65 protein-coding genes, 17 tRNA genes, 2 rRNA genes and 2 pseudogenes (1 of these 86 running past the window's edge) are annotated in these 55439 nt (G+C 40.5%); 72 read left to right on the forward strand and 14 right to left on the reverse strand.

Features of this window, described 5'->3' with window-relative positions; translation table 11 throughout:
- The 29 genes from ABC357_RS23940 to ABC357_RS24080 all read left to right on the forward strand — a co-directional run.
- A 23S ribosomal RNA gene (locus ABC357_RS23940) occupies positions 1 to 1541 on the forward strand (it extends 1395 nt beyond the left edge of the window).
- Between the two features lie 148 nt (positions 1542 to 1689).
- Positions 1690 to 1805 (forward strand): 5S ribosomal RNA (gene rrf / locus ABC357_RS23945).
- 9 nt (positions 1806 to 1814) lie between these two features.
- Positions 1815 to 1889: transfer RNA gene (locus ABC357_RS23950), tRNA-Asn, on the forward strand.
- 6 nt (positions 1890 to 1895) lie between these two features.
- A tRNA-Ser gene (locus ABC357_RS23955) sits at positions 1896 to 1988 on the forward strand.
- A 14-nt stretch (positions 1989 to 2002) separates the two neighbouring features.
- Positions 2003 to 2077 (forward strand) — tRNA-Glu (locus ABC357_RS23960).
- A gap of 15 nt (positions 2078 to 2092) precedes the next feature.
- A tRNA-Val gene (locus ABC357_RS23965) sits at positions 2093 to 2168 on the forward strand.
- Positions 2169 to 2177: 9 nt separating this feature from the next.
- A tRNA-Met gene (locus tag ABC357_RS23970) sits at positions 2178 to 2251 on the forward strand.
- Positions 2252 to 2259: 8 nt separating this feature from the next.
- A tRNA-Asp gene (locus ABC357_RS23975) sits at positions 2260 to 2335 on the forward strand.
- A 167-nt stretch (positions 2336 to 2502) separates the two neighbouring features.
- Positions 2503 to 2578 (forward strand) — tRNA-Phe (locus ABC357_RS23980).
- 6 nt (positions 2579 to 2584) lie between these two features.
- Positions 2585 to 2660, forward strand: a tRNA-Thr gene (locus tag ABC357_RS23985).
- A 15-nt stretch (positions 2661 to 2675) separates the two neighbouring features.
- Positions 2676 to 2759, forward strand: a tRNA-Tyr gene (locus ABC357_RS23990).
- Between the two features lie 25 nt (positions 2760 to 2784).
- Positions 2785 to 2858: transfer RNA gene (locus tag ABC357_RS23995), tRNA-Trp, on the forward strand.
- A gap of 11 nt (positions 2859 to 2869) precedes the next feature.
- A tRNA-His gene (locus ABC357_RS24000) sits at positions 2870 to 2945 on the forward strand.
- 42 nt (positions 2946 to 2987) lie between these two features.
- A tRNA-Gln gene (locus tag ABC357_RS24005) sits at positions 2988 to 3062 on the forward strand.
- A 6-nt stretch (positions 3063 to 3068) separates the two neighbouring features.
- A tRNA-Gly gene (locus tag ABC357_RS24010) sits at positions 3069 to 3143 on the forward strand.
- Positions 3144 to 3159: 16 nt separating this feature from the next.
- A tRNA-Cys gene (locus ABC357_RS24015) sits at positions 3160 to 3233 on the forward strand.
- Between the two features lie 7 nt (positions 3234 to 3240).
- Positions 3241 to 3322 (forward strand) — tRNA-Leu (locus ABC357_RS24020).
- A 337-nt stretch (positions 3323 to 3659) separates the two neighbouring features.
- Entirely contained in the window at positions 3660 to 4733 is a 1074-nt protein-coding gene (locus tag ABC357_RS24025; RefSeq protein ID WP_412890006.1) for a hydrogenase small subunit, read from the forward strand.
- Positions 4730 to 6448, forward strand: coding sequence for a nickel-dependent hydrogenase large subunit (locus ABC357_RS24030; RefSeq protein ID WP_412890007.1), 1719 nt, complete (start codon positions 4730 to 4732; stop codon positions 6446 to 6448). The genes ABC357_RS24025 and ABC357_RS24030 overlap by 4 nt, the downstream gene beginning before the upstream one ends.
- A 10-nt stretch (positions 6449 to 6458) precedes the next feature.
- On the forward strand, positions 6459 to 7223 hold the full coding sequence (gene cybH, locus ABC357_RS24035) for a Ni/Fe-hydrogenase, b-type cytochrome subunit (RefSeq protein WP_412890008.1): 765 nt from the start codon (positions 6459 to 6461) through the stop codon (positions 7221 to 7223).
- Positions 7210 to 7704 (forward strand): HyaD/HybD family hydrogenase maturation endopeptidase, encoded by a 495-nt coding sequence (locus ABC357_RS24040; protein WP_412890118.1) that lies wholly within the window; start codon positions 7210 to 7212, stop codon positions 7702 to 7704. The genes cybH and ABC357_RS24040 overlap by 14 nt, the downstream gene beginning before the upstream one ends.
- On the forward strand, positions 7701 to 8129 hold the full coding sequence (locus ABC357_RS24045) for a hypothetical protein (RefSeq protein WP_412890009.1): 429 nt from the start codon (positions 7701 to 7703) through the stop codon (positions 8127 to 8129). Before ABC357_RS24040 ends, ABC357_RS24045 begins: the two co-directional genes overlap by 4 nt.
- Before the next feature lie 29 nt (positions 8130 to 8158).
- On the forward strand, positions 8159 to 8509 hold the full coding sequence (locus tag ABC357_RS24050) for a hydrogenase maturation nickel metallochaperone HypA/HybF (RefSeq protein WP_412890010.1): 351 nt from the start codon (positions 8159 to 8161) through the stop codon (positions 8507 to 8509).
- 2 nt (positions 8510 to 8511) lie between these two features.
- Complete coding sequence (gene hypB, locus ABC357_RS24055) at positions 8512 to 9171, forward strand: hydrogenase nickel incorporation protein HypB (protein ID WP_412890011.1); 660 nt, start codon at positions 8512 to 8514, stop codon at positions 9169 to 9171.
- The gene (hypF, locus tag ABC357_RS24060; RefSeq protein ID WP_412890012.1) at positions 9123 to 11450 is read left to right on the forward strand and encodes a carbamoyltransferase HypF; all 2328 of its coding nucleotides are present in this window, start codon (positions 9123 to 9125) and stop codon (positions 11448 to 11450) included. The genes hypB and hypF overlap by 49 nt, the downstream gene beginning before the upstream one ends.
- On the forward strand, positions 11441 to 11677 hold the full coding sequence (locus tag ABC357_RS24065) for a HypC/HybG/HupF family hydrogenase formation chaperone (protein ID WP_412890013.1): 237 nt from the start codon (positions 11441 to 11443) through the stop codon (positions 11675 to 11677). Before hypF ends, ABC357_RS24065 begins: the two co-directional genes overlap by 10 nt.
- On the forward strand, positions 11649 to 12761 hold the full coding sequence (hypD, locus tag ABC357_RS24070; protein ID WP_412890014.1) for a hydrogenase formation protein HypD: 1113 nt from the start codon (positions 11649 to 11651) through the stop codon (positions 12759 to 12761). Before ABC357_RS24065 ends, hypD begins: the two co-directional genes overlap by 29 nt.
- Complete coding sequence (hypE, locus tag ABC357_RS24075; protein ID WP_412890015.1) at positions 12761 to 13756, forward strand: hydrogenase expression/formation protein HypE; 996 nt, start codon at positions 12761 to 12763, stop codon at positions 13754 to 13756. The genes hypD and hypE overlap by 1 nt, the downstream gene beginning before the upstream one ends.
- Positions 13757 to 13866: 110 nt before the next feature.
- Positions 13867 to 13948, forward strand: a tRNA-Leu gene (locus ABC357_RS24080).
- Between the two features lie 139 nt (positions 13949 to 14087).
- Here the strand turns inward: ABC357_RS24080 and ABC357_RS24085 are convergent.
- Together ABC357_RS24085 and ABC357_RS24090 are read right to left on the reverse strand one after the other, a co-directional pair.
- A complete protein-coding gene (locus ABC357_RS24085; protein ID WP_412890016.1) occupies positions 14088 to 14465 on the reverse strand; it encodes a PH domain-containing protein in 378 nt (125 codons plus the stop codon).
- 97 nt (positions 14466 to 14562) lie between these two features.
- On the reverse strand, positions 14563 to 15249 hold the full coding sequence (locus tag ABC357_RS24090; protein WP_412890017.1) for a YoaK family protein: 687 nt from the start codon (positions 15247 to 15249) through the stop codon (positions 14563 to 14565).
- Between the two features lie 282 nt (positions 15250 to 15531).
- Here ABC357_RS24090 and ABC357_RS24095 point away from each other — a divergent pair, with 282 nt between their 5' ends.
- From ABC357_RS24095 to trmL, 7 genes are all read left to right on the forward strand, one after another.
- Positions 15532 to 17778, forward strand: a complete 2247-nt coding sequence (locus ABC357_RS24095) for a sensor domain-containing diguanylate cyclase (RefSeq protein ID WP_412890018.1) — start codon at positions 15532 to 15534, stop codon at positions 17776 to 17778.
- A 127-nt stretch (positions 17779 to 17905) separates the two neighbouring features.
- Positions 17906 to 18505: a class I SAM-dependent methyltransferase gene (locus ABC357_RS24100; RefSeq protein WP_412890019.1), complete on the forward strand. Its 600-nt coding sequence runs from the start codon at positions 17906 to 17908 to the stop codon at positions 18503 to 18505.
- 182 nt (positions 18506 to 18687) lie between these two features.
- Entirely contained in the window at positions 18688 to 19134 is a 447-nt protein-coding gene (locus ABC357_RS24105) for a hypothetical protein (RefSeq protein ID WP_412890020.1), read from the forward strand.
- A gap of 250 nt (positions 19135 to 19384) precedes the next feature.
- Positions 19385 to 19458, forward strand: a tRNA-Gly gene (locus ABC357_RS24110).
- Positions 19459 to 19617: 159 nt separating this feature from the next.
- Positions 19618 to 20748: a tRNA epoxyqueuosine(34) reductase QueG gene (queG, locus tag ABC357_RS24115; protein ID WP_412890021.1), complete on the forward strand. Its 1131-nt coding sequence runs from the start codon at positions 19618 to 19620 to the stop codon at positions 20746 to 20748.
- Positions 20749 to 20808: 60 nt separating this feature from the next.
- Positions 20809 to 21666 carry an amidase domain-containing protein gene (locus tag ABC357_RS24120; protein WP_412890022.1) on the forward strand — a complete coding sequence of 286 codons (858 nt, stop codon included), beginning with the start codon at positions 20809 to 20811 and terminating at the stop codon, positions 21664 to 21666.
- A 70-nt stretch (positions 21667 to 21736) separates the two neighbouring features.
- A complete protein-coding gene (gene trmL, locus ABC357_RS24125) occupies positions 21737 to 22210 on the forward strand; it encodes a tRNA (uridine(34)/cytosine(34)/5-carboxymethylaminomethyluridine(34)-2'-O)-methyltransferase TrmL (protein WP_412890023.1) in 474 nt (157 codons plus the stop codon).
- 84 nt (positions 22211 to 22294) lie between these two features.
- On the opposite strand, the gene ABC357_RS24130 is transcribed toward trmL, so the two are convergent.
- Positions 22295 to 22564, reverse strand: coding sequence for a hypothetical protein (locus tag ABC357_RS24130; RefSeq protein WP_412890024.1), 270 nt, complete (start codon positions 22562 to 22564; stop codon positions 22295 to 22297).
- Between the two features lie 247 nt (positions 22565 to 22811).
- Between ABC357_RS24130 and ABC357_RS24135 the strand changes: the two genes are divergently transcribed.
- The 3 genes from ABC357_RS24135 to ABC357_RS24145 all read left to right on the forward strand — a co-directional run bounded on the left by ABC357_RS24135 (position 22812) and on the right by ABC357_RS24145 (position 25719).
- A complete protein-coding gene (locus tag ABC357_RS24135) occupies positions 22812 to 23225 on the forward strand; it encodes a CBS domain-containing protein (RefSeq protein WP_412890025.1) in 414 nt (137 codons plus the stop codon).
- Between the two features lie 344 nt (positions 23226 to 23569).
- Entirely contained in the window at positions 23570 to 25465 is a 1896-nt protein-coding gene (locus tag ABC357_RS24140; protein ID WP_412890026.1) for a PrkA family serine protein kinase, read from the forward strand.
- Between the two features lie 74 nt (positions 25466 to 25539).
- Positions 25540 to 25719 (forward strand): hypothetical protein, encoded by a 180-nt coding sequence (locus ABC357_RS24145; protein ID WP_412890119.1) that lies wholly within the window; start codon positions 25540 to 25542, stop codon positions 25717 to 25719.
- A 347-nt stretch (positions 25720 to 26066) separates the two neighbouring features.
- Here the strand turns inward: ABC357_RS24145 and anmK are convergent, their stop codons facing one another.
- Complete coding sequence (gene anmK / locus ABC357_RS24150; RefSeq protein WP_412890027.1) at positions 26067 to 27209, reverse strand: anhydro-N-acetylmuramic acid kinase AnmK; 1143 nt, start codon at positions 27207 to 27209, stop codon at positions 26067 to 26069.
- Positions 27210 to 27411: 202 nt separating this feature from the next.
- On the opposite strand from anmK, the gene murQ reads away from it, so the two are divergent.
- From murQ to ABC357_RS24195, 9 genes are all read left to right on the forward strand, one after another.
- A complete protein-coding gene (gene murQ / locus ABC357_RS24155; protein ID WP_412890028.1) occupies positions 27412 to 28296 on the forward strand; it encodes an N-acetylmuramic acid 6-phosphate etherase in 885 nt (294 codons plus the stop codon).
- A 38-nt stretch (positions 28297 to 28334) separates the two neighbouring features.
- Entirely contained in the window at positions 28335 to 28643 is a 309-nt protein-coding gene (locus ABC357_RS24160; protein WP_412890029.1) for a PTS sugar transporter subunit IIB, read from the forward strand.
- Between the two features lie 35 nt (positions 28644 to 28678).
- Complete coding sequence (locus ABC357_RS24165) at positions 28679 to 29986, forward strand: PTS sugar transporter subunit IIC (RefSeq protein WP_412890030.1); 1308 nt, start codon at positions 28679 to 28681, stop codon at positions 29984 to 29986.
- A 71-nt stretch (positions 29987 to 30057) separates the two neighbouring features.
- The gene (locus tag ABC357_RS24170; RefSeq protein ID WP_412890031.1) at positions 30058 to 30345 is read left to right on the forward strand and encodes a hypothetical protein; all 288 of its coding nucleotides are present in this window, start codon (positions 30058 to 30060) and stop codon (positions 30343 to 30345) included.
- A gap of 31 nt (positions 30346 to 30376) precedes the next feature.
- Complete coding sequence (locus ABC357_RS24175) at positions 30377 to 31729, forward strand: 6-phospho-beta-glucosidase (protein ID WP_412890032.1); 1353 nt, start codon at positions 30377 to 30379, stop codon at positions 31727 to 31729.
- A complete protein-coding gene (locus tag ABC357_RS24180; protein ID WP_412890033.1) occupies positions 31726 to 32052 on the forward strand; it encodes a PTS lactose/cellobiose transporter subunit IIA in 327 nt (108 codons plus the stop codon). Before ABC357_RS24175 ends, ABC357_RS24180 begins: the two co-directional genes overlap by 4 nt.
- A 118-nt stretch (positions 32053 to 32170) precedes the next feature.
- Positions 32171 to 33067, forward strand: coding sequence for a BadF/BadG/BcrA/BcrD ATPase family protein (locus tag ABC357_RS24185; protein ID WP_412890034.1), 897 nt, complete (start codon positions 32171 to 32173; stop codon positions 33065 to 33067).
- A 25-nt stretch (positions 33068 to 33092) separates the two neighbouring features.
- The gene (locus ABC357_RS24190) at positions 33093 to 33965 is read left to right on the forward strand and encodes a MurR/RpiR family transcriptional regulator (protein WP_412890035.1); all 873 of its coding nucleotides are present in this window, start codon (positions 33093 to 33095) and stop codon (positions 33963 to 33965) included.
- A gap of 130 nt (positions 33966 to 34095) precedes the next feature.
- Positions 34096 to 34854, forward strand: a complete 759-nt coding sequence (locus ABC357_RS24195; RefSeq protein ID WP_412890036.1) for a polysaccharide deacetylase family protein — start codon at positions 34096 to 34098, stop codon at positions 34852 to 34854.
- Positions 34855 to 34933: 79 nt separating this feature from the next.
- Here ABC357_RS24195 and ABC357_RS24200 read toward each other — a convergent pair whose 3' ends face one another.
- Both ABC357_RS24200 and ABC357_RS24205 read right to left on the reverse strand, forming a co-directional pair.
- A complete protein-coding gene (locus ABC357_RS24200) occupies positions 34934 to 35917 on the reverse strand; it encodes a 3-oxoacyl-[acyl-carrier-protein] synthase III C-terminal domain-containing protein (RefSeq protein ID WP_412890037.1) in 984 nt (327 codons plus the stop codon).
- 30 nt (positions 35918 to 35947) lie between these two features.
- Complete coding sequence (locus tag ABC357_RS24205; protein ID WP_412890038.1) at positions 35948 to 36307, reverse strand: hypothetical protein; 360 nt, start codon at positions 36305 to 36307, stop codon at positions 35948 to 35950.
- Positions 36308 to 36712: 405 nt separating this feature from the next.
- Here ABC357_RS24205 and ABC357_RS24210 point away from each other — a divergent pair, with 405 nt between their 5' ends.
- Both ABC357_RS24210 and yhbH read left to right on the forward strand, forming a co-directional pair.
- Entirely contained in the window at positions 36713 to 37498 is a 786-nt protein-coding gene (locus ABC357_RS24210; RefSeq protein ID WP_412890039.1) for a C39 family peptidase, read from the forward strand.
- 179 nt (positions 37499 to 37677) lie between these two features.
- Positions 37678 to 38847, forward strand: a complete 1170-nt coding sequence (yhbH, locus tag ABC357_RS24215; RefSeq protein ID WP_412890040.1) for a sporulation protein YhbH — start codon at positions 37678 to 37680, stop codon at positions 38845 to 38847.
- A 14-nt stretch (positions 38848 to 38861) separates the two neighbouring features.
- Here yhbH and ABC357_RS24220 read toward each other — a convergent pair whose 3' ends face one another.
- The 7 genes and pseudogenes from ABC357_RS24220 to ABC357_RS24250 form a co-directional block, all read right to left on the reverse strand.
- A complete protein-coding gene (locus tag ABC357_RS24220) occupies positions 38862 to 39536 on the reverse strand; it encodes a hypothetical protein (RefSeq protein WP_412890041.1) in 675 nt (224 codons plus the stop codon).
- 9 nt (positions 39537 to 39545) lie between these two features.
- A pseudogene (locus ABC357_RS24225) lies at positions 39546 to 39662 on the reverse strand (recombinase family protein); the annotation flags it as partial.
- A 34-nt stretch (positions 39663 to 39696) separates the two neighbouring features.
- Positions 39697 to 40455: an IS21-like element helper ATPase IstB gene (gene istB, locus ABC357_RS24230; protein WP_412885551.1), complete on the reverse strand. Its 759-nt coding sequence runs from the start codon at positions 40453 to 40455 to the stop codon at positions 39697 to 39699.
- Positions 40455 to 41738 (reverse strand): IS21 family transposase, encoded by a 1284-nt coding sequence (istA, locus tag ABC357_RS24235; RefSeq protein WP_412885845.1) that lies wholly within the window; start codon positions 41736 to 41738, stop codon positions 40455 to 40457. The genes istB and istA overlap by 1 nt, the downstream gene beginning before the upstream one ends.
- Before the next feature lie 91 nt (positions 41739 to 41829).
- A pseudogene (locus ABC357_RS24240) lies at positions 41830 to 42603 on the reverse strand (recombinase family protein); the annotation flags it as partial.
- 59 nt (positions 42604 to 42662) lie between these two features.
- Positions 42663 to 43112 carry an ImmA/IrrE family metallo-endopeptidase gene (locus tag ABC357_RS24245; protein WP_412890042.1) on the reverse strand — a complete coding sequence of 150 codons (450 nt, stop codon included), beginning with the start codon at positions 43110 to 43112 and terminating at the stop codon, positions 42663 to 42665.
- A gap of 47 nt (positions 43113 to 43159) precedes the next feature.
- Complete coding sequence (locus tag ABC357_RS24250; protein ID WP_412890043.1) at positions 43160 to 43588, reverse strand: helix-turn-helix domain-containing protein; 429 nt, start codon at positions 43586 to 43588, stop codon at positions 43160 to 43162.
- 264 nt (positions 43589 to 43852) lie between these two features.
- On the opposite strand from ABC357_RS24250, the gene ABC357_RS24255 reads away from it, so the two are divergent.
- The 16 genes from ABC357_RS24255 to ABC357_RS24330 all read left to right on the forward strand — a co-directional run bounded on the left by ABC357_RS24255 (position 43853) and on the right by ABC357_RS24330 (position 51549).
- Positions 43853 to 44050: a helix-turn-helix domain-containing protein gene (locus ABC357_RS24255; RefSeq protein ID WP_412890044.1), complete on the forward strand. Its 198-nt coding sequence runs from the start codon at positions 43853 to 43855 to the stop codon at positions 44048 to 44050.
- Positions 44051 to 44106: 56 nt separating this feature from the next.
- On the forward strand, positions 44107 to 44280 hold the full coding sequence (locus tag ABC357_RS24260) for a hypothetical protein (protein WP_412890045.1): 174 nt from the start codon (positions 44107 to 44109) through the stop codon (positions 44278 to 44280).
- A gap of 96 nt (positions 44281 to 44376) precedes the next feature.
- A complete protein-coding gene (locus ABC357_RS24265; RefSeq protein ID WP_412890046.1) occupies positions 44377 to 44547 on the forward strand; it encodes a hypothetical protein in 171 nt (56 codons plus the stop codon).
- 110 nt (positions 44548 to 44657) lie between these two features.
- The gene (locus ABC357_RS24270; RefSeq protein WP_412890047.1) at positions 44658 to 45323 is read left to right on the forward strand and encodes an ORF6N domain-containing protein; all 666 of its coding nucleotides are present in this window, start codon (positions 44658 to 44660) and stop codon (positions 45321 to 45323) included.
- 97 nt (positions 45324 to 45420) lie between these two features.
- Complete coding sequence (locus ABC357_RS24275; RefSeq protein ID WP_412890048.1) at positions 45421 to 46185, forward strand: conserved phage C-terminal domain-containing protein; 765 nt, start codon at positions 45421 to 45423, stop codon at positions 46183 to 46185.
- Positions 46127 to 46948: an ATP-binding protein gene (locus ABC357_RS24280; protein WP_412890049.1), complete on the forward strand. Its 822-nt coding sequence runs from the start codon at positions 46127 to 46129 to the stop codon at positions 46946 to 46948. Before ABC357_RS24275 ends, ABC357_RS24280 begins: the two co-directional genes overlap by 59 nt.
- Before the next feature lie 115 nt (positions 46949 to 47063).
- Positions 47064 to 47303 carry a hypothetical protein gene (locus tag ABC357_RS24285; RefSeq protein ID WP_412890050.1) on the forward strand — a complete coding sequence of 80 codons (240 nt, stop codon included), beginning with the start codon at positions 47064 to 47066 and terminating at the stop codon, positions 47301 to 47303.
- 16 nt (positions 47304 to 47319) lie between these two features.
- Positions 47320 to 47862 (forward strand): site-specific integrase, encoded by a 543-nt coding sequence (locus ABC357_RS24290; protein ID WP_412890051.1) that lies wholly within the window; start codon positions 47320 to 47322, stop codon positions 47860 to 47862.
- Between the two features lie 15 nt (positions 47863 to 47877).
- The gene (locus ABC357_RS24295) at positions 47878 to 48042 is read left to right on the forward strand and encodes a hypothetical protein (protein ID WP_412890052.1); all 165 of its coding nucleotides are present in this window, start codon (positions 47878 to 47880) and stop codon (positions 48040 to 48042) included.
- Between the two features lie 45 nt (positions 48043 to 48087).
- Complete coding sequence (locus tag ABC357_RS24300) at positions 48088 to 48495, forward strand: hypothetical protein (protein ID WP_412890053.1); 408 nt, start codon at positions 48088 to 48090, stop codon at positions 48493 to 48495.
- Between the two features lie 13 nt (positions 48496 to 48508).
- Entirely contained in the window at positions 48509 to 48730 is a 222-nt protein-coding gene (locus tag ABC357_RS24305; protein ID WP_412890054.1) for a hypothetical protein, read from the forward strand.
- 13 nt (positions 48731 to 48743) lie between these two features.
- Positions 48744 to 48980 carry an ASCH/PUA domain-containing protein gene (locus ABC357_RS24310; RefSeq protein WP_412890055.1) on the forward strand — a complete coding sequence of 79 codons (237 nt, stop codon included), beginning with the start codon at positions 48744 to 48746 and terminating at the stop codon, positions 48978 to 48980.
- 38 nt (positions 48981 to 49018) lie between these two features.
- On the forward strand, positions 49019 to 49477 hold the full coding sequence (locus tag ABC357_RS24315) for a hypothetical protein (protein WP_412890056.1): 459 nt from the start codon (positions 49019 to 49021) through the stop codon (positions 49475 to 49477).
- 27 nt (positions 49478 to 49504) lie between these two features.
- The gene (locus ABC357_RS24320) at positions 49505 to 50476 is read left to right on the forward strand and encodes a hypothetical protein (protein WP_412890057.1); all 972 of its coding nucleotides are present in this window, start codon (positions 49505 to 49507) and stop codon (positions 50474 to 50476) included.
- Between the two features lie 28 nt (positions 50477 to 50504).
- Complete coding sequence (locus ABC357_RS24325; RefSeq protein WP_412890058.1) at positions 50505 to 51311, forward strand: DNA adenine methylase; 807 nt, start codon at positions 50505 to 50507, stop codon at positions 51309 to 51311.
- Positions 51312 to 51360: 49 nt separating this feature from the next.
- A complete protein-coding gene (locus ABC357_RS24330) occupies positions 51361 to 51549 on the forward strand; it encodes a hypothetical protein (protein ID WP_412890059.1) in 189 nt (62 codons plus the stop codon).
- A gap of 61 nt (positions 51550 to 51610) precedes the next feature.
- Here the strand turns inward: ABC357_RS24330 and ABC357_RS24335 are convergent, their stop codons facing one another.
- On the reverse strand, positions 51611 to 52315 hold the full coding sequence (locus tag ABC357_RS24335) for a hypothetical protein (protein WP_412890060.1): 705 nt from the start codon (positions 52313 to 52315) through the stop codon (positions 51611 to 51613).
- 734 nt (positions 52316 to 53049) lie between these two features.
- Between ABC357_RS24335 and ABC357_RS24340 the strand changes: the two genes are divergently transcribed.
- The 6 genes from ABC357_RS24340 to ABC357_RS24365 all read left to right on the forward strand — a co-directional run bounded on the left by ABC357_RS24340 (position 53050) and on the right by ABC357_RS24365 (position 55438).
- Positions 53050 to 53247, forward strand: a complete 198-nt coding sequence (locus ABC357_RS24340; RefSeq protein WP_412890061.1) for a hypothetical protein — start codon at positions 53050 to 53052, stop codon at positions 53245 to 53247.
- Between the two features lie 15 nt (positions 53248 to 53262).
- Positions 53263 to 53559 (forward strand): hypothetical protein, encoded by a 297-nt coding sequence (locus tag ABC357_RS24345; RefSeq protein WP_412890062.1) that lies wholly within the window; start codon positions 53263 to 53265, stop codon positions 53557 to 53559.
- A complete protein-coding gene (locus ABC357_RS24350; protein ID WP_412890063.1) occupies positions 53549 to 53842 on the forward strand; it encodes a hypothetical protein in 294 nt (97 codons plus the stop codon). Before ABC357_RS24345 ends, ABC357_RS24350 begins: the two co-directional genes overlap by 11 nt.
- A 6-nt stretch (positions 53843 to 53848) precedes the next feature.
- Positions 53849 to 54109, forward strand: a complete 261-nt coding sequence (locus ABC357_RS24355; RefSeq protein WP_412890064.1) for a hypothetical protein — start codon at positions 53849 to 53851, stop codon at positions 54107 to 54109.
- Positions 54090 to 54734, forward strand: coding sequence for a hypothetical protein (locus ABC357_RS24360; RefSeq protein WP_412890065.1), 645 nt, complete (start codon positions 54090 to 54092; stop codon positions 54732 to 54734). Before ABC357_RS24355 ends, ABC357_RS24360 begins: the two co-directional genes overlap by 20 nt.
- Positions 54735 to 54892: 158 nt before the next feature.
- A complete protein-coding gene (locus ABC357_RS24365; RefSeq protein WP_412888937.1) occupies positions 54893 to 55438 on the forward strand; it encodes a site-specific integrase in 546 nt (181 codons plus the stop codon).
- Position 55439 lies beyond the last annotated feature (1 nt).

The raw sequence follows: 55439 nt of genomic DNA on the forward strand, positions 1-55439 counted from the left end.
CTAAGCCGAGGCCGAAAGGCGTAGGCGATGGACAACAGGTTGATATTCCTGTACCACCTCTTTATCGTTTGAGCAATGGAGGGACGCAGTAAGATAGAGTAAGCGCACTGTTGGATATGTGCGTCTAAGCAGTTAGGCTGGCAATGAGGCAAATCCCATTGCCGTGAAGGCGGAGCTGTGATAGCGAGGGAAATTTAGTACCGAAGTTCTTGATTCTACACTGCCAAGAAAAGCTTCTAGCGAGATAAAAGGTGCCCGTACCGCAAACCGACACAGGTAGGCGAGGAGAGAATCCTAAGGTGTGCGAGAGAACTCTCGTTAAGGAACTCGGCAAAATGACCCCGTAACTTCGGGAGAAGGGGTGCTCTGGTAGGGTGCAAGCCCGAGAGAGCCGCAGTGAATAGGCCCAGGCGACTGTTTAGCAAAAACACAGGTCTCTGCGAAGCCGCAAGGCGAAGTATAGGGGCTGACGCCTGCCCGGTGCTGGAAGGTTAAGAGGAGAGGTTAGCGCAAGCGAAGCTTTGAATCGAAGCCCCAGTAAACGGCGGCCGTAACTATAACGGTCCTAAGGTAGCGAAATTCCTTGTCGGGTAAGTTCCGACCCGCACGAAAGGCGTAACGATCTGGGCACTGTCTCAACGAGAGACTCGGTGAAATTATAGTACCTGTGAAGATGCAGGTTACCCGCGACAGGACGGAAAGACCCCGTGGAGCTTTACTGCAGCCTGATATTGAATTTTGGTACAGCTTGTACAGGATAGGTAGGAGCCTTTGAAGCCGGAGCGCTAGCTTCGGTGGAGGCGTCGGTGGGATACTACCCTGGTTGTATTGAAATTCTAACCCGCACCCCTTATCGGGGTGGGAGACAGTGTCAGGCGGGCAGTTTGACTGGGGCGGTCGCCTCCTAAAATGTAACGGAGGCGCCCAAAGGTTCCCTCAGAATGGTTGGAAATCATTCGTAGAGTGCAAAGGCATAAGGGAGCTTGACTGCGAGACCTACAAGTCGAGCAGGGACGAAAGTCGGGCTTAGTGATCCGGTGGTTCCGCATGGAAGGGCCATCGCTCAACGGATAAAAGCTACCCCGGGGATAACAGGCTTATCTCCCCCAAGAGTCCACATCGACGGGGAGGTTTGGCACCTCGATGTCGGCTCATCGCATCCTGGGGCTGTAGTCGGTCCCAAGGGTTGGGCTGTTCGCCCATTAAAGCGGTACGCGAGCTGGGTTCAGAACGTCGTGAGACAGTTCGGTCCCTATCCGTCGCGGGCGTAGGAAATTTGAGAGGAGCTGTCCTTAGTACGAGAGGACCGGGATGGACGCACCTCTGGTGTACCAGTTGTCTTGCCAAAGGCATCGCTGGGTAGCTATGTGCGGACGGGATAAGTGCTGAAAGCATCTAAGCATGAAGCCCCCCTCAAGATGAGATTTCCCATAGCGTCAAGCTAGTAAGACCCCTGAGAGATGATCAGGTTGATAGGTTCGAGATGGAAGTGTGGCGACACATGGAGTTGACGGATACTAATCGGTCGAGGACTTAACCAAATTGTTGTTTGATTTACTTTTGACTCTGTTATCTAGTTTTGAAGGAATAAATTTCTTCTTGAAAAAAACTCAAAATATATTATAATAGAATATGTCTTTGAGATTAACGTGTCTCTGTTTTTCAAATCGAAAGATAGACGGCAAAATGTCTGGTAATGATGGCGAAGAGGCCACACCCGTTCCCATTCCGAACACGGAAGTTAAGCTCTTCAGCGCCGATGGTAGTTGGGGGTTTCCCCCTGTGAGAGTAGGACGTTGCCAGGCTCATATTATTCCGCAGTAGCTCAGTGGTAGAGCACTCGGCTGTTAACCGAGCGGTCGTAGGTTCGAATCCTACCTGCGGAGCCAAAATATGGAGAGCTGTCCGAGAGGCCGAAGGAGCACGATTGGAAATCGTGTAGGCGGTGACAAACTGTCTCAAGGGTTCAAATCCCTTGCTCTCCGCCATTTACATTTTAACTGGCCCGTTGGTCAAGCGGTTAAGACACCGCCCTTTCACGGCGGTAACACGGGTTCGAATCCCGTACGGGTCACCATTTATATATCTTTTTGGAGGATTAGCTCAGCTGGGAGAGCATCTGCCTTACAAGCAGAGGGTCGGCGGTTCGATCCCGTCATCCTCCACCATATTATCGTCGCGGGGTGGAGCAGTCTGGTAGCTCGTCGGGCTCATAACCCGAAGGTCGCAGGTTCAAATCCTGTCCCCGCAATTAAGAAAGGTCCCGTGGTGTAGCGGTTAACATGCCTGCCTGTCACGCAGGAGATCGCGGGTTCGATTCCCGTCGGGACCGCCATTTTAATTTTAATAGTGGCTCAGTAGCTCAGTCGGTAGAGCACGTTGAATAAACTTCTTGGGTATTCATCAGCGTACAGATTGAGATACATCTTGAATAAGCCTTCTGAAATCTGGACGAAGGACTTTAATTACTGCATTCGCATTAGCGGTTGCTCATAGAATAGTGGCTCAGTAGCTCAGTCGGTAGAGCAAAGGACTGAAAATCCTTGTGTCGGCGGTTCGATTCCGTCCTGAGCCACCATATAATGCCGGTGTAGCTCAGTTGGTAGAGCAACTGACTTGTAATCAGTAGGTCGGGGGTTCGACTCCTCTTGCCGGCACCATTCTTTCATAAGCGCGGAGGGGTAGCGAAGTGGCTAAACGCGGCGGACTGTAAATCCGCTCCTTTGGGTTCGGCAGTTCGAATCTGCCCCCCTCCACCATTTACTTTCATTCTTTGAAAATGAAAGGGGTATAGTTTAAAGGTAGAACTACGGTCTCCAAAACCGTCAGTGTGGGTTCGATTCCTACTACCCCTGCCAATTATATAATGGCGATTGTGGCGAAGTGGTTAACGCATCGGATTGTGGTTCCGACATTCGTGGGTTCGATTCCCATCAGTCGCCCCATTATAATCATAATTGAATAGTTGAGTGCATAAATATTATAAATGGGCTATAGCCAAGCGGTAAGGCAACGGATTTTGATTCCGTCATGCGAAGGTTCGAATCCTTCTAGCCCAGCCATTTTAAGCGGAAGTAGTTCAGTGGTAGAATACAACCTTGCCAAGGTTGGGGTCGCGGGTTCGAATCCCGTCTTCCGCTCCAATAATATTTTTTGTCTGGCGGCATAGCCAAGTGGTAAGGCCAAGGTCTGCAAAACCTTTATCACCGGTTCAAATCCGGTTGCCGCCTCCAATTATTTGCCGGTGTGGCGGAATTGGCAGACGCGCACGACTCAAAATCGTGTTCCTCACGGAGTGCCGGTTCGACCCCGGCCACCGGTATTAGAAAGACAGTCATAAAAAAGTCATTGCATATTGCAATGGCTTTTTTATTTGTATATTAACCCTTTCCCCTTTCCCTTCCTTTTCACTACGTATTTTTATCATTTAGATTCTCATTAAAACAACAAACATTCCTCACACAATGGCGCTATAATATGAGCTTATCCACAAGAGCGAAGCTTTACCAAAGGAAATGGCAGACTTTCAATGTATTCATGTTCTGAATACAGTTAAGAACGTTTTTTGACCGTTCGGAAATATGAATAGAGACGGCATTTTGCAATGTTACAATTATGTCGAATTAATATTACTTTTCTTTTACAGGAGGCTAAAGGAGATGAAAAGGAAATCTATCTATGAATCCGCGCTGGAACAAGGCGTTACGAGAAGAGACTTCTTAAAAATGTGTTCCATCCTTGCAGCAACAATGGGATTGGATTATTCGCAATCCGATAAGGTTGTTGCGGCTATGGAAACAAAAACGCGGGTTCCGGTCATTTGGCTTCAATTCCAGGATTGCACCGGTTGTTCCGAATCCTTTATAAGATCGACTCATCCAAAAACGGAAAGTGTTTTATTCGACATGATTTCTTTGGAGTATTCGGAGGTATTATCCGCAGCTTCCGGTTATCAGGTTGAAGATGCGATGAAGCAAGTGTTGAAAAAATATGATGGTGAATACATTTTAGCTGTTGAAGGCAGCATTCCTAAAGACTCTGCTTATTTAAGCGTGGCAGGAGTTGATGCGAAGGAAACGCTTTTAGAGGCCGTAAAAGGGGCCAAGGCGGTTATTGCTTATGGCAGCTGTTCTTCATGGGGCGGAATACCTGCAGCTTATCCAAACCCGACTGGAGCAAAGTCTGTCACTCATTTTATTAAGGACAAGCCTGTAATCCTTGTGCCGGGCTGCCCGCCGATCGCTGAAGTAATGACAGGGGTCATTGCCCATATCATTACGTTCGGAGAATTGCCTGAATTAGACCATGCTGGCCGTCCAAAAGCGTTTTATAGACATCGTATCCATGATAAGTGCAATCGGCGGGCATACTTCGATGCAGGGCTATTTGTGGAGAATTTTGACGATGAAGGAGCCAAACAGGGTTATTGCTTATATAAAGTTGGCTGTAAAGGGCCGACTACTTACAATTCCTGTGCTGAAATGAGATGGAATGGCGGCGTAAGCTATCCTATCCAATCGGGCAATCCATGTATAGGCTGCTCAGAAAGCGGCTTCTGGGACAATGGCCCGTTCTTCACTAGACGTGCGGAAATACCGACGACCCAAACAACCATTAATCCGGATGTAGTCGGAGGTACTGTGGTTGCTGCTACTGCAGCTGGTATAGCTGTGCATGCCACTGCGACAGCTATTAAGAAAAAGAGAGATGATAAACGAGGTGGAGACGAATGACGGAGAGGATAGTAGTTGACCCAATTACAAGAATTGAGGGGCATCTTCGTATTGAAGCAGATGTGGATGATAAAGGCGTAATCAAAGATTCATTCAGTTCCGGAACAGCTGTCCGCGGTATTGAATTAATTGTGCGGGACAGAGATCCTCGTGATGTATGGGCATTTGTCCAACGTATTTGTGGAGTCTGTACATCCACACATGCACTTGCATCCATACGTTCAGTTGAAGATGCATTGGATATTAAAATTCCCCAAAATGCATATTTAATCAGAAATTTAATGAATGAAGCAGTTTTTATACATGACCATGTTGTGCATTTTTATCATTTGCACGCGCTTGACTGGGTAGATGTTGTCAGTGCATTAAAGGCGAATCCTGCTGAGACATCGAAAATAGCACAATCGATTTCATCTTGGCCGAAATCATCTCCGGGTTATTTCAAAGATATACAGAATAAAATCAAAAAGGTCGTCGATAGCGGGCAACTTGGCATTTTTGCGAATGGCTATTGGGGGCATAAAGCATATAAGCTGCCTCCTGAAGTGAATCTTCTGGCTGTGGCACATTATCTGGAAGCTCTTGATTGGCAAAAGGAAATTGTGAAAGTACAGACGATATTAGGCGGAAAGAATCCACATCCACATTATGTAGTGGGTGGAATGGCAACGCCGCTTGATATTAACAGTGATAACGGCATACATGCAGAACGGCTTATGCACATATCTCAATTGATTGATCAAGCCAATGAATTCATCAACCAAGTATATATTCCGGATCTATTGGCGATTGGCTCGTACTATAAAGATTGGACGTACGGCGGCGGCATCAATAATTATTTATGCTATGGCGATTTCTCTACGACTGATCATTACGATATCAAGAATTACCGTATGCCAAGAGGAATTATTCTCAATGGCAATATGAATGAAATCCATGATATCGACCTTAAAAACCCGGAACATGTACAGGAGTTCATCGGACATTCATGGTATACCTATGACGGTAAGAATAAAGATAAAGGGCTCCACCCATGGGATGGGGAAACCAACCTTAATTATACAGGTCCGAAAGCCCCATATAAGCATCTTGATACGGATGATAAGTACAGTTGGATCAAATCTCCGAGATGGAAGGGCAAACCTATGGAAACAGGCCCGCTTGCCCGTATGATGGTTGCTTATGCAAGCGGCAAGGAAGATGTTAAGGAAATAATGGACAGTACACTGAAAAAACTAGATATACCTATGAGTGCCATGCAATCCGCATTAGGACGAACTGTTGCTCGCGGTTTGGAATCTTCGCTGGTTGTGGATTGGATGCGCAATGATATGGACCAACTGCTGAAAAATATCAAAAATGGCAATCAAATTACGTTTGACCGGACAAAATGGGAGCCAAGCTCATGGCCGGATAAAGCCAAAGGTGTAGGTTGGATTGAAGCTCCAAGGGGTGCACTAGGCCATTGGATTGAAATTGAAAATGGAAAAACGAAAAATTATCAGGCGGTTGTTCCATCCACTTGGAATGCCACCCCAAGGGATGAAAAGCAATTAGGGGCATATGAAGCTTCCTTGATCGGCACTCCGATGCTGGATAAAAATCAACCGTTGGAAATATTGCGTGTGATCCATTCCTTTGATCCATGTTTGGCATGCGCCGTACATTTGACAGATTTAGAAACGAAATCCCAAACAGAAATTAGAATATGTTAGGGGGATATCAATGGAGAATCCTAATTTGTCTAAGCAACAGAACAGTGAACTAGGGTTTAAGAAAAATCGGTCCGCAAAATTTACCCCGGTCAAACGAGGTACAGTGAAGGTATATGTATGGGAGCTGCCTGTTCGGGTCTTTCACTGGATTAATGCAGCGGCCATTATCTTACTAATGATTACAGGCATTTACATCGGAAATCCGTTTGTCGGGGCTAATACACAGGAAGAGGCCTATTTCTCATATTTAATGGGATGGGCACGATACGTCCATTTCTTTTCTGCATTTGTTTTCACAGCCAATCTGTTGATCCGTTGGTATTGGATGTATAAAGGAAATAAATATGCGACTTCCAATCTGTTTCGCAAAGTCTTTTGGAAAGAAGTGTGGGAGACAACCAAGTTTTATTTGTTCATGAAGAATAAAAAACCGCATTATGTAGGGCATAATCCATTGGCGCAATTAAGCTATTGGATCATTATGGTAGGCGGTTCCATTGTGATGATTTTAACGGGCTATTATTTATATTTTGAGCCACAGCCGGAATCCTTTTTGGGGAAATTATTTTCCTGGGTACCTTATATCTTCGGCGATAGCTTCGCCATCCGTTCTTGGCATCATTTAATGGCTTGGGGATTCATGGTTTTCATGGTTGCCCATATTTATTTATCTTTCCGTGAGGATTATCTTCAACGGAACGGAACGATGTCTTCCATTTTTACAGGATTTAAAACTGAACCGAAGAAAGCGGTAGAAGATGATGACGATAAGTAATACAATCACCAAGAAGAAAATAGTCATTCTCGGTATAGGAAATACACTATACAGCGATGAGGGAGTCGGCATGATGTCGCTTCCCTTGCTTGAAGAAATATTTAAAGATGATGAGGATGTTGAAATCTTCGATGGTTCTACAGATGGCATGCGCCTTCTGGGGCCAGTCGAGGACGCGGAAATGCTGATAGTGCTGGATGCCATTAATGCCGGCAAGAAGGGCGGGGAGATTATTGTTTTGAAAGGCGAAGAGATCCCTGCATATTATGGCGTGAAAATGTCAATCCACCAATTAGGATTCCAGGAAGTATTGCTTGCCGCCAAAATCCGTGACCAATATCCAAAGCATATTACCATGATAGGCATGCAACCTACATCTCTGGAGTTGGGTATCGGTCTTTCTGATGTGAACAGTCAAGCCCTGCCGGATTTGGTTGAAATCGTCCGTAGACAAGTGGAAGATTGGAAGAGTCTCTTATGAATCGCCTGCAGTTTCTAAAGGAAATGAAGGATAGCCTTTTTACTACTGTTAAGTCGGTATATGAACCACTTGTTGAAGATGATCTGCAAAAATTGAGCAGGTCTGCCGACAAGATGCTTGGAATCAAATGGGTATTGCTTGCCGGCAGGGCAGATGAAATGGCTGATTTAGAGCAAAGACAGATAGAAGGCCAGCCAATTATCTGTGTAAAAGAAGGAAACTCCATTCGTGCTTATAGCGGGATTTGTCCCGCTTGCACGAATTTGCTTGTATTATCAAGCTTTGAAAAAAACTGTAAATGCTTAATGTGCGAAGAAAATTATCCGTTGTTTCCTGAAGATCATACATCTGTGACTGGATTGAAAGAATTTGATGTTCAGAGGAAAGAAACTGGATATTTTATAGGAATCCATAGACAGAAGTAAGTTGAAAACATCTAATAGGAATGATATGCATGCATGAAATGGCTTTAATGGGGGACATCCTCAATCTTATCCAAGAAAATGCTGAAACCAAAAAGATCACCACAATCGAAAAAGTGGAATTATTGGTCGGGGAATTAAGCAATGCGCTGCCCGATGCTCTTCAAATGGCTTTCAGCATCTACAGAGAGCAAAACCCACAGTTTATTTCCAGGAAAGCCGTCCTTGCCATTACGGTTGAAGAAGCGGAAGCGGAATGTGTTGTATGCGGGGAACATTATTATCCTGATCAAAGAATATCGATCTGCCCTATATGCTCTATGCCGTCGGGCAAGCTGATATCCGGTGAATCATTTCAAGTTTTATCATATGAGGGGAATTAAACATGAAAGTAACCTTAAACACGAATGTATTGACGAATAATAATATTGCAGCCGAATATAACAGAAATCTGTTCAATGACACCAAGACGCTCGTCATTAATGTCATGAGTTCTCCAGGGGCAGGAAAAACCACCTTGCTCGAAGAAACCATCAGGCTTTTATCAAAGCGCTACCGAATAGGCGTTATTGAAGGTGATCTTGCAACTGAGAGGGATGCAGACCGCATTCGGGCCATGGGGGCGCAAGCTGTGCAGATCAACACGCACGGCGGATGCCACCTGGATGCCAGAATGGTTGCGGCAACCTTAGCGGAGTTTGATCTGGCAGATATCGATATCCTCTTTATTGAAAACGTCGGGAATCTTGTCTGCCCGTCCGGATACGACTTGGGACAACAGCATAAAATTGCTGTTTTAAGTGTCCCAGAAGGAAATGATAAAATTCCGAAGTATCCGCAAATGTTTATGAGAACAGAGCTTGTTCTGCTAAATAAGGTAGACTTGTTGCCTTACCTCGATTTTGATGTAGATACTGCAAAAGTAGACTTGCAGGCAGTAAATCCAGAGTCTCGCCTCATCACTCTTTCCGCACGCACGAAAGAAGGATTGGAAGAATGGATCCATTGGATCGAAGAGGCGTATCAGTCATGCCAGAATGCATAAAACTCATTGTGAATGGAAAAGTGCAAGGGGTCGGCTTCAGGCCCTTTGTTTTTCAATTAGCTAAAAAACTTGGCTTAAAAGGCACTGTGCAAAATACGATGGCTGGCGTCGAAATCATTTTAGAAGGCCCAGTTGCAATAATCAATGATTTCCGCAGTCGTCTGTACAGCGAAAAACCGCGGCTTGCCGTTATAGAGAAAGTCCAAGCAACCATTTTAGCACCTAAAGGGTTGGATGCTTTTCTTATTTTGGAAAGCGAAAGGAAAGGATCATCACATTTGCAGATTCCTGCCGATGCGGCGGTGTGTGAAGAGTGTTTAGCTGAAGTGTTGGATCCTGAAGACCGCCGCTATCTATATCCTTTCAACAATTGTACTCAATGCGGACCGCGCTACACAATTATCGGTGAACTGCCTTATGACCGTGTTTTTACATCAATGGGTTCGTTTCCAATGTGCCCAAACTGTAAGGCCGAGTTTGAAGATCCTTATAATCGCCGACACCATGCCCAGCCAATAGCATGCCCGGTCTGTGGGCCACAGATCACCTTAATGGATTCTGCAGGTATGGTTATGGAGCCTGAAAATCCATTGGAAGAGGTTGCCCTAAAGCTTCGGCAAGGAAAAATTATTGCTATTAAGGGGCTAGGCGGGTTTCATCTTTGCTGTGATGCCAGAAATGAAGAATCAGTCCAATTATTAAGAAAACGGAAAAAAAGGCCGGAACGCCCACTTGCCGTCATGAGCTCATCGATTGGAGAAATAAAACGTTTTGCAATGGTCAGCGAGAAGGAAGAACAAATACTTGCCAGCCCAGAGGCACCCATTGTCATTCTTAGTAAGAGAGACGAGTATAATCTTTCCGGATCGGTTGCTCCAGGGATAGGAACGATTGGCGCTATGCTGCCATATACTCCTCTTCATGCACTGCTTCTGCAAAATGAGGGACTTTCCACTTTAATTATGACGAGTGCCAATCTTTCAGGGTTGCCAATGAACTATAGAAATGATGAGGCATTGTCCCAGTTATCGGAAATAGCTGATTTTTTCCTTATGCATAACCGTGATATTCTTCACCCGATTGACGATTCGGTCGTTCAGATTATGCAGGGGAATATTCATTTCTTCCGCAAAGCGAGAGGGTACGCTCCGCATCCAATCCATACAGACCGTAATGTGAATGGCACGGTTGGCTTCGGCGGCCAGCAAAAGACGACTTTTGCCATCGGAAGATCGGGGCAAGTTTGTGTCAGTCCGCATATTGGCGATTTGGAGACCATTGAAACACTTGAGCATTATCGGGAAGAATTCGATCATTTAGCGAAATGGATGGGGGTTCCTTTTGGCACAGCGGTGATCGATTATCATCCCGGCTACCAATCGAGGGAATTAGCCAAAAACCTAGCGTTTACTACTACTTTGGAAGTTCAGCACCATCATGCCCATATGGCAGCCTGCTTGGCTGAAAACAAGGTAGAAGGAAAAGCCTTCGGGATTATACTTGACGGTACCGGCTATGGCTTGGATGGACATATATGGGGATTCGAACTGTTTTATGGTGATTGTTCATCATTCGACAGACTCGCCCATTTGCGCTATACACCCCTGCCTGGAGTAGAAAAGTGCATCCAGGAACCATGGAGAAATGCAGCAGCTATGCTGATTGCCCTTTTGGGAGATGAAGGAATCGCTTATTGTGAACAATTATTTCCTGAGAAAAAAGTGGTGTTCCCCATTTTACAAAAAATGGCCGAAAATAACGTTAATACAGTTTATGCCGGTACATGCGGGCGTCTTTTCGATGCAGTAAGTGCCATAACAGGCATCTGTCTGCATTCTACTTATGACGGGGAAGCTGCTATCAAATTATCGGAATTGGCTGCCTCATCCCAAAAGGCGTCACCTTATCCGTACCTTTTGGAAAAAAAGGAAGGTAGAATTCTATACAATTTTACTGATACACTTCGCTCGATCGTGCATGATGTACAAAATAAGCAACATAATGTGGAAATCAGTACTCGTTTCCATGAGACGATCGTCCATGCCATATGCGATAGCCTGCATAAATTATCAGAAGAAAATCCCGGCTTTAATCGGCAAGTGGTTCTGTCCGGCGGCAGCTTCCATAACCGTTATTTATCAGAACGAATTCATGATGTATGCACGTCGCTAGGATTCAGTGTATTCACACATAAGAAAGTCCCATGCAATGATGGGGGCTTATCGTATGGACAGGTCATGATTGCTGCGGCAAGGAAGGAGGGGGCAAAATGTGTGTAGGTGTACCTGCAAAGGTCATTAAGAAAGAAGAATATAGTGCTGTCGTGGACGTTATGGGAACGAGCACAACAGTAGGTACGATATTTGTGCCAGAGGTGCAGGAAGGTGAATATGTTATTGTCCATGCAGGGCAAGCCATGAGTATTATTGATGAGAAATTTGCAATGGAAAGTGTTGAGGAATGGAGGAAACTGATAGATGCAAGAAATTCTGAAACAATCCTCTAACCGTGATATAACCTTGCCATTATTGGAGCAGGTAAAGGCAAAAGCAGAAGCATTTATTCAGAAAAATGGGAGAAAACCTGCCTTTATGGAGGTATGCGGTTCCCATACAATGGAATTGGCTAAGTCGGGCGTTAAGCTGGCATTGAAGGACCATGTAACGTTGATTTCTGGGCCAGGCTGCCCGGTATGCGTCACAGACCAACGCTCCATCGACAGTATGATCGCTTTGGCTGCGGAAAAGGATCGTATCATTTGTACCTTCGGAGATATGATGCGCGTCCCCGGCTCGACTAAATCTTTGATGGAGGAGAAATCGAGCGGGAAGGATATCCGTGTCGTTTATTCGCCGACTGATGCGATTAAAATCGCAGAGGAGCATCCAAAACAAGAGGTCATTTTTCTTGGCATCGGCTTTGAGACGACCATTCCGATCCTTGCTTTGCTCGTTGCCGAAGCTGAACGGAAGGATTTGCCCAATTTCTCCATTTGGATGTCCGCCAAATTGGTAGAGCCAATCCTGCGCTATTTGCTGGAGCTGGGTGAAATCGATTTGGATGGGTTCTTATTGCCGGGCCATGTGGCTATTGTGCTTGGAGAAGAAGGATTCACTTTTTTAAAGGATGAATACAGCGTCTCAGGCGTAATTGCAGGATTTGAACCGGCAGAATTGCTGAGCAGTATATATAAATTGCTCGATCTTAGTCTTTCTGAGTCCAGCGGTATCGTCAACGACCATAGCATGATAGTAACAAAGCAAGGGAACGCCGTTGCAAAAGGATATATGGATACGTATTTCAGTCCTTATGATGAAGCTTGGCGGGGCATTGGAGTGATTGCACAAAGCGGGCTGGAGCTAAGGCCTTCCTATGCTCGTTTTGATGCAAAGAAAAAATTCAATATCACAACCCAGGAGCCGCGAAAGACGAAATGCCGCTGCGGTGATATTATCAGAGGATTGATATCTCCTGAGGGGTGTCCATTATTCGGAAAAGCGTGTACCCCGAGAAAGCCGATTGGGCCATGCATGGTTTCAGCTGAAGGAAGCTGTGCCGCTTCTTATCAATATATGAGGGGGAGCTTTTGATGGAAAGACAAATAAGCCTTGCGCATGGCGACGGCGGGGAATTGAGCCATGAATTGATCCAAAGTGTTTTTGTGAAAGCCTTCGGGAATGGCCGGGAATCTATATTCGATTCTGCTCATCTTGAAATGGCTTCAGGAAAAATAGCTATCACAACAGATTCATTTGTTGTAAAACCGATATTCTTCCCGGGAGGATCTATCGGAAAGCTAGCCGTGGCAGGAACAGTCAATGATTTAGCCGTCAGCGGTGCACGTCCTTTTTATTTGACTTGCGGCTTTGTGATTGAAGAAGGTTTTCCTATTAAAGACCTTCGCCGGATAGTGGCAGATATGGCAGAAGAAGCAAAAAAAGCAGGCGTAACCATTGTTGCTGGAGATACGAAGGTAGTCGAGCATGGCAGCTGTGACGGAGTCTATATCAATACAACCGGGATCGGAATTGTAGAATATAACCGAGAGGCCGCTTTTAAGGTAGGCGACCGGGTTCTGATTTCAGGATCTGTCGGCGATCACGGCATCGGCATCTTGGCTGCTCGCGGAGAGCTCGGCATCCAAGTGCCGGTCGAAAGTGACTGCGCGTGCTTGAACAAGATGGTTGAAGGTGCCACATCCGTTTCGGAAAGCATCCGCATTATGCGTGATCCCACACGTGGCGGCTTGGCTACTTCATTGGTTGAAATAGCGGAAGATTTCTCTATTACGATTGTTCTGGATGAAGGCCGTATTCCATTAAAGGATGAAGTGCATGGTGCGTGTGATCTTCTTGGTTTTGATCCGCTTTATTTGGCGAATGAAGGCAAGGTTATACTGATTGTAGCGAAGGAAGACGAAGAAAATGTGCTTGAAATCTTGCGGACATATCCTGAAGGAAAGGATGCCGCTTGTATCGGAAGCGTTACCTCGCTCGAACAGGGGCAATTATTGCTTGAAACGCCTCTTGGAACTAAAAGGCCGTTACACAGATTGAATGGCATTATGCTGCCAAGGATTTGCTGAATGGAAGCAGGCCGTTCCCATGAGGGAATGGCTTGCAAAAAAATGTTGACATATAAGTGGACAGGCTTTAAAATAAATAGTGTCGAAATGATATTTCGAAAAAGTATTATGCCGGTGTGGCGGAATTGGCAGACGCGCACGACTCAAAATCGTGTTCCTTACGGAGTGCCGGTTCGACCCCGGCCACCGGTATCAAATGGTCGAAAAAAGGTCCCTACCTTTAGGTTGGGGCCTTTTTATATATTTGTCCATCCTAAAAATAGATGTGGGCAGGCAAAAAAGCCCCAATCTACTGTTTGCAGGAGTGGAGCTTTTTCTTGCAGCCATTCCATCAGCAGCAAGCTGCCGCCAATGCTTTCTGGATATCGTAAATACTTTCGTCCTTTTTGAATTGCTTGGAAACAGCAGGTTCCTCTGCTCCTGAAATCCATATGTTCAGTTCAGCATCCAGATCGAAATGCCCAGCAGTTTCTACACTGAAATGGGAAATGCTTTTGTAAGGAATGGAATGATATTCGACCTTTTTTCCTGTAAGTCCTTGTTTATCAACCAAAATTAAGCGCTTATTGGTGAAAACAATTAAATCCCTTACTAATTTGAATGCGGCATCCACTTCTTCCCCATTCGGCAAAAGGTTTTCCAGCTCTTTTTGTACTTCGTTTTTATCGGCAGTAGACGCATTGCCAAGTAATCCATTGAACAACCCCATCAAAAGTCCCTCCTTACGTATATATGGTTCATTATAAGAATAAAAAGGACATTAAATCAATGGTCCTGGAACAAATTTGAATAACATGGCTAAATGATTATTGTTCTTGATAGGATTCCATATTTGTTTTACTTCTCTGGTATAAGATAACCGTTAAAAGAATAATGCCGGCAGCTATCCAAATGGACGTTTTCCCCATGTATGTGCTGAAGAATGTTCCAATCAATGCGCCAGCTATAAAGGATAGGATAATCCCGGAAAAAGCTTTGAATTTTCTCATGGCTTCCTTATTATGCTCGACAAATGCACCATAGGAAGCTTGGGCTGCAGTGCGTAGATTTCCTGTTGTTATCGTTGAATTGTAGCTCCAATTTTCCAATTTGTTGAAGGTGGCGATCTGCAATGAAGACACAAAGGCAATGGACATTGTGACTATCATGTTGGGGACGCTTGCCGGCAGCCATCCGACGATGAAAAGAATCAGGCATTCAAGCAGCAAGACAGCCCGCCTGTGTTTTGCCAGTCTGCCTCTTATATGCTCGGCAGCCAAAACACCAGCAATAAAAGCAAGAAAGGGAGGTATGTTTTGGATAGCGCCGTTATATTCCGTACTGGCTGCTCTCACTGCAAACAATACGGTATTTCCTGTTTGGGCTATTGCAAATACTCCGTCCCTTGTGATATAGGTATATGCATCTAAAAATCCGCCGACCAAGGCTAATAACATCCCCATTAGTAAGGAATTGGATGAGAATGAGAGCAGCTTTTTCATTTTATCTTCCACTATTCTTATCTCCTCTTTCTATACGTTGATACGCAATTATACATTTTATTAGCGAGCAGTCTTTCAGACGGATAGCGCTTATCCAAAATCTTTCCACAGCTCCACTGCAATTATTCAAGTGCATGAAACAAATGGAATGGACCAATCCATGGGGATATTTCATGTGTTGTATAAACTGACAAATAGACGTCATATATTTATCAGTCTAAGCTGCGTCAGTTTAGGTTTAATAGAATTAGGGAATGAATACATTTCACTATCTATTGTAAGGCGGTTTGATGTATGCCACGAAAAAAGAATAATGGAATCCATGCAGACGAGTTATTGGACGCAATGCCTGGGGGTATCGCCCGCTGCCTTGTCGAGGATACTGGATATAAGTTTGATTTTGTAAATGAAGGTTTTCTGACGTTATTGGGATGCTCTTCCGAAGACCTTATACATATATACCACGATGAGTTCCTTCAAATTGTACATGGGATGGATCTTCAGAGTGTTGAAGAGACTTTAATGGGAATGGATAAAGAAGGAATGAATACAGAATTGGAATTCCGCCTGGCGAGAAACGATCATCAATTGGTGTGGGTCCATGCTATGTGCAATTACATAATGGATCCTAAAGGCAATCCATGGATGAATGTGACAATGACAGATGTTACATCTTTGAAAGTGGACCTAACTGAACTGCGCCTGAAGCAGGCTGGCTTTACAAAGGTCTCAGAGCATTTGGAGGAAGTCTTTTTCGAATGGGATTTAGAGCTGGATTCTGCCTTATTTACTTCGAATTTTAAAGAAAAATTCGGCTATGAACCGATTATGAAGGATTTCAGTACGACTGTTCCACAATCTTTGCATGTGCACCCTGAAGATATTTCGCTCTTTAATCAAGCGTTGAATGATATCCGCACCGGGGTTCCCGAAGTGCAAATTGAATTGAGAATTAAACAATTGCCAGATAAATATATTTGGTGCAAGATCAGAATGTCCAGCCAAAGCGGCAAAGAAGGCCACTTAATTAGGGCGTACGGTTCGATTGCAGACATAGATGAACAAAAAAAGATGGTAGAAAATCTATTGTTTAAGGCATCGCGGGATTCTTTGACAGGCATATATAATAAGGCAACTACGCAAAAATTCATTGAAGAGTGCATTACGGGCGAGGAGAGTCATTTAAACCATGCACTTTTCATAATTGATATCGATGATTTTAAGCATATCAATGACCATTTAGGGCACTTGTTTGGAGATGCCGTTTTGAAGGAAACAGCGTCCAATATACAACATAACTTTCGGGACTATGATATCGTCGGCCGAATCGGCGGGGATGAATTCTTGGTCTTTCTTAAAAACATCCCATCAAAGGAAATAGTAATGGAAAAAGCCCAGGCTTTAATGGATGTATTTCGGCGTTCGTTCACGGGCCGCCATAAAGAATATAAAATATCAGGAAGCGTTGGAGTGGCGATCTATCCACGGGACGGGAAATGCTTCAATGATTTATTTGAACACGCCGACAATGCATTGTACGCAGCAAAGAAACAGGGAAAAGACGGATATTGTATATATAGCGAACAATTGAAAATGGCCCAGTATAAAAGTGTTCTTGATCAGATGGAATCAGAAGAGCAACCTCAATTGCCCTTCACCGAAAATTTGAAAGAATACATTTTCAATATCCTTTACGAAACAAAAGACATGAACATCGCTGTCCCGCTTATTTTGGAGATAGTCGGCAAGTATTATGGAGTCAGCAGGGTATACATATTCGAAAACTCAGATGATGATCTGTTTGCCAGTAATACGTTTGAATGGTGCAATGAAGGTGTGGCGCCGAAAATAACGAATCTCCAAAACATTCCCTATTCTGATTTTGACAACGGGGAAGAATCTTATCGATCATTATTCAATGAACAAGGTATTTTTTATTGTGATGATATAAGTTTGCTGCCTGATAAGGTGAAAGAATTTTTGGAATCTCAAAAAGTTTGCTCTGTGCTGCAATGTTCCATGGTAAGTGATGGAGTCTTTAAAGGATTTGTCGGTTTTGATGAATGCAGCGGCCTTCGGTTATGGACGTCTGAGGAAATCGATATGCTGACAGTTATTTCCCATATACTGACTACCTTTTTATTGAAAAAACGTTCCGAGAAAGAGCTGAATGATGCATTTCGTTTTCAAAAAGCCGTTTTGGACCATATTAATACTGCTGTATACGCCATCAATCCTGAAACATATGAAGTATTTTATTTCAATGAAAAAACTACAGACATTAGCCCTGATTTAAAGGAAAAGGATATATGCTATCAAGTTTTTTGGGGGCGTGACACACCATGCCGCCAATGTCCCATGCATGATCTGAATAAAGAGAAGTTAAGTTCGAGCTTAGTTGTTTACAATGAGCAAAGTGACGTCAGCAGCAATATTACAGCGGCCTATATCAATTGGGTAAATGGAGAAACCTGTTGTTTGCTGAGCCGGTTCGATTTTCATAAATTCAAGGAGAGATACGAATTATTGGTTAAGAAATGACCTATCGAAGTTTGGAAGAGATACATCCTGGATGTATCTCTTTTTATAATACCCTGAGCGGTATATTTAAGGTGTGATAGGTAAATGTGCTATAGTGAAGGAACAATAGAGCAAAGGGAGTAATAGAATGTCTAAAGAACATTGGGATAAAAGTTTTTCAGATAAAGAATTTGTCTATGGAAAAAGGGAAAATCAATTTTTGCATGATATGCATGCTGTCATTCCGGCGGATTCGAAAGTGGGCTGCTTCGCTGAAGGAGAAGGAAGAAACGCGGTTTATTTGGCGAAGCTCGGCCATGATGTTACAGCATTTGACCAGTCAGGTGTAGGCTTGGAAAAAACTAAGCGGTTAGCTGCTGAGAATGGGGTCGAGGTTGAAACAATCGAATTGGATCTTACAGAAGAGAAGGTAGGGGTAGACCTCTTTGATGCAGCAGTCATGGTCTTCGGCCATGTTCCAAAGCAAGGGCAGCCTTTTTTGTTCGACAGTATGATAGGCTCTGTCAAAAAGGGCGGCTATATTCTATTTGAGGTGTATTCGGAAGAACAGCTAGCCTATGGGACTGGCGGTCCGGGCTCCAAGGAAATGCTTTACGATCCAATTGATATCCTGAATTGGATTAAGCCATACAAATGCTTGCATTTCTGTTATGGAGAGGTTGAGCGGAATGAAGGAAAGCGCCATTCCGGCAAAGGGCATGTCGTTCAATGTGTGATTCAAAAATAATAGGTTGTAAATCTGCATGGCAACCATGCAGATTTTTTTATCTGTAAGAAACTGGGTTTTTGTTTTGGATTTTCTATATACTGAATATAATCACTGATGGATGCCTGCATTTGAGTTTATGGGCCCATGAGGCGCCAACATACTTTACCGCTTTGAATTTTTTTAAAATGAGAGCTGTAGCTATGGCCTTTTTTTTCATTGTTGTCATTTTTTGGGCATTCGCTTTCTTGGTTACTGTTATGGTGTATAGAAAATATTCACGATGGAAATGGTGTGTAGATCTGGGAATTACGATTATTGTCGTTTTCCCAATTCCATTGGCTTTGCTAATCGGCCAATGGATGGCTATTCGTATGCATGATGGCTTTGCGTTTATTACAGTCGGGGTATATACGTTCATTGGTGTAGTCTTGCTGGGAGCAATCGTTACTTTCATCGGATTGGCGGCACCTCTTCCACTCGAAGAAAGAAGAAGGATTAAATCGGTAGAAGAGGTTCAAGAAAGCGTTGATGCTGATTTGGGTGAATGGTGGAAAGAAGAATGGGACTGGTACTTCAAAAAAAATAGAGATGTTATCAGTTTTGATATTGTTCATAAAAACGTCTTTAAACAAAATTTGAAAATTTAGTATAATAAAAAGTGTAACTGGTGCATGGGGGAACTGTTCCGATTGCGGACTTTTTGTTCAGTGATCTTTCCAAACTATGTAAAAGGATAAAAAGGACATTTTTTCAAAAAGGCTCCTTTTTACTCCTGTTGACTATGAATAAAATATGAAAAAAGGATGAAAAAATCGTAAAATCCCCCTTGCTTTTTATAGTGCATGGAGATATAATAATTTTTGTTGATTACAAAGTTCGACAAAAACTGAATCTTTTGCGGGTGTAGTTTAGTGGTAAAACCTCAGCCTTCCAAGCTGATGATGAGGGTTCGATTCCCTTCACCCGCTCCATACATAGCTACTAACGCAGTGTTTCGTTACATAGGAGAACGAAGCATTGCGTTTTTTTATTATGTGTCGATAGCAGATGGATTTTGATTGGCTTAGCCCATTCATGGTATGCTGAGTAAATGTGATAAATGCCGGCACGAAGAAAGGGGAGGAACCAGCATGGATTATGGACAATTGAAAGAGGATTTAATTGCCTACAGCAAAGAAATAGGTATCGATAAAATTGGCTTCACTTCAGCTGATCCTTTCACTGAATTGAAGGACCGGCTGATCCGTCAGCAGGAATTGAATTATCAATCAGGGTTTGAGGAGCCAGATATTGATAAGCGAACCAACCCTGCTTTAATATTTGAGAAACCACGCAGTATTATTGCTATCGCTCTCGCTTATCCGTCTAAGATGAGTGAACATATCCAAGGCAAAAAGGGGGAGCGAAGAGGCATTTTTTGCCGGGCTTCATGGGGCGTTGATTATCATCTCCTGCTTCGCGAAAAACTGAAGATGCTTGAGGATTATTTGATTGAACATGTCCCAAATGCCCGCGCTAAATCGATGGTAGATACGGGTGAACTGTCAGATCGTGCTGTAGCGGAGAGGGCAGGCATTGGCTGGAGCGCGAAGAATTGTGCGATCATCACACCGGAATTCGGTTCATATGTCTATCTTGGTGAGATGATCACCAACTTACCGTTTGAACCGGATGAGCCATTGGAAGACCAATGCGGCAGCTGTACGAAATGCCTCGATATATGCCCGACTGGCGCTTTGGTCAAAGGCGGCCAAATTGATGCCAAACGATGCATTGCCTTTTTGACACAAACAAAGGAGCCTCTTCCTGAAGAGTTCCGCAAAAATATAGGAAATCGCGTGTACGGCTGTGACAGCTGCCAGACCATTTGTCCCAAAAATAAAGGAATCGATTTTCATCTCCATGAGCGGATGGAGCCAGAGCCTGAATTGGCGAAGCCTTTGCTTACGCCAATCCTGCATATGAGCAACCGGGAATTCAAGAATACATTCGGCCATGTAGCTGGATCGTGGCGGGGCAAGAAGCCGATCCAACGCAATGCAATCATTGCATTGGCCCATTTTAAAGAGGAATCAGCTCTACCTGATTTAATTCAGGTGCTTGAAAATGATGCACGCCCTGACATCCGTGCGGTAGCTGCATGGGCAATCGGAAAAATAGGCGGAACGGAAGCTGGACAGGCTTTAAGAAAAGCAGTGGAAAACGAAATGGACAATTATGCAATTGAAGAAATTACGAAAGCAATTGAGCAACAGTCATGACTGTTGCTTATTTTTTTTCCTGCTCTTACATATATGTGTAGTGAAGGGAGAGGGAAGTTGATGAAACAGGTCATTCGACATATGCTGAAAAAGAAATGTGAGGAGAAAATTTCACCCAAATCCCAATTGGAAGCGGATTTGAGGCGTCTTTCACTTGAAAAAAGGAAAGCTGGACTGCTTTCTGTTACATGCAAAGGAAAGCTGGATAGAATTGTAGCTGATGGTGAAACAGAAGCAGTTTTTTACAGAGCCCAATGGCAATATTTTATCAGGCAGGGGTCTTTTTATTATATTGAAGAAGAAGTGGAGAATTGCTGTGCCCGCTTTCTTAATGGAGAATGTACAGATGATCGTATACTGGATGAATGGGGAATTAAGACCAATGAAAATCTACCTGTCGTATGCTCAAACGAGGAACGGGTCAGTTTTTATTATGATCGGATGAAGGCGGTTCAATATGCAGAGGAATGGTGGGATACATTCAATCCAGAGTACCGGCATTTTGAGGATGATTGCACCAATTATATTTCGCAATGTTTGCGCGCTGGGGGAGCTCCAATGTGGGGGATGGATAATCGTTCCCTGGGCTGGTGGTATACAGATTCATCATGGAGTTACAGTTGGGCTGTTGCAAATGCTTTCCAAGTGTATTTGCAGCATTCGTCTACCGGGTTGAGGGCAAAGGAAGTGGAATCGCCCCAGGAGCTGATGCTAGGGGATGTGATCTGTTATGATTTTGAGGGGGACGGCAGGTTTAACCATAATACGATTGTGGTCGCCAAGGATGCTTACGGAATGCCGCTTGTCAATGCCCATACGACGAATAGCCGGATGCGTTATTGGTCATACGAGGATTCGACTGCTTACACTCCGGAGATTGTATATCGTTTTTATCATATTGTGGATGATGATGAATAGGTGATTGGCAGGAAAGCATGCTATAATAATAAGATATGAAATTTGAAGAATTTTTAGAGGTGAACAAAAGGTGGCTATACACGTAGTACTATACCAACCAGAGATTCCAGCCAATACGGGGAATATTGCCCGTACATGTGCGGGTACGGATACAATTCTTCATTTGATCCGTCCTCTCGGTTTTTCAACGGATGATAAAATGCTAAAACGCGCGGGGTTGGATTATTGGGAGCATGTGAAGATTTTTTATTATGACAGTATCGACGAGTTTTTTGAGAAAACCAAGGGCGGCCAGTATTTTTTCATTACGAAATTTGGCCAAAAAACATTTTCAACCTTTGATTTCACCAATGTGGACCAAGATTATTATTTTGTGTTCGGAAGGGAAACGAAGGGATTGCCAAAGGAAATTATCGAGAAGAACCTTGATACATGCCTGCGCATTCCAATGAACGATAACATCCGTTCATTAAATCTTTCAAATACGGCAGCCATTCTTATTTATGAAGCGCTGCGCCAGCAAAACTATATCCACTTGCATTGAAACCGGGCAAAAGCCCGGTTTTTTCTTTGTGCTCGGTGGCTCATATAAACGATATCCTGTTGAATTCTTTATGACCTTGGCATTTTAGTCCTTCATATTCAGATTGTTTTTACCCCTTTTCCTTCTGCTTTGTACAATCAGTAAAAGTGCCATGAAAAAAAGGAGTACGCCTACGATTTTTTGGATTTGGAGTATATTCCATATAGATAAAGGGAGAGCTTCCTTCAACTCCTGCATAGTTGTAACTGATTCGTGATAAAAGCCGAATAAAATAATGCTTTCCAAATAACTGAACATAATCAATAAAAAACCGGCAGATACCGTTATATAATACAAGATTAGTTTATTTGCCATCTTTTTTCTCCTCATTTATTATCATCTTGCTTCCTCTATCGTATGCTGATGAAAATCAATAATGAACGCCCTCCTGGCATCCCCCCTTTTTGAATTGAATATAATGGCAGACAACCTTCTAAGCCCAATAACTACAGTCAGAGAGGATACAGGAGCCTATTCCACATGCTGATTCCTTATTGCAGAGTGGTATAAATGCAGGCAAATAAGAAGAAAATAACCTTAAACGAATAGAAGGAGAACCATGATGAGTACAGTCAGAGATGCAATGAACTCGCCGCTCCATTCTTGCACGGTGCTTGATAATGTCTATGAAGCGGCATTAATGATGAAGGAAAATAATATTGGGGCCGTCCCTATTTTTGAAGAGAACAAGCTGATAGGCATTCTAACCGATCGGGATATTGCTTTGCGCGGTGTCGGCAGCAAGCATCCGGGATCTACGAAAATAACCGATCTGATGAGCGAACATGTCATTACTGTATCGCCAGAGCAGTCATTGACAGAAGCAGCGGCTATTATGGCTTCCCACCAAATCCGCAGGCTTCCTGTGATGGATGGGGATACGTGCATTGGAATGGTCTCGCTTGGCGACCTTTCTCGTTTCAAGGAAGGTTTGGATTGTGTTGGGAAAGCGTTGAAAAGCATAACGGAAAAGTAAAGAGAAGCACTTCAACATATGTTTGAAGTGCTTTTTGCTTTAATTGCTGTTCGGTTTGTCATTGTAGCCTGCCGTGAAGATGGCAGTCAGGAATGCTAGGCTGACTAAACAAATGATTACTAATCCCATGCTTATGGCCTCCTTATGTACCTGATTGATCCAAAAATATATACTTTCATTATACAGAATTGGATATATATAGAAAAGAGGAAAGGTGTCTTTTTTCTGAACGATGGTTTCGGAGGAGGAGATTCTTTCACTCAGAGAATAATCATCTTTGTAGGCAAGTGTGCATAAAGTATTAAGAAACATCCCTGATTACAAAATACAGAGGAGGTTCCTTTATGGATATTTTACGCAAGATTGAAAGACATAGAGAAGAAGAGCAAAAGCTGAAGTGGGAAGGCACCTTCGCGGAATACTTAGAGCTATTGAAAGAACGGCCATGGATTGCACAGTCCGCACATTCGCGTGTATACAATATGATCAAAGATGCCGGTATAGAAGAAGTGAATGGGCAAAGGTCTTATTCTTTCTTTAAAAGCCAGATGTTCGGCCTTGAGGAATCGCTGGAACGACTGGTTGAGGAGTATTTCCACCCTGCGGCGAAACGGTTGGATGTCCGTAAGCGTATTTTACTGCTGATGGGGCCTGTCAGCGGCGGCAAATCGACTCTGGTCAGTTTAATCAAGAGAGGTTTGGAACAGTATTCACATCAGGATCATGGTGCTATTTATGCCATTAAGTCTTGTCCGATGCACGAGGATCCATTGCACCTTATTCCACAGCATCTGCGAAATGACTTTTATGATGAATATGGGATCCGCATTGAAGGAAATCTATCACCTCTGAATGTCATGAAACTTGAGGAAGAATACGGTGGCCGGATTGAAGACGTAATGGTAGAGCGGATATTCCTTTCTGAGGATAAGCGGGTAGGGATCGGAACATTTTCGCCATCAGACCCAAAATCGCAGGATATTGCCGATTTAACCGGAAGCATCGATTTTTCAACCATAGCGGAATTCGGGTCAGAATCAGATCCGCGGGCATACCGTTTTGATGGTGAGTTGAATAAAGCGAACCGGGGCATTATGGAGTTTCAAGAAATGCTGAAATGTGATGAGAAATTCCTCTGGCATTTATTATCGCTGACACAGGAAGGAAACTTCAAGGCTGGCCGTTTTGCACTTATTTCAGCGGATGAATTGATTATTGCCCATACGAATGAAACAGAGTATCGTTCCTTTATTTCAAATAAAAAGAACGAAGCGCTCCATTCCCGTATTATTGTGATGCCGGTCCCTTATAATCTGCGGGTCAGTGAAGAGGAGAAGATTTATGAAAAAATGATACGCGAAAGTGATGTCAATGATGTGCATATCGCTCCGCATACATTGCGGGTAGCAGCGATGTTTACGATCCTAACGCGTTTGAAAGATCCCAAAAAGGGAGATATTGACCTGGTGAAGAAAATGCGGCTGTATGATGGCGAAAATGTGGAAGGGTATAACTTTGCTGATGTGGAGGAGATGAAGAAGGAGTATCAGGATGAAGGGATGAGTGGAATTGACCCGCGTTATGTGATCAATCGGATATCATCGACGATTATCCGCAAGGAAGTGGCTTCGATCAACGCTTTGGATGTGCTGCGCAGCTTGAAGGAAGGGCTGGATCAGCATCCATCCATCACATCCGAGCTTCGGGAAAAATATATGAATTATATTTCTCTGGCACGCAAGGAATTCGATAATATCGCCAAGAAGGAAGTCCAAAAAGCATTTGTTTATTCGTATGAAGAATCAGCGAAAACGTTGATGGACAATTATCTTGATAATGTGGAAGCCTATTGCAACAAATCAAAGCTGCGCGACCCTCTTACAGGGGAAGAAATTACTCCTGATGAAAAGTTGATGAGATCGATAGAAGAGCAAATTGGCATATCCGAAAATGCGAAGAAAGCATTCAGGGAAGAAATATTGATTCGTATCTCGGCATTCGCACGCAAAGGGAAGCGATTCGATTATAATTCCCATGACCGCTTACGGGAGGCCATCCAGAAAAAACTGTTTGCAGACCTGAAGGATGTCGTAAAAATCACAACTTCAACCAAAACACCGAATGAAGAACAATTGAAGAAAGTCAATGAAGTAGTGGCCAGACTGGTGAATGAGCATGGCTACAATACCTCATCAGCCAATGAACTATTGCGTTATGTAGGAAGCCTATTGAACCGATAAAGATTGAGACAGCAGTTTATAATTCTACTGGTGCGGGTACAATACATGTAAACAAAACCAGGGAGTGATGGATCGTGGAAGATATGAAGAAATCACTGGATAAAGGGTTTGTACCGGAAAACAGTTCAATGGCGTCCGACATGGAAGAAGTGCAGGAATTGGGGAAGCAAATGGACCGGATGGAAACGGGCCAGGAGCTGAAAAAAGAACATGATTTATATTCAGATCCAGTCCAAAGTATGAAAGCGGAGTAAATGGCAGGCATCCCAACCGGGGTGCTTTTTTATTGTTTAGGAAAGGATAAAGGTCGCGGCTAGCTACAAGCGCCATCCCCTCGAGGCCTTAAGCCAAGCCTCTGTCAAAGGCAAAGAGCAGCCTTTGTCAGAGCCCTGTCTTAAGCTTGTCGGGGATAAGCAGGCGCTTTCCGCTTTAGTTTCATCCAGCTACAAGCGCCATCCCCTCGAGGTCTTAAGCCAAGCCGCTGTCAAAGGCAAAGAGCAGCCTTTGTCAGAGCCCTGTCTTAAGCTTGTCGGGGATAAGCAGGCGCTTTCCGCTTTAGTTTGTATAAAAGATTTTTTTCTCTTTAGGAGTTTCAGTGACTCTAAATAGGAAATGTTAAGTTGCCCAGTATCACAGCTTTTTGTGCGCCGGTCGCTTTCGGTACATTGCTTGGTCTGTGATTGTATGTTTCATTTGCAAGTATTGCAAATGCCACAGCTTCTTTTGCTTCTGATGAAAATCCTATTTCTTCTTGTGTGCAAACCGAGATCGGTTCTGTGATCAGTGACTGTATCATCCTGATTAGAGTTTTATTGTAGCTTCCGCCGCCGCCAATAATCACTTCATCTATATGTACGGATGGAAAGATAAACTCTCGATAGTTTTCGACAATGGATTTTGCTGTAAACATAGTGATTGTTGCCATTATATCTAAAGGTGGAAGGTGGCAGAATTTGTTCAACAAATTCTCTGTGTATTCAATGCCAAATAGTTCACGTCCTGTCGTTTTGGGAGGGGGTGCAAAAATATAAGGTTGATTCAGGCAATAGGCAAGAAGTTCTTCGTTAACGGTGCCTTGTTGCGCTAATTCCCCATTTTGGTCGAAGGGGAGTTTAAATAATAGCCGGCATGCTTCATCAATTATCATATTGCCTGGCCCCGTGTCGAATGCCGTGATATCATCCAACGACCCGCCTCTTGGAAGAACTGTGACATTACCGATGCCTCCTATGTTTTGCAGAAGCCGCCCTTTTTGCTTATTTCGGTATAGCAGATATTCACTATAAGGAACTAATGGGGCACCCAAGCCGCCGGCTGCCATATCCATCGTGCGGAAGTTGGAGACTACGGGAGTTTGGCATTCGTATGCTATGACTGAAGGTTCCCCAATCTGCAGAGTGGAAGGGATCCAGTTCTTTTCTGCTATTGGCTGATGGTAAATGGTTTGTCCATGCGAACCTATTAAACTTAACTTTTTGAGAGGAAGACCAGCCTGCTGGCAGACCTTTTTAACAGCTTCTGCGAACAGCTTGCCCAATTTAAAATTTAAACTGCAAATCAGTTGGACATTCGAACTTGAAAGTGAAATGGATTGAAGGATTTCTTTTCTTATAGAATCCGGGATACTATGATTTAAAAAACTGACTACGTTTACTTTTGTCTGTTCTCCGGATCCATCTATCTCGACCAATGCAGCATCCACTCCATCTAGCGACGTTCCGGACATTAATCCAACAATAAACATGTCTACACACCTTTCTTCTTCAACTGGAACTTCCGCCCATTATAACATTTGAAGAATAAAATGTAAGCGATTTCTCGTTAAATTGATAAAAAATTTTAAAATTTTATAAAATTATTGAAATTAAATTTTATTGGTGTTATTGTTTGTTTAGTAAAAATATTCCACTTTTACTAGAATTCCCAACAGAAAAAGGTGATTTACAATGTTAGAGAATTTGACAACGGAGCAGCGCAACAACAAATCGATGCAGTTGGACAGCATGGATATTATAGACGTTTTAAAAACAATGAACGAAGAGGATATGTCAGTTGCTCAAAGTGTGCAAAATGAACTGCCGCAGATAGCTCAAGCTATTAAATTGGTTATTTCATCATTGAAAGCTGGAGGCAGGTTAATTTATTTTGGCGCAGGTACAAGCGGAAGAATAGGCTTGTTGGATGCCGTTGAATGCCCACCTACTTTTAATACGGATTCCACAACTGTACTTGGTTTGATTGCCGGCGGCCAGAATGCATTCATGAAAGCTGTGGAAGGCGCAGAAGACAGTACAGAGTTAGCTACTATAGATCTGAAGGATATCGTTTTGAATGATAAGGATGTAGTGATCGGTATTGCAGCCAGTGGCAGGACCCCTTATGTAATTGCAGGATTAGAATATGCCAATCAAATAGGCGCCCAAACAATATCAATCAGCTGTAATAAAGATTCTAAAATAGGAAAAGTGGCCAAGGTTGCAATTGAGGTGGCGACAGGAGCTGAGGTTCTGACTGGTTCCACACGCTTGAAAGCTGGTACAGCCCAAAAAATGGTCTGCAATATGATTTCTACTGTATCAATGATTGGACTCGGTAAAGTGTATGGGAATTTAATGGTTGATCTTCAATTGACGAATGAAAAATTAGTGGAAAGAGCAAAGAAGATTGTAATGGATGCCACAGGCTGTTCTTATGAAGTGGCGGAAGAGTATCTAGTAAAGTCCAATCAACAGCCAAAGACTGCCATCGTCATGATTTTGACAGATTTAACTTATGAAGAGGCCATGCAAAGGCTTAAGAAGTCAGACGGTTTTATAAAAGGTGCATTATAACATTTACATACAATTACTTATTTTAGGAGGAAAAAAGAATGAAAGTATTATTCGTTTGTTCAGGAGGCATGTCAAGCGCTATTATTGTAAACGCTTTAAAAAAGGAAGGGACTAAGCAAGGTGTCGAATTAGAAGTCTTGGCTGTAGGCGCCCAGGAGTTTGGCATGGAAGTAACCAACGGCTGGGATGTAGCCATGGTTGCTCCTCAGGTGAAGCATCGATTCGACCAATTTAAAGAGTCCGCAGATGAAGCAGGTGTCCCATGTGCAGTAATTCCGCCGCAAGCATACAGTCCTTTAGGAGGAGCCACATTATTGAAAATGGCAAAAGAGCTAGTGAAATCATGAAAACCATCCATTAAATAAGCAAAGGGGAAAAGAGGATGAATAAGTTTGTCGCTTTTTTAGAAAATAACCTTTCAACACCAATGGCCAAGCTTTCTGAACAGAAGCATTTGCGGGCAATCCGCGACGGTGTTGTTTCAGCTTTACCTTTTATCATTTTTGGAAGTATCTTTCTGATTATTGCTTTTCCGCCTGTCAAGGCTGATAGCGCCATCGGACTATGGTCAGCGAAACATGTCGCTGAAATACTGGTCCCTTATAGACTTACTATGTTTATCATGACTCTCTATATTACATTTGGAATCGGCTACAGCCTATCGCAAAGCTATAAATTAGATCCTCTATCAGGTGGATTGCTATCTGTTGCAGCCTTTTTGTTTACGATAGGTGTGCAAACGATGGAAAATGTCGGATTTGTATTGCCGATGACGAATTTAGGGGGCCATGGTTTATTTGTGGCTATGATTGTAACCATTTTTTCCGTAGAAATACTGAGGCTGTGTAAAGCCAAAAATATTACCATTAAAATGCCGGATTCAGTTCCGACCTCTGTAGCACGCTCTTTTGAAGCACTTATTCCTGTCTTTATTGTTTTAACGGTGATGACTTTTGTGACGGTTGTTTTTGGAGTGGATCTCCATTCGTTGGTCGATAAGGCAGTTGCACCTTTGGTGAAAGCTGGCGATACTTTGCCGGGCGTTCTAATACCGGTTTTCTTGATTACATTTTTCTGGTCATTCGGTATTCATGGCGTATCTGTTGTAGGGGCTGTTGCCCGTCCAGTATGGGAAGTGTACTTAGCCAATAACTCAGCCGCAGTTGCTGCGGGAAAAACAATCCCGCATATTGCCCCTGAAACATTCTATCAATGGTTTATATGGATTGGCGGTTCTGGTGCAACGCTTGGTCTGGTCATAGCCATGCTATTTGCTGCTAAATCAAGTTACAGCAAGACAATGGCGAAGGCAACGATTGTGCCGAGTATTTTCAATATCAATGAACCAGTCATTTTCGGTATGCCAATTGTCCTGAACCCAGTACTTATTATTCCATTTGTCATAACACCTTTAATTGGCACAACCGTCGCTTATATTGCCACATCGATCGGTTTAGTCAATCCGACATATGTGATGGTTCCGTGGACTTTGCCTGCTCCGATAGGCGCTTACCTTTCTACAGGGGGCGATTGGAGGGCCGTTATTCTGGTGCTTGTCAATATAGCAATATCTGTCCTTGTGTACCTGCCGTTTTTCAAAATGTATGACCATAAGCTTTTGAAAGAGGAAAGATTGAATGCTTCTGACGATGTATCTATGAGTACGAAAGATTCAAATGCTGCATTGTAAATGTATCAATAGGGAGTTTGGAATCATTCTCCAGGCTCCCTTTTGACCGATGTTGATGAAGGGAGAAATATATGAAAACAGCTGCCAATATCCATTATTTCAGTTATAAAAGCGCCTTTCTCTTTTTTGTTTTTATTCTTGTTTTTAATCTTATCTTTAACCCTGTTTTAAGCATGGCAGGCCTCGGGACCAAAGCATCACTGTATGTTGTTAATACACTGGGGATCAGCCTGGGACTGACAGCGGTCATCATTTTTGTTGAAGGAAAGTTTAAAAACAAGAAACAAGGAAGTTTATTATTCGGCAGTCTTTTAGTAGTTAGTGCAGCTGTCTGTTACGCAGTCATCTATCTATCTTAAAGACAAATTTGTGAGAAGAGGTGAACACTTCATGGATCGAAAAAAAGGAATCAAAATTGCGACTATCGGGGGAGGATCAAGTTATACTCCTGAATTAGTGGAGGGTTTTATCAAACGCTACAATGAGTTGCCGGTCAAGGAACTCTGGCTAGTTGATATTGAAGAAGGAAAAGAAAAGTTGGAGATTGTCGGTCAATTAGCTAAGCGGATGGTAAAAAAATCCGGTGTGCCGATGGAAATCCATTTAACACTAGACCGTAAAAAGGCATTGTCCGGAGCTGATTTTGTAACGACTCAAATGAGAGTTGGTTTACTCGATGCGCGCATTAAAGATGAACGGATTCCACTGCAATTAGGGATGATTGGCCAAGAAACAAATGGGGCAGGGGGGCTTTTCAAAGGGTTAAGAACAATTCCAGTCCTTCTGGAAATTGCACAGGAAATGGCTGAATATTGCCCTAATGCATGGCTGATTAATTTTACCAATCCTGCGGGGATGGCAACAGAAGCTCTTCTGCGCTATAGCAAGCACAAAAAAGTGATTGGTGTATGCAATGTGCCGTTTAATATGCACAAATCAATTTCGGCTATGCTGGATGTGGATATGGAAAGAGTGCATATAGAATTTGCCGGCTTGAATCATATGGTCTTTGGCACTCATGTATACGTCGATGGCGAAGAACAGACAAATAGGGTATTAGAGATGCTTGGAGATCCGAATGTACAAATGAGTATGAAAAATATTGCCCCTCTTCCCTGGAATGCTGCTTTCCTAAAAGCTTTAGGAGCTGTACCCTGTCCATATCACCGCTATTACTATAAGACGAAGGAAATTTTGGAAGATGAGTTAATGTCCTTCAAATCCGGCAGAACAAGAGCAGAAGTTGTAAAAGAGTTAGAGGCTCAGTTGTTTGAATTATATAAAGATGACCGATTGGACCGTAAGCCTCCCCAACTTGAACAAAGAGGAGGTGCCTACTACAGCGATGCAGCCTGTAATGTCATTTCCTCTATCTATAATGATAAAAAAGACATTCAAGTTTTGAATGTACAAAATAAAGGATCGATTCCAGAAATTGATGAAGATTCTGCGGTGGAAGTGAGCTGCATAGTGACTAAGCACGGACCTGTTCCTTTAACCGTCGGTCATCTGCCGGTACAGGTGCAGGGATTGGTGCAGCAAATTAAATCATTTGAACGGATTGGTGCGGAAGCGGCAGTAACTGGCTCCTATGAAAAAGCTTTATTGGCGTTAGCCATTAATCCGTTGGTTCCGAGCGATGAGCTTGCAGAGAAAGTACTTCAATTATTGTTGGAAGCCCATAAGCCATATTTGCCGCATTTTTTTCAGCATAAAGCAGAAAGAGAGGTTGAATCAGTATGACAGCTACAAACCAAAATGAATTGGATATTTTTGAAATCATTTCCCATGGTGGAAATTCCCGTTCCCTAGCCTATGAAGCATTGTCTGCTGCAGAAGAATATGATTTTGAAGAAGCAGAACAATTGATGAAGAAGGCAGAAGAGGAATTGAATGCAGCCCATAAGACACAGACAAAGCTGATTCAAGCTGAATTGAACGGTAATCCTGTAGAAAAATCGTTATTAATGATCCATGCTCAAGACCATTTAATGACTGCAATCAGTGAACAGAAGTTAATTGAACATATGATTCGAATCATCAGGAAGTTAGCGCCAAAGGAATAGGAATGAGAATAGTGAAATTCGCTCTATGAGTGGCATGGATTGGTTTTATTATTGATGAAGCAAAAAAGGAAGGCAACCATAGATCCTTCCTTTTTTGTTATTGAAAGGAGAATCGGACATGGCTTTTATTATTGGGGTAGATGGAGGCGGTACAAAAACAGAAGCTGCTGCGTACCATATGGGCGGCAATAAGCTGGCTGAAGGCAGATCTTCCTATGGCAATGTTTTGATAAATAGAAAAGGTGCAGTGAGGCATATAATTGCAGCCATCAATCAATGTGTTAATCAGCTTTTACTTGAGGAATGCCGTTTTATTTACATTGGTTTGGCTGGATTGGGGGGCGTGGAAGATCCCGATAGTATCTCCAGGGAAATTCAGGAGTTATTCCGAGTTCCGACTAAGGTTGTGAATGATGGTGTGATAGCCCATGCAGCCATGTTGAAAGGAAAAGATGGTATTTTGACGATATCAGGAACCGGGTCTGTCAGCATTGGCCGTTCTAAGGGAGTTTATCATTTGGCAGGAGGATGGGGCCATTTGCTTGGAGATGAGGGAAGCGGATATTGGATTGCCATGCAAGCTTATAAAAAGGTGATTCAAGAAAGTGAGCGGATGCAGCATTATAGCCAGTTATCTATGTCTATTCTCGACAGGCATGAAATAAAGGAAGCCGAAGAATTAAAGAAGTTCATTTATGCAGCTACGAAAGGCGAAATTGCAGCACTAGTACCTTTAATAAAGAACTTAGCTGAAAATGGGGATGAAATGGCAGGTTCTATCTTACATCAGGCTGGTGTATTGCTAGCTGAGCAAACACTCCTATTATGGAATAAGGTAGGTTTTCAGAATTATGGTACAATTGCGGTTAAAGGAAGCGTATTAAGTAAAATCCCGATGGTCCTCAGTGCATTTGAAGAAAAATGTGCATCTATAAAAAAGGAAGCAAAATTTATGGTGGAGGATCTTTCCTCAACACTAGGAGGCTTTTACTTGGCTATGGATGAGATAAAGTGATTTTTTTTGAAAGGAAGAGCGCTTGATGTACGTTATGGATGTATTACTCAGGATTGAAAGCATGTTGGCACAACTGCCTAAATCAGAGCAGAAGGTAGCTCAATATGTATTGGAAAATCCAATGGAAGTCATCAGAATGACCGTCAATGATCTAGCGCAGCAAGCCCATGCGAGCAGTTCTGCAGTCATAAGGTTTTGCCGCTCAATAGAAATAGATAGTTTTACTGAATTAAAGGTTTCCATATCTTCACAGTTATCACAAGCGGAAACAGAGAAAAAAGGTTTTTATGATATAGAGCCGAACGAAGAGATAAAGGAAATAAAAGAGAAGATTGTATCTAATTCAGTCCGGGTCCTTCAGGAGACATCTACTTATTTGGATGAACATACATTGAACGATGTAGTAGAGGCGATGAAAAATGCAGATGTTATTTATGTATACGGTCTTGGGGCATCCTGGCTGGTGGTTGAAGACATTGTCCATAAATGGCTTCGTTTGGGAAAGATGGTCACCGCCAATCAAGATGCCCATATAACAGCATCAGCATTAGCTGCATCCCGCAATAATTCGGTCTTTTTTACGATTTCCAATAGCGGTAATACAGAGGAAGTATTAAGGCTCGTGGACATCGCCCAACATGCTGGTGTACGGACAATTGGATTATCGCGTTTTGGACATAATAAATTATCGGAAAAAGTAGATATGTCCTTGCAGCATGTACGCGCTCCAGAGGCAAAATACCGAAGTGCGGCTACCAGTTCTTTGTTTGCCCAATTTTTGACGATTGATATTATTTTTTATGCGTATGTTTCGAAATACTATTCTGAGTACATAACCGGCATTCAACGATCGCGGGAAGCAGTTTTGAAGTATAAAGAAGGAATATTGGATCACTGAAAAGAGGCCCTGTGTATCTCTTTGAAAAGACAATTGATATTTTTTTTCAGTATTTATGCATTTCAATCATAATTATCGGTTATATCCGCACACTAATCAGTATGGAATATGATGATGGAGTGTTGGATTCATGAAAAAAAAGAATATGTTAACAATCTTATTAATCACATTGTTAATCTCGGGGTTCCCGCAAACAACCGTTAAAGCGGATGAGTTGAGCAGGCAGGAGTATGAAATGAAAGGGGATGTTGTGTGGGAAGGGAAAACAACCAAAAAAATGGTTGCTTTGACTTTCGATGACGGCCCTCATGAGCTGTACACTGGCCAGATTTTGGATATTTTGGCTAAGCACCGTATGAAGGCTACTTTTTTTGTATCTGGTTCAAAGATTGAACGCCATCCTGAAGTTCTTTACCGTGTCTTTAAAGAAGGCCACGAAATCGGAAATCATACATACAATCATATTTATAATAAGCATATCACTTCAGGCAAACTTGAGAAGGAGCTGCTCGACACTGAAAGGATAATCCAGAAGGTGACCGGGCAGAAGCCAACTCTATACAGGCCTGTAGGCGGGCTATTTAATAATAGGATGATTGAAACGGCAGTAAAAAACGGGTATAAAGTGGTTTTATGGTCTTGGCATCAGGATCCTAAGGATTGGAGGAGCCCAGGAGCTGATCGGATAGCTAACCACATTATTAAAAATATCCGGCCGGGAGACATCATTTTGCTGCATGATTGGCGCCAGAATGCCCAAACGGTAAAAGCAATGGAAAAAGTGGCTGACTTTCTTGATCAGGAAGAGTACCAATGTGTGACTGTATCTGAAATGATTTATCAATCAGATCCTTCTCAGCCGAAAACCTTTTTCAGCCCGGAATCATAGAAATTCAATAGTAGCCGAATTTGGAATTAAAAAGGTCCGTCCTCAAGCAGAAATGCTCTTATGGACGGACCTTTTGGCGTTAATATTGGAAGAGCATAGTTACATTCTGGATGCCGCCGCCTACAGTCCAAAACAGTATGTAATCGCCACGTTGGACTTTGCCTTCTTTAATAGCTTCATGAAGGGCAAGGAATGGGCTTGAAGTTCCTGTATAGCCAAATTGGTCGCCATAATAGCCGATTTGGTGCGGAGAAAGAGTAAGATTTTCCTGAATCTTCAAGATCGTATCCTTTGAAAATTGGGACAAACAAAAGATAGCTATATCGTCTTTGGTTAGGTTGTTCCGCTCAAGCATATCGGATATGGAGCGGTATGCTGGAGGGAGACAGATATCAGTGTCGAATGGCTTCCATAGCATATAATTGTTGTTTGTATTGTTCTGCAGCATATGCGAAAGCCCTTTTTCCGGAAATTTAATATGATCGCTGATTGAAGTATTCACATAATAATGGCTGTCTAGATAGCCCGGTTTATCAGATTGCTCCAAAATGAGGGCCACCGCCAGATCTCCAAAGTTTGGCGATGTTATTTCGTCGTCCGGATTCGAGTATACCCTATTATAATCGGATCCGATGACGAGTGCTCTTTGCATACGTGAATCTGCCATCATATAACGGCAAGCATGATCCACAGCCGCCATCATGCCCCCACAGTTGCTGTTCATATCAATAACATGCGTATGGTGGGCGCCGCCTATAGCCTTATGTATAAAAGTGGCGTTTGTAGGAACAGTAAATTCCGGAGTTTGGCTGCTGAAAATGATCATGTCTATATCTGCACCTTGCAAATCCGCTTTCTTTAAAACGTTTTTTGCAGCTGCAATTCCCATAGTTAAGCTGTTTTCTTGAGGGTCTGTAATGACATAGCGTTCATTCCGGCCCATATGGTGAAGGAAATGTTCGATATCTTTGCCGATAGAATGAAAATGTTCTAAAAACGGCTCATTACCTATCTTGGTTGCTGGATGGTAAGTGCTGATTGTTCTTATTTTCACATGGTTCATTAGTGTATCCCCCCATCAACTTGCTATGTATTACTTAGAAATAACCTCGAATATTTCTTCTTTAATTCCTGCATTTCTGGCTAATCGTTTAAATTGATTTTGAAGGATGACACTGTTGCCTGTCTCAATTTGTATCTTTCCATAACCGCTCTGGTTATATAGAGCTAAACAATTTTGCATGATTGGGGCCATATCTTGCCCTAATACAGTTATGTCAGTGCAATCGCCTATAAAGACATATTCACTTGGATTGATAGTGGATGTTTTTTGTTTATAATCAGTTAAGAATTCTTCCACTTTCTCCGGCGTGAATACACCAACTACCTTACATTCAACTGTTTTTGCCCCGGTATTTACATCGATTGAAAAATATGCTTCTGTAGTCGCCATGATAGATCCCCCTGTATTTTGACTAGTAATAAATTGTTTGTTATGAAATTTATTTTAGATATATAACAATTTTACTAGTCTTAAATAATTAGGATAATGTTAACATTATTGGTTGTATTTATCAATATATAAGGAAAAATATTCATTTTTTATAGGCGTGGATATTCATATAAAGGTACTTGGTTGTATATATAAAAGGTAAAAAATGTATTTTGGTATATCGATAGACCTTATGGATTTTTCTTTGGTAGAGTAAACCTATTTAGGTGAAAATAAAAGAATTGAAAATAGAAGGAATTTTTTTTATACTTAACGGACAAGAGGGACTTTGTATCTATTAAATTGAATGTATTTAACAAATAAAGAGTACAATAAACGACTAAATGGGGAAGGGATGACTAGTATATGAAACGGCTATTTACTAAAAAAAATATTATACTGTTCAGTGCCCTTTCTCTGTTTATTGTAATAGCCGGTGTTTCATTGGGAACCTATCTGCAAGGATTGGTAAGGCAAAACATTGCCAATGATTTAAAGTTTGCCAGGCCTGAGAAGGAAGAGCTTTCAGAGAAATCTATATATAACAGAGAAGAAAGGGAACATCCCTTATTAAAAGTCCCTTTAATCCAACAAATGCCAGAACTGCCAAGAGGGTGCGAAGTGACCGCTCTGGCGATGCTGCTGCAATATCAAGGGTTCAAAGCAAACAAGATGGCGCTAGCCGGGCAGATTGCCCATGAGTCTTTCAGTGATGGGCAATATCGGGGAAACATGCATAATGGCTTTGTCGGCGACATGGGATCATTTGACCAGCCGGGCCTAGGTGTCTTTGTAGAGCCGGTGATCGAACTTGCCAAGGCGTATGCAGGAAATGAAAGAGTGGTCAATATGACAGGGAAACAACCAGAAGATTTATACGGTTTATTGGAAAAAGGGATACCAGTCTGGGTGTTGACGAATGTCCAATTTAAGGCTTTGCCGGAATCGGAATTCCAAACATGGCAGACAAAAGCTGGTCCAATGAGGGTGACATACCGCCAACATAGTGTTGTTTTGACAGGATATGATGCCAGCCATGTATATGTAAATGATCCATTGCAGCCGATCGGTAACAGAGTCATTTCAAGGCAGGCATTTGAAAAATCATGGGTTCAAATGGGAAGCCAGGCGATGGCTATTATGAAATATTAAACCTTATCAGGGAGATAAGGTTTTTTTAGCGGCAAATTATCCTTTGTAAGCATTCTGAGTTGCCTAATTATCAAAATAATCCGCAAATTAGGATGAGTGTGTGCATAAGATAGAGTAATACTCTAGATGCTAAGCCCCGGAAAAATGATATGAATATACATTCAAGGAGGGGAAATGATATGTCGGTCGATGAACAACACCAGTTTGTGATATCTAAGGAAGATTGGTCCCTCCATCGCAAAGGATTCGATGATCAACAGCGTCATCAGGAAAAGGTCCAGGAAGCGATTAAAAATAATTTGCCTGATCTTGTATCCGAAGAAAGTATTATCATGTCTAATGGAACAGATGTCATTAAAATACCGATCCGTTCATTGGATGAATTCAAAATCCGTTATAATTATGATAAGAATAAGCATGTTGGTCAAGGTGATGGAGAAAGCCAAATCGGCGATGTGGTTGCAAGGGATGGATCGCCATCCCAGAAGGCGCCCGGAAAAGGACAGGGTGCGGGCGATCAAGCGGGGGAAGATTATTATGAAGCTGAAATTTCCTTGCTTGAGTTGGAGGAAGTGCTTTTCAGCCAATTGGAACTTCCCAATTTACAAAAGAAAGAGATGGCAGAGCATACAGTGGAACATATCGAGTTCAACGACATACGGAAAACCGGCTTGATGGGGAATATCGATAAAAAGAAAACCATGTTCTCTGCCTTTAAGCGGAATGCACTGACAGGCAAGCCTGGTTTTTATCCGATTATCCAAGAAGATTTGAAATTCAAGACATGGAACGAAGTAGTCAAACCGGATTCGAAGGCGGTCGTCCTTGCTATGATGGATACCTCAGGCTCAATGGGCCTCTGGGAGAAGTATATGGCCAGAAGCTTCTTCTTCTGGATGACCCGGTTCCTTCGGACAAAATATGAAACGGTCGAGATCGAATTCATCGCCCACCATACAGAAGCGAAAGTCGTTTCTGAAGAGGATTTTTTTACAAAAGGGGAGAGCGGCGGAACCATCTGTTCATCTGTTTACCGAAAGGCGCTTGAAATCATTGATAGTAAATATGAACCGTCCAAATTCAATATTTATCCATTCCATTTTTCAGATGGAGATAATCTTACTTCCGATAATGTACGCTGTGTCAAATTGGTGGAAGAACTTATGAAACGATCGAATATGTTTGGATATGGCGAGGTCAATCAATACAATCGTACACCCTCTACACTAAACAGTGTATATAAAAAAATTCAAAATGAGAAGCTTAAAACTTATTTGATACAAAGTAAAAAGGACATATATAGTGCTTTAGTCCACTTTTTTAAAAAGAATGAAAAGGTGAGAAGCTAACTGGATTTATAAGATTAACTTCTCATAAATATTTCTAGTTCAAATTGATCTTTTTTTACCATTTCTTTAGAACGTTTAAAAGTAACTTTTTCTAGAACCGATTTTAAAAGTTGGTTCTTTTTTTCTATGTTAGTTGTTGATCTGTATTCTTCAACAACGCTAATAATTTTAGGAATGGTTTCTTTAGTGTTTTTTAACTTCTTTTCTTCCTTATTGAGTTCGCATTCGAGTTTTTGTATATCTTTATTAACTTTAGTAATGTTCTCGCTTAAAAGTTGTTGTCTTTCCATAAATGTCTCAACAGTATAGATTCCCTTTTCAAGGAAATCATGAAGAGTATTTTTTTGTGCTTGTAATGATTCTTTCTCTTCTTTCTTTTTGGTTATTGCTTCAATAAAAAGGTGAAGGTTATCTTCGTTTTCGATTTGAATTTTATTGCTTGTTTTGTAATTGGCAATATATTTTTCTAATGACTCAATTAACCTTTGTTCAACCAGGTAAAATAGGGCGCCTTTTTGGACATTTTTACAGCTCAAACTTGGACATCTTAATGAATCATTAGGTCTATCCTTTTTAGGCTGTAACCACATAGTTTTACCACAATATTTACACTTTAAAATACCTGCTAAAGGATTCGCTAAGGAATGATTTTTACTTGTTGAAGGGCGGTATCTTCCGGTATGAGCCATGTTAGCATGATTAAATAATTCTTCAGAAACAAGAGGTTCGTGTGCGTTGTAGGCAATATTCCATTGTTCTCTAGGAACTTTTTTTCTTGAGTATTTACCATTTCTTTTGTAAATGTCAACATAAATATGTACACTTTCGCTTGGATAAGGATGTACAGAATTACTCGTTCTCTTTTGCTAAATGATCCTTTAATCGGTATGAATCACCTATCATAGGCACAACTGTCGCATGATGTAAAATGCGGTCTAATATGGCATTGGCCAGTTTAGGTTCCTGAAATATTTCATCCCACGCTTTGAAATTCACATTGGTTGTTAAGATGGTACTTCTTTTTTCATATCTTCGATCAATCAGCTGGAAAAACAACTTAGCGTCTTCGTGATCAATCGGTAAATAACCGATTTCATCGATGATTAACAGTCTGTATTTGCTGTAATGCTTCAAACGGCTCTCTAACCGATTTTCTAATCGAGCTTTCCTCAAATTTTGAATCAAGTCATGGCACTTAATAAAATAGGTACTCGTCCGTTTCTTTGCTGCCGCAATCCCTATTGCTGTGGCCAAATGGGTTTTACCGACACCACTTGGTCCTAAAAACACAATATTTTCATTCTCCTCGATAAAACGCAATGTAAGGAAGTCTAGAATCTGCTGTTGGTTAATCGATGTTTGAAAGGTAAAATCGAAATCTTTCACCTCCTTAAAATGAGGGAAAGCTGCGACCTTCACCATCGATTGCGTCATGTTTTTCTCCCGTATGTCTATTTCATACGCAGTCAACTTGATTAATGTGTCGATAAATGACATCTGATGCTTTACGCTGAAGTCTACGATTTCATTTAAATGTAAGCTCATTTGCTTTAACTTTAGATAGTCAAGATTCCATAATAATTGTTGATAGTTTGTAGTTGGATTCATTATTTATACACTTCTCCAATCGTTGCTAAATTCCGTTTTGCTAAATCGTCGATTTCAGGATAATGAGGGGTGGAAACAAGTAAGCTTGCCTTATAATGTTCCTCTTGATAATTAAGTTTAGCGTTACTAATTGGATGTTGGGCGATCAGTTTCATGTTATAATAAATCCACAAGTAGTCATCATACACCTGTAAGCCTACTTTTTTTCCTTGATATTCTGGTGGTACAGAGTATTGATTCGATTTGTAGGAAATCATGTTTGATGCATTGACTTTTACATGTGTATGTTTGATGCGATAGGAATCTCTTACTTTGTCAGTTGGTAGCTGGAGTAAGTGGTTCCTTTCTTTTTTGAATTCCATAATCGGTATTTTCCCCGTTCCTTGATGGATCTGGTGATTCATTCTATTCCCTAAATCCTGTATGAATAGATGAAGTTCCTCCATTGTCAGTTGACCTTGGTACGCATGAATTTCATCAAGGAGTTTCATTGTGGATTCAATTTTCCCCTTGGTTCTCGGTCGTCCTGCAATACATGGTTTGACTTTAAAATCAAAGTCCCTCGCAAACTGATCAAATTTCGCATTCACTTTCCCAGGTTGATAATCAGTCCTCGCTTCATCCATTACCGTTTTCATATTATCCGTAAGGATTTCAGCTGGAACTCCGCCAATTGCTTCAAAAGTATCTGTTAAAAAAGAAAGTAAGGTACTCTGTGACTTAGAAAGACTTAATTGAAATGTTCGGAATCTGGAATTTGATAAAATGAAAGCCGCCACATTGACTTCTATCTTTTCTCCCTCTTTGGTTTCGAATAAAATGTTTTCCTTCCAATCTAATTGGGCCTGCTTACCTGGTGGCGTTTCAAATCGGACTGTCCCTTTGGGTGAAGAAATACGTTTATCCTCTTCAAAGTAGGCATTAAATTCAGGTGTACGAGCTATATACGCACGGAAGGTTGAAGCTCCACATTCCAATCCATGATTGTCTTTTAGGTACTGCCAAAGCATACGACGGTAATAAAATACCTGTTTTGAATCTTCTGATAACAATGCGGCTATTATTTCATAATAAGGATCAATCTTTGAGGGCTTTTCCCTTTTTCTTTTTGGGATAAAGCCATTTAGATATTTATCAATTGTCCGCCGATCCACACCCAATTCCTTTGCTAGCTTACTTTTATTGATTTTCATTTTCATATGCTCCATAATCTGTTTGAATTTCGGTAAGTCTGAAAGACTTTTAATCTCAAAATCGATATCAATATTCATTGTTATGTACATACTAATCCCCCCAAGATTAGTATGTAGATTCATATCAAATTTGTACATATTTATTCGAGCAATACTGTACATATTTAAATTAGCATTTCTAATTTCTTTTAATGTATTTCATTTTTCCCCATATGATATGGCCTAGATAAACTTCGTTTTTAATAATAGAAGTGATAGTTGATGGTGACCATTCGTCCCTTTTGGGATCGGGAGGTGATATTGACAATCTATTTAACTCTTCTGCAATTGCCTTCCTTCCTTTACCATTTCTCATCATTTGAAACATCTTCTGTACAATCCATGCAGTTTCTGAATCTGGATAGAGCTTTAACGCGTCATCTCTCAAATAACCATATGGTGGTTTCTTTGATATAGATTTCCCTTCGTTAACAGAGTCAACTCTTCCACTTTGTAATCTTCGATTGATAGCTTTCAACTCTTGTCTAGATACAAGTGATTTTATACCAAAAACGAGTTCCCACGATTCGTCATCTGGATCATAGGTTTGTTCAACAGTAATTAGTTTTGTTCCTGAATATCTAAAGGCTCTATCCAATATCCCTTGGTCAAGCATATCACCACGGCCTAAACGATCCATATCAATAACCAAAACAGCATCTATTTCACTGTTCTCAATTCTTCGAATTAAGTTTTGAATTTTAGGTCTATCACTAATTGATTCACCTGATGCAACTTCTTCATGGATTTTTATAATATTAAACTGTTCTCTTTTGGATATAGCTAATAGCTGTCTTCTGTGTCTTGCAAGGGTATCGTAATCTTTGCCTGTTTTTGCTGCTTTCTTCTCTTCTTCAATATCCTTACGACTTTTCCGCAGATAAATATCAATGTTTAATCCTGTGGAGCTATCCAAAGAATCACCTCCTTTATAGAAAATATGGTTTTGTTAAGTATGTATAATCTATGTATGTATTAATTAGTTTCATTAAGTATTTGCATAGCGATTCTTTCTACTTCTAATGGGAGACCATAGAAGTTTAACAATGTATATATATCATTGATGTTTTCTTCTAAATGGCTCCCATCTAATATTAACTTTGCGGCAAAGTAATTGGCTTCAGCTTCAATTATTACTTCGGATCTAAGGGATTCTTCGGATAACATTGGTGTATTTTCATCTGGATGTAAAAAACAATGGCCCAATTCATGACAACAAGTGAAAAACTGGCGTTGTGGTGGCATGTTTTGATTTATGTGAATAAATTGTATTCGATTCACTTTATTATAGTAGCCATAGATATTTCCTAAATTTTCGTTAAGAAATAATATATTTTTTTCTTCTGCAATCGTGTAGGGATTCCTTGAATCATGTCTTTTTACCAATGTAGTTACTATTTCATCGATCCACTTTTTTCTAATCAATTTTTATCCCCCGTTTAATCGTGTATCATAATTATTGTTCGTTGGAGTTATTGATCTTCCCCTCTATATTTTTTAGGCGTAAATTTCTTTTTAGACAATTCTTTTCCCATTCTTAATGAATTTTCTAGAGAAATAATTAGTAACTTTCTTGTTTCTTCATCCATAGGCTCGGATTCCTTTGAAAAAGAAAGAGAATTAACTGTATTCATATCATTAATCATTTGTTCAAGTTGTCTTTGAATGGTTTTTTCATCCTTGTCAGTTAAATCCCAATATCTTTTCTTAGGTGATCTACCTAAAAGATAATCAGTAGAAACATCGAAGTAATCTGCAATTTTTTGTATACGATCAATTGAGGGAGTTTTCTTTTTCCATTGATAAATCGTGTTTTTACCGAAGGATAATTCATCCTCTAAATCTGCGACTGAAATACCTCTTTCTTTGCACAATTTCTTTATTACTTCCGTGAGTTCCATGATTTTCACCTTTCAAAAGGACTGATTATTCTATAGATTAGAATTTATTGGTTGACAACTAATCTAAAGAATAATAAACTATCCTCATAAGCTAATTATTTAGCCTTCACAAGCTATTCTAATTGTCCTTAATTAATGTCCCCACATTAAACAGACTATATTTACATGCTTATTTAGCTATGTCTTGATTTTAGTCTTTAGATTAGTTTTTGTCAATATAATAGCTAAATTTTTAGCTTATATTTTAGCAAAGGAGGAAAGCATATGACGGAGTTTGGTATTAAGGTGATTATTCGGTTAAATGATCTGGGTTTATCCAGAAGAAAATTTGCCCAGGAACTAAAAATTTCTGATGCTTATTTATCTGACATATTGAAAGGGAAACGCAAAGCATTAAAACAAAAAAAGAGAATCGCGGAAGTTTTAGATATTCCATTTTATGAAGAAAAAGATGTTATGTAATTCCATGATTTCTAACCCTATCCAAACATATAGATGTAAACAAGGAGGTTGAAAAAATGGATGTACCAAGCAAAACGCATTATATCGGAAATACTGTAATTACTATCCATTCACCACTTGTGAACATGAATGAAATCGAACGAGAAAAATGGTTTGAGCAGGAATTAAACAATGGTAATCCAGTCATCCACAATATCGTTAATACATTGAAAAATTGGTATGGAAAATAAATTAAATACTTTTAAGCCTCTATAGGCTGCCTCTTTTTGTTAGTTTTGCAGAAATTGAGGAATAATTTTAGTTCTATTTTTTAAGGAGGTGAGAACGTGGAAGAAGCAAAAACAAGAACAGACTTAATCGGTCAAACTTGTTCAATCACACGAAACTTTACGATTGTGGACGCGAAGGAATATCCAACTGGTATATCTGTTCGAGTGGCGGACAGTATGGGCGAAGAGTATTGGACAGGCCTTGAAGATTTAGAAATTGATAGATAAGGAGGATGGTCTGAATGAAAATCAAAGCTGGTGAATGGAAGGCATTGTCCACTGACACAAAGCAAACAATATTGAAATTATGCGCGAAGAAAAAATAAGGAGATGGAATAATGCAGCTTCAAGTTATAGAACAAAATGGACAAAGAGTTTTATTAACAAATCAACTGGCTGAAAGTTATGGTACAGATCCTAAAATTATTAATCGGAATTTTCAAAGGAATTCAGAGAGATACATTGAAGGAAAACACTTTTTCTCTTTAACGGGGGAAGGATTAAAGGACTTTAAAGGGTCACGTCAATTTGACGATAGCCTTAAATTTTCATCCGTTTTATATCTATGGACAGAAAAAGGTGCCCTGTTACATGCAAAATCATTGAATACTGATCAAGCATGGGCAGTATATGAGAAGCTGGTTGACTCATATTTTAGCAAAGTTAAAGTTCTTTCCGAAAAAGAGCAGCTAATGGCTTCCATGAAGTTATCCATCGAAAATTCGGAAGAACTGAATTCCTTAAAGTCGGATGTAATGGAGATAAAAAGGCAGGTTAGTGAGGAAATTGTCTTAAATCATGGCCAACAACAATCCTTGCAGCATGCTATTAAGAAGCGTGTAGAGGGGATTAAGGACGACTATGATTTAAGCAAAACACAATTGTATTCCCAAATTCATAGTCATCTTAGACGGGCTTTCGCAGCTCCCAAGTATATTTTTGTTAAACGAAGAGATTTTGAAGAGGCTATAAGTTGGGTTCAATCATGGAGACCCTTAATATAAAAACAAATCCATTGCGCTAACAATGGATTCCAAAGAAAAAAATATCTAATACAAGTATATACATTTGGACAAGCAATATGTCAAGGAAGTGAAAAATTTGGATTATAAACAACATGTCTTTTCTTTGATAGCTCAATTAACTGGTCAAAGTAACATCATTACTGTAAATGTGGCTCTTGTGAATTTCGTTGATGATTTCGAAACTGGTCTTTTCTTATCCCAACTGATTTATTGGTCAGATCGCGGAACAAGAAAAGATGGTTTTTTCTACAAAACCGATGAGGAATGGCAACAGGAGATAATGTTAAGTCAATATTCCATAAGAAAAGCTCGAAGAAGATTAGAAAAAATGGGCCTGTTGGAAACCAAAGTAATGAAAGCAAATGGAAGCCCTACCGTACACTATCGATTTAACAAAAGTCGTTTTTCCGATTTGTTCATTTCCTTCTTGCGAAATCAAAAGAACGAAATTGCGGATTCAAAAGAACGTTCTTTTGAAAACGAAAGTTCTTTAACAGAGATTACTACAGAAACTACAACAGAGATTAATAACATATCTATACCTTTCTCTGAAATCATTGAATATCTCAATTCGAGAGCTGACACAAATTATAAATCTGGCACTAAAAAAACCAAGGACCTAATAAAAGCACGTTGGAACGAAGAATTTAAATTGGAGGACTTTAAAAGGGTCATAGATAACAAAGTTACCGAATGGATCAATGACCCTAACATGAATAAATACCTTCGTCCAGAGACATTGTTTGGAACAAAATTTGAAGCTTATTTAAATCAAAAAGGTGGTGTTCAAAACGGAAAAGGTCAAACCACTAACCCGGATGAATGGGATTTCGACTTCTGATAAACGTTGTACAAATATCGATATCATCACAAATACCATTTGTAAACGGAAATTAATCATTGAGGATGGTAAAGAGTTTTGTTTTTATTGTTCGATGATTGCCGAAGAAGACAAGTTGATTAAAGATGAATCCGAGAGATTGATGGCCAATAAAGAAGTCAACCAATTGATGGATGCTTTTCGTGAAAAGAGCCTGATGAATCGGGATTTAGAAATTGCTACTTTAACAACTTATAAGCCAGAAACGGAAACCCAATCATTTGCTTTAAAAAAGTCCAAAGAATATATTGCTAGTTTCGATAAACAAAAAGGTCTTGTTCTTCAAGGGAGACCAGGCGTTGGAAAAAGTCATCTTGCTGCTTCGATCGTCAAGGAACTTATTCAAAAAAAGAACACCGGCATTTTCATTTCTCTTCCTAGATTAATGACCGAGTTAAAAGCGACATATGGGAAAAAAAGTGACTTGCAAGAGGTTGAAATACTAACGGCTCTTCAAAAAGTAAATATTCTAGTCTTGGATGACTTAGGCGTGGAAATTGACGGTAAATCAGATAGTTCATCTGCATGGGCAAGAGGAAAGGTCTATGAAGTGATTGATAGTCGAGTGGGCATGGCGACGATTTACACCACTAATTTCACTGGGAAAGAATTACTCGATATGTATGGGGAAAGGGATTTTAGTCGAATGGTTCAATATTGCGAATCAGTTGTCATTGAAGGACCAAATTATAGAATGGAAAAATTCAAGAAGAACGGAAGGTGAGTACCAATGAATCGATCCCGTAAGAAACGACAGTTGAAACGGAGCCTCAAAAAGTTGGAGAAAGCCCGACAGATGAAAAACTGGCGCAATTACTTTGTAAGGACAGGCTATCTGGATGAGTAAAGGAACCATACAGCAGTTAGGATTTAACGGCCCTCTCCCTTATTGCATTATTGTCTGGAGTAGAGATGGGCAAAACCTATCAAAAACGATTTGTTATAGTCCTGCAGATAAGGAACTTGCCTTAGGCCGTTTTTCAGATCAACAAGATTATTATTCAACATATGATACGGCTTATGTTATTGATCAGCAAGATAAGATCACAGTGCATAAGAATAAATTCATCACATGCTAAAAAGGAGCTGTTTATTTTGAAAACTGTTCAACCCATTAGAGATAAAGGGAAAATTGAAGAAATGAAGCAGATATTGATGCTGCAGCATTACAGGAATTATTTCTTGTTCCTGATGGGAATTAACACCGGTCTCCGTATAAGTGACCTTTTGGGCCTCACAGTAGGGCAGGTCAGAGGGAAGAGCCATCTGATACTAATCGAGCAAAAGACGGGCAAGCACAAGCGATTCAAACTAAACAGTGACCTTCAGGCACATATAACTGAATATAGTGCTGGCATGGAGGATGATGACTTTCTTTTCAAGTCGTTACGAGGTGAGTGCCCGATTAAACGGGTGCAGGCCTGGAAGATATTAAATTCAGCTGCCGAAGTCGTTGGGCTGAATGAAATAGGGACACATACCTTGAGGAAGACATTTGGATACCATTTTTATCAAAAATACAAAGACATTGCCATCCTGCAGGAAATCTTCAACCATTCATCTCCTTCGGTGACAATGCGGTATATCGGGATTAACCAGGACATTATAGACGAGGCCATTGATGGATTTTCATTATAAAAAGGAGGAACTTAAATGTATTTTGTTATTTATGGAGGAGCATTCGGACATTCCATACAGAGATTCGAAGATTTGGAAGTTTCTAAAGAGTGTGTAAAAAAACTATATTCCCAAGGTAAAAGTGATGTGTTATTAACTCAAAATATCCCTATGAAGATAAATGTAACAGTCGAATTCTAAATATCAAATTTTGTATTATGTTTCCTAATTAGAGGAGGACGGAAGATGCTGAAGAAGGGCGATAAGGTCGTTATGCATACATGTGGTGAAGCTGAACATTACAACGGCAAGGTTTGGACTTGCCAAAATGATGAATATGTAGATTTTAAGGGACAAGGTATTTATGAAAGGAATCTAGTTTTCTTAGAAGGGTTTAGTGGTTCTTTCCTCACTAAGTATTTGCAACTGGTTGATCTATCGGAACAACAAAAGGAAATTGAGCATTTAAAAGAGACGGTAAGAGTTTATAAAGTTTGTGATGAATTTACAAAAGAACATTCTAAGAAAGTAAAACACCTTTTTCCGTTAGAAAATACCGTAGGTTACGGGCAGCTTTGCGATAAAGTTTTGGAACTAACAGAAGAGAAGTCATTCTTCGTTAAAGCATATACAGAAAAGATTATTAGTGAATAGGGGAGGAATGAAGATGACTAAACCTCGAATGTTAAATGGCAAACCATTCATTCAAATTGGTGAGGTATATGAAATAAAAGGTGTGCTGCACAAAGTAATTACAGCTACAACAAAAATTATGGATGCTAGAGCTGATAGTGTCGCAATGACTGAACATGTTTACTGGCTGGACAATCTTGAAACCAATGAGCGCTTGTATATTGGAGAAACAGAACTGAAAGCTATGTTCATATAGGGGAGGAACGAAGATGCCAGTAGTTCATAGATTGAAAACTTGGCCAGAGTATTTCTTAGCAGTATGTAAGCAGCAGAAACAATTTGAAATTAGAGAAAATGATCGTGATTTTAAAGTAGGCGATATTCTGATGCTTCAAGAGTATGATCCAAACAATAAAGAATTCACTGGAAGAGTTGTAGATAGAAAGATTACCTACATTACAGATTTTGCACAACAAGATGGATATGTAGTCATGGGAATGAAATAAACAAAAGAATTATTCAGTTGCATAAGGAGATGAGCTTGATGTTGTTAGACGAGAGATTATCAGAAATCAAAGTAAGATGTGATGCTGCCACCGAAGGGCCGTGGAAAGTTTTTGAACGGATTCACGAGACAGATAAACCGCATCTAGCAGAAAGAGCAATCGGCACTGCATGGGATCATCCTCAGCTACATGGAAGCATGCCGGTTGTAACTCTAGGGACTTGCATATATAAACCGAACCATAGAATTACAATCAACGAATATGATGCCGAATTTATAGCTAACGCAAGAAAAGATATTCCTTTCTTAATTGAAGAAGTTGAAAGGTTAAGAGCGGCTTTGTATTACGTTGGCCATTATAATCGTGGCCGTAAGCCTGAAACAGCACACCTTCCTAACACTGAGAAGTTTCACATTCAAGAAGTGGCAAGAGAAAACCTTGAGTGCAATGTTGATTATACAGATCATGTTCTTCGAATGATGGAAACAAATGATTGATTCAGTTAATTAAAGGAGGTCGGCAGCATGCAAAATCATATTATTTTCTTTTCAGGTGGTAAGAGCAGCTTTTCAGCAGCCGATTATGTGAAAACCAATTTCCCCGATGACAATATATTGCTCTACTTCACTGATACTCTCTGGGAAGATGAAGATCTGTATCGCTTTATCTCCGAAGCTAGCGATAAATTAGAGCTTCCTATGTTAATCCATAGCCGAGGAATAACACCGCCACAGTTAATGGTCCAGCAACGATTCATGGCCAACAATAGAGTGGGCACTTGCAGTAAGGAACTGAAAATGAAAGTGTCTGCTCAATACTTGAAAAAAGGAATTGTGCCAGAGGTTGAAAAGTGGCATAACCGGCATTTTTTGAGGTCAGAGGATTTTATCAGCGAAGCAACATTGTATTTTGGGATTGGCTCTGAAGAAATGCACCGAGAAGGGCCCATTAAAGCAAACTGGCAGCCATTCAAAGTGGTGATGCCTCTTATAGATAACATTATTGATAATGACGCGGTATTGAAGAAATACAGTATACGGCAGCCAAGAATGTACGATATGCAGTTTAGTCATAACAACTGTAAAGGTAGATGCGTAAAAGCTGGACAGGGTCATTTTAAAAACCTTCTTATGAAGGATGAAAAAACCTTTATGGAGTTAATGGAACAAGAAATTATCATAAGCGAATACATTCGGTATTGTAAACAACCGTTCATAAAATCCGGGAAAATGCCGGACCGTATGTATGAGGATGTATGGGAATTCGTCTCTACTGGCAAGAAGTCAGATAAGATCAAGAATATTCTTACCAACACAAGTTACTTGAAATCAAAGCTGAGATTGTTAGGGGAGAATGCGAAAGGTGAACCGATCAAAAAGCCTTTTACCTTTATGAAAACCTTGTCACTTGAAGAGTTGGAAAAGAAACCAATCCAATGTGATATATGGGACATCGGTGGATGCGGTTGCTTTGTGGAGTATGAAACAAAAGTTTGAATCAGTTAATTAGAGAGGGGATTTTAGCATGGCCATTCCAAGAATTTTACATTATCCAGGTAGCAAATGGTCAATGGCCAGCTGGATTATCAGCCATATGCCGGAGCACAAAACATATCTGGAACCATTTTTCGGCTCTGGCGCGGTTTTCTTTAACAAATCTGCATCCGTCATTGAAACGATAAATGATATGGATAGTAGCATAGTGAATCTTTTCAAAGTGATTCGCGATCAGCCGGAAGCACTTGCAGCTGGCATAGAATGGACGCCTTTTTCGAGAGAAGAATACTATGCAGCTTATGAGTCAGATACCGGAGATTCATTAGAGGATGCACGGAGATTCCTTGTAAGGTGTTGGCAGGCCATTGGCGGGAAAACCTCCGATCGTACAGGATGGAGAAGTCTTATTTCTTCAAATGGTCCGGATGTGGCCAAGGAGTGGTCTAAGCTGCCTGAAAAGATTCTTCTTGTGACCAATCGACTTAAGCAAGCTCAGATTGAACATCAACCAGCTGCAAAGCTTTTGGAAAGATATAAGAGAAAAGAAGTGCTGATTTACGCAGATCCTCCTTACATTATCGAGACAAGAACGAAGCGTCATTACAAACATGAAATGACTATTGATGATCATGTGGACTTGCTGGATATCTTAGATCAACATCCAGGTCCTGTTCTTCTTTCCGGATATGCTCATCACGTGTATGATGACAGGTTAAAGCATTGGCATCGAGAAACCTTGAATGTTGCAGCTGAAGGTGGAGCAAAACGGCAGGAAGTCCTTTGGATTAATCCGGTGGCCATTGAGACTGGTACTTTTCAACAGTCACTATTCTAGGAAACAAAAGAGTAAGGGTTGAGTCATTGAAACCGGGGAGGGATTTGCCATGAATGAAAGAAAGTATTTTGTAGTTATGGAAAATAAAGAACCAATTGTAGTAACAGTAAAGGATGATGTGAATAGACCGAACAATCCTAGCTGTGAAGATGTTTTAGATGATTATATAGTTGATAACTACGGTTTTATTGGTTACGGATTTTATGAAATAGATACGTGTGACCAAGTAATTCTGTAATGCCATATATATCGATGATTATGCTATGAAACAAAAGAGTAAGTGTATAAAAAAGGATGCTTCATTTAATCACAGAAGCATCCGTAATTCCCATAACACGTTTTTTATATATCTCATCAAATTCCGGAGGAGATATATCAAATTTATCTTGTATGGTATTGAGTATTATTGGGGCATCCCTTTTAGGCTTAAAGTATTTACCTGATCTAGTCAACATTGAATAAAATTTATAGGCATACTCTAATACTTCTTGATCTCGATAAGATTCAGGATCATTTTTTAAATACTCTTTGTATATTTTTTTGTATTTAGAAGTTGTAAGTAGTTTATCATCGTTTTTATAGAATACGCTCTCCCCACTTGTTGGCGAGTTTTTAATTGGAAGTGTATTTTGAAGATAATAACGATTATTATCCGTCCGTGCATTTATTATTAAATCACAATCAAATAATGATGATGTAAATAAACCCTGACGCATAAAATATCTGAATTGCTTGTTATAGTATTCTAAAAAACCAAATTGTCGAGAATGATCTAGATTGTCAAAAGTATTTTCTAAATCCAATTTTATAGTAATCAATTGTTCTCTGTGATCATAGTGGGAATCTGCATCTTTTAAATAGTTTTTAAACGAGATCGAGTTAGTTAAAGCGGAGCAAATTTTTTCTATATTTTTAATATCTTTATTGTTTTGGAATATAAAGAAGCTCAACATTATTATTGAGACGATTCCAGTAACGGTTGTTATTATCTTTGATTTTTTCACTTTGAATCTCCATGGCATATTTATATGCATTAGTATATCAAGAAAGGATTTGGCTCTAGAAGAGGTTTTTCTTGGAAAAAATGATTAAAGGATTTCAAAACAAAAAAACCATTCGATAAATGGTTTTCTTGCTCCTCGGTTTGCATGCTTGTCTAACCCCTGCTTAAGCATTATATGCATAGAAAGGAACTTTGGGACACCCATTGATAAATTAAGCAACCTACCCAAGGATCTGAGTAGGTTGAAGTAAAACGGTGATGTAAGAGAAGTAATGTATTGTATGAAGTTTATTATCGTTTTGTGAATAAAAAAATTCCCATCTATAAAAGATGAGAAACGGGATTTAAACTTAAATTATCATATTTTCACGAAGGACACTACACTTTTTTATCTTGGAAGGGAAGAAGTATTCCCCTCCTTCTGATATACAGCACTGAGATGATGTTGCTAATAGTATTTTTACCTAAATTTGGATTTTTATTCAGGAAACACAATAAAGCAGTGAGTATCGGAGGGAGATTGCTCATGAAAATGATAGGACTTCATGACACCTGCATGGGATGCGGTGCAAAAGAGAATGATCCTGAATGTGATTGTGAATGGACAACATGCAAGTGTGGCGCTTGGGATTGCTATGTAGGGGAAGACGGACATTACAGTTGTAAAAATTGTGGGTTTGAATCGGATTCTAGTATGTATTAAGAGCAATGAGTAAATTAAAGGGGGTCTTATAAATGTCTATTCCTTGGTATAAAAGAATTTATGCTTTATACAAAGGTGAAGAATTTGTTGCGGTTGGGACTATACGTGAAATTAGTACTGAAACCAAGAAAACTATCGATTTTTTACTATACATGACTTATCCTTCTTATCGAAAAAGAATACAGAAAAGTAAAAAAAGACTAAATTTAATTCTTTTGGAAGATGAATAAAAGGAGTGCTGCATAATGAGAAAATATCTTACTTCAGAACATTATGCGATGGCTGAACTTAACGGAATAAGTAGAAAAATATTAGAAAGTCGAGTGTATCATCAAGACTGGTCCATTGAAAGGGCGCTAACACAGCCTGTTCAACAAAAACGTCAACCAGGACAGCAAAATTGGAAAAAGTGGAAGCATATCGCAGAAAAATTCGGAATTTGTAATAGTACATTTAATGATCGAATTAGAAGAGGATGGGATGAAAGAGAGGCTGCTTCACATCCCATTATTAAGGGAAGGAGCAAAAGGAATGCAAAGTAATCTTGAAAAACACTTAACTCACCCTTTATACAGACAAGCTGAGAGCTATAGAGAAACCATCAGAAGAGAACAGATTATAAAAGGTTCGGAAAAATATGTGGAACCATTTAATCCTTCTTCGTGGACGGTACAACAACTTGCTGATCATGCTATGCAAGAAAATGTGGATCAAGCCCACTATATATATGGCATGAAGAAGCGCATGGAAGAACAAGAGATTTATATTAAAGAATTAGAAGGCAAGCTGTCATTATATGAACCATCAGAGCTTGTAGATATGTAGGTCCTTATGGTGGAACAATTAAATATTTATCACGAATTAGGACCTGCGGACGATCCAATATTTAATCTACTTTCTATTTTAGATAATACAAGCCAGTTAACAATAGCTGGCTTGTATGTTCAAATAAATCAGTTTGGATTATTTGAACTTTGGAATAGTGACTATCATGAATGCTCCAGTACCTTAATGGGTTGTTATGAAAAAGTAAAGAACATGATTGAAACAGGGGAAGATAAGGAGAGATTGAATGAGAACAACCATTCCTAAACGCCAATTCTGTGAAACCATTTGTATAAATTGTCCCGGAAGCCTTTGGGGAGAAAAGAGCATCTGTAGAGTACATCAGAAAAGCATTGGAGAAATTGAGGATTGTAAAGAGTGGCACAAAGAAGAATTGCCGGTTTTAAAAATAGATGAAGATCAGATTTCCTTCTTGGATATTGAACCAGCCTTAGATATTGTTCAAAAAACTGAAGAGGACCTGAAAAATTATAAGTGGATGAGAAATGAAAGAGTAAGGTTAGCAAATGAGTTATTCAAGGATCCTTCTCTGTCAATTAGTTCAGGCGTGGCACAATATGGAGATGAAGCTGGTTTACCGAAAGGATCTTCTGGATTAAGCCAGGCAGAGCTAAAGAACTTAGATGATCGAGAGCAAAGGATGTATAAGAGGTACATTGAGTTAAACAGGAAGATTGAGAAAATGGACGCTGCTGTTATTTCTTTGGGGAATGAGAAAGAACGTACTGTATTAGAATGCATTATGGATGGAGAAACAATGACGGCAATTGCCATTCATATGAGTCTATCAAGGGTCCGGTTAAATGAAATAAAAAAGAGCATTGTTAAACAGCTGGCATGGTTAATATATAAAGAAGAATTGTCTGTTTAGGTTTACACATTTTACACTTTAAACAATTATTACAATGTTTGTGTTCCTTATTCTGAATTCGTTATAATGGTTATGGGAATTGAATTGGTTGGTAGCCATTTGAATATTAAGACGTTGCTAAAATGCAGCGTCTTTTCTTTTTGAAAGGAGACAAGCTTGTGAACTTTGTCCAGCCTATAAGAGATATGGAAAAGGTCGAAGCAATCAAGGCCTATCTCAAAAACAAAAATGAAAGAGACTATATCCTTTTTGTGACAGGAATAAATACAGGGTTAAGAATTTCAGATATTTTGAAACTAAAAGTCAAAGATGTAAAAGGTATGCATATTGCTATCAGGGAGCAAAAAACAGATAAGCAAAAGTGGATTAGGATAACACCTTCTTTAAAAAGAGAATTAAAGCATTTTATCCAAGGTATGAGTGATGATCACTTTATATTTAAAAGTAGAGAAGGCGTAAATAAACCCATTGGACGTTCAATGGCATATAAAATATTACGAGAAGTAGCTGATGAATTTAACCTTCAAAATATAGGGACTCATACATTAAGAAAGACATTTGGATACCACTTTTATTATCAACAAGGAAAAGATGTGGCGATGCTACAGGAAATATTTAATCACTCCTCACCTAATATCACTCGTCGTTATATAGGAGTTAACCAAGACATTATGGACAAAGCAATGGCTAATTTCAAAATTTAAA

Source organism: Bacillus kalamii (genome assembly GCF_047238185.1).
Lineage (GTDB): Bacteria > Bacillota > Bacilli > Bacillales > DSM-1321 > Bacillus_AD.

Excerpts from the sequence above, each read along its gene's own strand:
- ABC357_RS24285 (WP_412890050.1), top strand. The coding sequence starts at position 47,064 with ATGAGTAAAGGAACCATACAGCAGTTAGGATTTAACGGCCCTCTCCCT.
- ABC357_RS24270 (WP_412890047.1), top strand. The coding sequence starts at position 44,658 with ATGCAGCTTCAAGTTATAGAACAAAATGGACAAAGAGTTTTATTAACA.
- ABC357_RS24355 (WP_412890064.1), top strand. The coding sequence starts at position 53,849 with ATGGTGGAACAATTAAATATTTATCACGAATTAGGACCTGCGGACGAT.
- ABC357_RS24345 (WP_412890062.1), top strand. The coding sequence starts at position 53,263 with ATGAGAAAATATCTTACTTCAGAACATTATGCGATGGCTGAACTTAAC.
- ABC357_RS24330 (WP_412890059.1), top strand. The coding sequence starts at position 51,361 with ATGAATGAAAGAAAGTATTTTGTAGTTATGGAAAATAAAGAACCAATT.
- ABC357_RS24295 (WP_412890052.1), top strand. The coding sequence starts at position 47,878 with ATGTATTTTGTTATTTATGGAGGAGCATTCGGACATTCCATACAGAGA.
- ABC357_RS24120 (WP_412890022.1), top strand. The coding sequence starts at position 20,809 with ATGAAACAGGTCATTCGACATATGCTGAAAAAGAAATGTGAGGAGAAA.
- ABC357_RS24030 (WP_412890007.1), top strand. The coding sequence starts at position 4,730 with ATGACGGAGAGGATAGTAGTTGACCCAATTACAAGAATTGAGGGGCAT.
- ABC357_RS24105 (WP_412890020.1), top strand. The coding sequence starts at position 18,688 with ATGGCCTTTTTTTTCATTGTTGTCATTTTTTGGGCATTCGCTTTCTTG.
- murQ (WP_412890028.1), top strand. The coding sequence starts at position 27,412 with ATGTTAGAGAATTTGACAACGGAGCAGCGCAACAACAAATCGATGCAG.
- ABC357_RS24255 (WP_412890044.1), top strand. The coding sequence starts at position 43,853 with ATGACGGAGTTTGGTATTAAGGTGATTATTCGGTTAAATGATCTGGGT.
- cybH (WP_412890008.1), top strand. The coding sequence starts at position 6,459 with ATGGAGAATCCTAATTTGTCTAAGCAACAGAACAGTGAACTAGGGTTT.
- hypE (WP_412890015.1), top strand. The coding sequence starts at position 12,761 with ATGGAAAGACAAATAAGCCTTGCGCATGGCGACGGCGGGGAATTGAGC.
- istB (WP_412885551.1), bottom strand. The coding sequence starts at position 40,455 with ATGAATCCAACTACAAACTATCAACAATTATTATGGAATCTTGACTAT.
- ABC357_RS24220 (WP_412890041.1), bottom strand. The coding sequence starts at position 39,536 with ATGGCTCATACCGGAAGATACCGCCCTTCAACAAGTAAAAATCATTCC.
- ABC357_RS24205 (WP_412890038.1), bottom strand. The coding sequence starts at position 36,307 with ATGGCGACTACAGAAGCATATTTTTCAATCGATGTAAATACCGGGGCA.
- ABC357_RS24100 (WP_412890019.1), top strand. The coding sequence starts at position 17,906 with ATGTCTAAAGAACATTGGGATAAAAGTTTTTCAGATAAAGAATTTGTC.
- hypF (WP_412890012.1), top strand. The coding sequence starts at position 9,123 with ATGGATCCATTGGATCGAAGAGGCGTATCAGTCATGCCAGAATGCATA.
- ABC357_RS24180 (WP_412890033.1), top strand. The coding sequence starts at position 31,726 with ATGACAGCTACAAACCAAAATGAATTGGATATTTTTGAAATCATTTCC.
- ABC357_RS24340 (WP_412890061.1), top strand. The coding sequence starts at position 53,050 with ATGTCTATTCCTTGGTATAAAAGAATTTATGCTTTATACAAAGGTGAA.
- ABC357_RS24300 (WP_412890053.1), top strand. The coding sequence starts at position 48,088 with ATGCTGAAGAAGGGCGATAAGGTCGTTATGCATACATGTGGTGAAGCT.
- hypD (WP_412890014.1), top strand. The coding sequence starts at position 11,649 with ATGCAAGAAATTCTGAAACAATCCTCTAACCGTGATATAACCTTGCCA.
- ABC357_RS24170 (WP_412890031.1), top strand. The coding sequence starts at position 30,058 with ATGAAAACAGCTGCCAATATCCATTATTTCAGTTATAAAAGCGCCTTT.
- ABC357_RS24175 (WP_412890032.1), top strand. The coding sequence starts at position 30,377 with ATGGATCGAAAAAAAGGAATCAAAATTGCGACTATCGGGGGAGGATCA.
- ABC357_RS24130 (WP_412890024.1), bottom strand. The coding sequence starts at position 22,564 with ATGGCAAATAAACTAATCTTGTATTATATAACGGTATCTGCCGGTTTT.
- hypB (WP_412890011.1), top strand. The coding sequence starts at position 8,512 with ATGAAAGTAACCTTAAACACGAATGTATTGACGAATAATAATATTGCA.
- ABC357_RS24045 (WP_412890009.1), top strand. The coding sequence starts at position 7,701 with ATGAATCGCCTGCAGTTTCTAAAGGAAATGAAGGATAGCCTTTTTACT.
- ABC357_RS24195 (WP_412890036.1), top strand. The coding sequence starts at position 34,096 with ATGAAAAAAAAGAATATGTTAACAATCTTATTAATCACATTGTTAATC.
- ABC357_RS24050 (WP_412890010.1), top strand. The coding sequence starts at position 8,159 with ATGCATGAAATGGCTTTAATGGGGGACATCCTCAATCTTATCCAAGAA.
- ABC357_RS24040 (WP_412890118.1), top strand. The coding sequence starts at position 7,210 with ATGACGATAAGTAATACAATCACCAAGAAGAAAATAGTCATTCTCGGT.
- yhbH (WP_412890040.1), top strand. The coding sequence starts at position 37,678 with ATGTCGGTCGATGAACAACACCAGTTTGTGATATCTAAGGAAGATTGG.
- ABC357_RS24190 (WP_412890035.1), top strand. The coding sequence starts at position 33,093 with ATGTACGTTATGGATGTATTACTCAGGATTGAAAGCATGTTGGCACAA.
- ABC357_RS24260 (WP_412890045.1), top strand. The coding sequence starts at position 44,107 with ATGGATGTACCAAGCAAAACGCATTATATCGGAAATACTGTAATTACT.
- ABC357_RS24185 (WP_412890034.1), top strand. The coding sequence starts at position 32,171 with ATGGCTTTTATTATTGGGGTAGATGGAGGCGGTACAAAAACAGAAGCT.
- ABC357_RS24310 (WP_412890055.1), top strand. The coding sequence starts at position 48,744 with ATGCCAGTAGTTCATAGATTGAAAACTTGGCCAGAGTATTTCTTAGCA.
- istA (WP_412885845.1), bottom strand. The coding sequence starts at position 41,738 with ATGTACATAACAATGAATATTGATATCGATTTTGAGATTAAAAGTCTT.
- ABC357_RS24320 (WP_412890057.1), top strand. The coding sequence starts at position 49,505 with ATGCAAAATCATATTATTTTCTTTTCAGGTGGTAAGAGCAGCTTTTCA.
- ABC357_RS24140 (WP_412890026.1), top strand. The coding sequence starts at position 23,570 with ATGGATATTTTACGCAAGATTGAAAGACATAGAGAAGAAGAGCAAAAG.
- ABC357_RS24095 (WP_412890018.1), top strand. The coding sequence starts at position 15,532 with ATGCCACGAAAAAAGAATAATGGAATCCATGCAGACGAGTTATTGGAC.
- ABC357_RS24305 (WP_412890054.1), top strand. The coding sequence starts at position 48,509 with ATGACTAAACCTCGAATGTTAAATGGCAAACCATTCATTCAAATTGGT.
- ABC357_RS24250 (WP_412890043.1), bottom strand. The coding sequence starts at position 43,588 with ATGGAACTCACGGAAGTAATAAAGAAATTGTGCAAAGAAAGAGGTATT.
- ABC357_RS24350 (WP_412890063.1), top strand. The coding sequence starts at position 53,549 with ATGCAAAGTAATCTTGAAAAACACTTAACTCACCCTTTATACAGACAA.
- ABC357_RS24025 (WP_412890006.1), top strand. The coding sequence starts at position 3,660 with ATGAAAAGGAAATCTATCTATGAATCCGCGCTGGAACAAGGCGTTACG.
- ABC357_RS24200 (WP_412890037.1), bottom strand. The coding sequence starts at position 35,917 with ATGAACCATGTGAAAATAAGAACAATCAGCACTTACCATCCAGCAACC.
- anmK (WP_412890027.1), bottom strand. The coding sequence starts at position 27,209 with ATGTTTATTGTTGGATTAATGTCCGGAACGTCGCTAGATGGAGTGGAT.
- queG (WP_412890021.1), top strand. The coding sequence starts at position 19,618 with ATGGATTATGGACAATTGAAAGAGGATTTAATTGCCTACAGCAAAGAA.
- ABC357_RS24085 (WP_412890016.1), bottom strand. The coding sequence starts at position 14,465 with ATGGGGTTGTTCAATGGATTACTTGGCAATGCGTCTACTGCCGATAAA.
- ABC357_RS24360 (WP_412890065.1), top strand. The coding sequence starts at position 54,090 with ATGAGAACAACCATTCCTAAACGCCAATTCTGTGAAACCATTTGTATA.
- ABC357_RS24160 (WP_412890029.1), top strand. The coding sequence starts at position 28,335 with ATGAAAGTATTATTCGTTTGTTCAGGAGGCATGTCAAGCGCTATTATT.
- ABC357_RS24065 (WP_412890013.1), top strand. The coding sequence starts at position 11,441 with ATGTGTGTAGGTGTACCTGCAAAGGTCATTAAGAAAGAAGAATATAGT.
- ABC357_RS24325 (WP_412890058.1), top strand. The coding sequence starts at position 50,505 with ATGGCCATTCCAAGAATTTTACATTATCCAGGTAGCAAATGGTCAATG.
- ABC357_RS24210 (WP_412890039.1), top strand. The coding sequence starts at position 36,713 with ATGAAACGGCTATTTACTAAAAAAAATATTATACTGTTCAGTGCCCTT.
- ABC357_RS24165 (WP_412890030.1), top strand. The coding sequence starts at position 28,679 with ATGAATAAGTTTGTCGCTTTTTTAGAAAATAACCTTTCAACACCAATG.
- ABC357_RS24135 (WP_412890025.1), top strand. The coding sequence starts at position 22,812 with ATGAGTACAGTCAGAGATGCAATGAACTCGCCGCTCCATTCTTGCACG.
- ABC357_RS24315 (WP_412890056.1), top strand. The coding sequence starts at position 49,019 with ATGTTGTTAGACGAGAGATTATCAGAAATCAAAGTAAGATGTGATGCT.